Raw genomic sequence first — 51,021 nt, forward strand, 5'->3', positions numbered from 1 at the left:
TCTGTCATGCAGCGGATCCTCTTTGGGGGGATACGATGTTCCATGGCCATCCCAGAAATTTTGGAAATTTTTCTTGACTCTGAAACGGCAATCTGGTTAAATACACTTATCATCCAATCTGGGGAGGTCGAGGAAAGATAGCAGGATCATAAACAGTGCCGAACGAACGTGTATTTTGAGCCTGCACTTTTTTTGACAAGTTTTTGTCTGCGGATGTAAGGACACATCTTACCGTTCGAAGCGGGGAGGGTAGGACGCTTTCTTAGAGGAAGAGGAAACACGAGCCGGAGAGATTCTGCGCCCGTTTTGAACAGCGCAGCCTTTCCGCACAAAACGGTGTGGTGCTCGAATCCGTCGGCGTGCGGCGGGTTCGAGTAGAAATAGCGTGTGTGTGTGGTGCAGTGTGCGTTTTGTGTGTGTTTCAGAAGTGTGTGTGCAGTTTTGTGTGTGCAGTCTATCGTGTAAACTCTTTCTGTAAGGGGAGACTATGAAACCGATTCAAAGGCAATGCCGGATCGTGCTTCTGGCGTTGCTGGTTTCACCCATCGCCCTGGCCGGAATGGCTGATGAGGGGGTCCTGGTTGATTCTCTCACCTCCACCTTCCTGCCGGGCTACGGCACCGGAATCGCCACCGTAGATTCCAAAGTCTATTGGGCGAATCCGGACAGTGTCTATGCCGGCAACTACATCTACACCTATCTGATTTCCGGATCGCAGGTCAACCTGAGCTTCTTCTCGGTGGAGCTGTATCCGGATGTGCTCATTTCGAGCTGGGGTGTGGAAACGCCGGGCAAACAGCCGGCCGTCTGGTCGCCGGTCAACAATCCATATGAAAGTATGGAAGCCCTGTTTGTCAGTCCGATTCTGCCGGGTGAAACCTCCGCAACGCTCTGGTTCATCAGCCCCTACGGCCCCATCAAAGCAGACGGTGCTTTGGCCGGGATTACGCGCGGGAGCTACAACTTCCTCGTCGGGCAGGTTCTCTCGCCTGTTATCCCGGAACCGGCAACCGTGCTGCTTTTGACTGTCGGAGGCCTGCTGAGCCGTTTTTCTCGAAAGAGAAAAAGCTGAATGAGAATGACTGCCTTGAGAAAGCAACGTCAACTTTAACCGTGAGGAGGTCATAGATATGACCCGAATCCAAAAGACTTGTTTGTGGCTCTTTCTGATAGGGATGCTTGCAGCCAGCCCGGCGGCGCAGGCAGCCCTCACCTACCTGCCGGAAAGCTCCTATTACTCCGGGAAAACGTACTACAACGTCAATCTCGGAAACGGTCAGGTCCTCAGCGGACGCATTGAATTCGCCGTGTACGACACCTCCGTTTATCCGGGCGAATTCACCGGAACCGCCCCCGGAACCGGACGCTACATCTACGCGTACCAAATCTTCCACAACTCCGGAGGTTCCAATGCCGCTCTGACCGCGTTTGTGATTAAGCAGATTGGCGACGGGGCTATCCCCGCCGACAATCCAAACAGTTATATCGGCACGGACAGTTCCGTTTCCGGTGTGAATGCCACCTCGGCCTTCTTCAATGTCAGCCGGACCGAAGGAAACTGGCTCTTTGAAGGACCGAACATTCTGGCCGGACAGAACTCCGTATTCCTCCTGGTTCGCAGCAACAGCCCGATTAAGGTCGGAACCTATGACCTCTTCCCGCCCAAAGACGGGGAAATTCCTGTCCCGGGTGAAGAAGACAACGGCAATCCGATCCCTGAACCGGCTACGCTGCTGCTCCTCGGAATTGGACTAGCCGGATCCGTAATCCGAAAAGCCCGTTAATCCCGACAAATGCCAACGAATGTTCCAAACTTACAATCGGCTGGGGAGACCCAAATGTCCGAAACAACCAAGACAACATTCAATCGAGGGATAAAGGGACTGATTGCAGCGGCCCTGCTGCTGACAACAGCGGCCGGGTTCGCCTCCACGGATGAGAACGGCTATGCCGTGCTGATCGAACAAACTCCGGTTCATGCAGGAACGATTAACCCCGGTTTGGGCATTCACAAAATGGCTGTCGGCGCTACAGTCACGCTGACTGCCATGCCCAAACCGGGCTTTCGTTTCCTGTACTGGCTCGGCGACGTAAGCGACCCGGCCAGTATGGTCACGCAGATGCGGGTGGATGCACCGAAAATTGTCATCGCCGTTTATGAACGAGAGGACTTCGAAATCCCGCTCGAACGAAGCGGACTGCAGAAAGGCGCTCCCCTCGGCGGGGCGATTCGTTCTGCTGAATCCTTCGGAAACGGCGTTTCTATGATGGCCCACTATCCGGAAATCAGCTACGCCTCCTTCACGTGGCCCAACCTGCCGGATGAAAACAATGACCCATTCCCCGTGCCGGGTGAATCCAGCGATTTCCCGGTACCGGGCGATAATCCGATTCCAGAACCAACAACAGTGTGTCTGTTAGCTGCCGGGACTGTTCTGCTTCGATTCAAACGCGTATCAGGATAGACCTGCAGGCGAGGAAGCAACCAACGAACTTATGATACGTTCTACACTGGAGCGTTAGGAAAAGACACACGTTCGTTGGCACTGGAGGAGGTGTTGTGAATATGGCCGAGTGTCCCCGGACACTCGGCTATATTCGTTTTCTAAATCCCCTTTTCCTAAAGATTTAAAAAAATCACTTCAAAAACCGCTTAAAAATTTCAGTTTTCGAAACAAACCCAGATTTTCATACGTCTATCTTTCCGGGACAGGGCTTCCGCCAAACCTTGTCTATTCTGTACGATGTAAAAAACGCACAAATTTTAGACAGATAAACAGGGAATAGACGTGAAATTAAAAATCGGACAACTTCTTTGTCAGCAGGGACTTATAAATGATGCACAACTGGCCTCCGCCCTCGAGTCCCAAAAGCATACTCGTAAAAAACTCGGCCAGATTCTCCTGGATTCCGGGGTCATCACGAGCCGACAGCTGATCGAGTGCCTCGTGGCACAAACAGGAATCCCCAGAAAAAACCTTGAAGATATCGCGATAGAACCGGACGTTCTCAAGAAAGTACCTCCGGAATTAGTGACTCAATACAACGTTTTGCCCCTCGAACAAAGTAACGGTCGGCTGACGGTAGCCATGGCTGATCCGTTTAACAGCGAGGCCCTCCAGAACCTTCGGCTGGTAACCGGCTGCAGCATCAGCCGCTGCTACAGCACCCCGATGGAGCTGGAAAAGGCCATCCTGAAATATTACGGCAGCAACGTCGCCCGGATGCTCAAAGACCTGGCTCCGGCAGACAAGGGCTCGCCTGCCGACATTGAAACCAACGGCGAACTGACCCCCGCCAAGCTCCATGAACTGGCCCGGGAGCCCTCCCTGGTTAACCTGGTCAACCTGATTATCCTCGAAGCCATCGAAGCACGGGCCAGCGATATTCATATTGAGCCGTTCGAGAACTGCGTGAAAATCAAATACCGCATCGACGGAATGCTCATCGAAAAATCCGCCTCTCCGAAACGGCTTCAGGCCGCTATTCTTTCCCGCATCAAAATCATGGCCAATATGAATATCGCTGAGCGGTTCATCCCGCAGGATGGACATATTGAGTTTCCGACCGCCCGCGGCAAAATCGACATCCGTGTTTCCACCGTCCCCAGCATCTTCGGCGAATCCGTGGTTATGCGTCTGCTGGACCGCAGCACTGCCTTGATCGCGCTGGAAGACCTCGGGATGGACAAAGAAACCCTCAAGGGGTTCACCCACTGCCTGACGAAGGCCCACGGCATCGTTCTGGTTACCGGTCCGACCGGCAGCGGAAAAACCACGACGCTCTATGCCGCCCTGAACAAAATTTATGACCCGAGTCTGAAAATCATCACCATCGAGGACCCGGTGGAATATCAGCTGGAAGGAATTATTCAGATGCCGGTCAACCCCCGCCGCGGCCTGACCTTCAGCCGGGGGCTCCGCCATATCCTTCGCCAGGACCCGAACATCATCATGGTCGGCGAAATCCGCGACCGCGAAACCGCCGACATTGCGATTCGGGCCGCCCTCACCGGCCACCTGGTCTTCTCGACCCTTCATACCAACGATGCCGCCGGAGCCGTCACCCGTCTGATTGATATGGGCGTGGAGCCCTTCCTGCTGGCCAGCTCACTCGAAGGTGTCCTGGCGCAGCGGCTCGTCCGCAAAATCTGCCCCTTCTGCAAAGAACGCTACACGCCGGACCCGCATCTGCTGGAAACGCTGACAAACTCCATCTCCATCGGGCCCAACGATATTCTCTATCACGGACGCGGCTGTGAAGAATGCAATCAAACCGGAATGAAGGGGCGAATCGGCATCTTCGAACTGCTCCGCATTACGGAACCTTTGCGGAAACTGATTGCACAAAAACCGACCACCGACCAAATCCTGCAGGCCGCCCCTGAAGACCATACGTCCATGCGGCATGACGGCATCCAGAAAATTCTCAAAGGCCTTACGACGCCCGAAGAAGTCCTCCGCGTCACCCAGGGAACGGAAGACGAGGACCGAACCGAAATCACACCGGCGGCCCCCGTCGAAACGTCATAAACAGGGATGGATTTTATGATTCGGTTTTCGTACAAGGCAGTATCCAGAGACGGCAAACCCGCCGCCGGCATCATCGAAGCGGTGGACCGAAAAAGCGCCGTGTCGCTGCTGGCCCAGCGGGGGCAATTCGCCCTCGAAATTCAGGAGGCCGCCCCCGGCGCTGTCTCCCCGACAGCCCCCCTTGAGGAAACGTCTTCCCTTTTTGTCTCGAACCGAATCAGCAGCCGGGACATCCTGCTGATTACCGAACAAATCACCACAGCGCTGCGGGCCGGCCTGCCGATTCTTCAGGCCCTCGAAATCGTCGCCCAGCAGCAAAACAAACTGCCCATCCGGCGGATTCTCGAACAGCTCGCTCAGGCCGTCCGCTCCGGACGCTCCTTGTCCGAAGCCATGGCCGAATACCCCGCCGTCTTCCCCTCGCTGTACCGTTCCATGGTCCAGGTGGGCGAAACGGGCGGCATCCTCGAAGAAACCATGCAGCAGCTGGTCCGGCTGCTCTCCCGCGAACACAAGGTCCAGTCCAGCTTCAAAAACGCTTCGGCCTATCCGATTTTCGTTCTGACGGTCGGGCTGATTTCCATTATCGTAATTCTGGTCTGGATTCTGCCCCAGCTGATTGAAGCGCTCGGCACGGAACCGTCTGCCCTGCCGCTTCCGACGCGAATGCTGATGGGGACCAGTCATTTTCTGCTGTACTACGGCTGGCTGCTGGGGGCCGTGCTGGCGGCCGCTGTGTATTTCTTTCTCCGCTGGAAACGCACAGATGACGGCCTGCTCCAATGGGATGCCTTCAAACTTCAGGTTCCGCTGCTGGGACCGGTCCTCCGAACTCTTTCCGTCGGCCGATTCGCCCGGACCCTCGGCTCCCTGACCAAATGCGGCATCCCCATCCTGGAGGCCCTTCGCGTCGTCCGTGACACCCTCGGCAACGAAGTCCTTGCGCGGCAAATCGACCATGTCTGCGAGGAAGTGAAAGCCGGCAGCGACCTGGCCCGTCCGCTGGGCCAGTCCGGCCTGTTCGACCCCCTGCTGGTTCAAATCGTCTCCATCGGCGAACAAACCGGCAAACTCGACGAGATGCTCCTGCAGGCCGCCGATACCTTCGACGAACAGGCCGATTCCACCCTGCAGCGGTATATGTCTCTCGTGCCGGCTCTGCTGATTCTGATGCTGGCCGCCGTTATCTTTTTCCTGATCGCCGCCACCCTGCTGCCCGTCATTGGAATGGATTTAAGCGTCTTCAGCCGTTAGAGACAAGCAGAGAGTAAAAAGAAAGGAAACAGGTTATATGAAACGAAAACGAAAAGCATTCACCATCATCGAGCTGCTGGCCGTAGCGATGATTATCGCCCTGCTGGCGGTCTTTGTCGTCCCGCGGGCCTTTCGGGGACTGGGCAAAGCCAAACAGGATATCGCCCGCGGCAAAATGGCCATCATCGAACAGGCCATCGCCCAGTTTCAATATGACTGCGGACGTCTGCCCACCGGCAGCGAAGGCCTGGAAGCCCTGCTGCGGGCCCCTCGAGACGTGGAAGACAAATGGGCAGGACCCTATCTGAAACAGTCCGAAATTCTCGACCCGTGGGGGCGCCCCTATCTTTATATCGAACCGGGCACAATCAATGTCGGCAGCTATGACCTTATCTCCCTCGGCGCCGACGGCCTCGAGGGCGGTGAAGGCGAAAATGCAGACATTATCAATGACTAAGCCATGAAATTTTCGCTCAAACAGAATGGTTTTACGCTGATTGAACTGCTGGCCGTGACGACGGTCATTGCCGCCGCAGCCCTGGCCGGCACCGCCCTGATGATGCGCAATCAGTCCAAAACCAAGCTGCTTCAGGCTGCTCAGCAGATTGCCTTAACCGCCAAGGCCGCCCGCATCCAGGCCGTCCAGTCCGGACAGCCCTATCGGCTCATGTTCGACCGCGAAAACAGAAAAATCTTCGTACTGCCCTCTGGGCCGCAGAACCTTCCGTCGGAAACAGCCCCGCTCAAAGCCGTTCAGCTGCCCAGCTCTGTTTCGTTTGAACAAATTCTGATTCTCAGCGATGTGCCGACAGATGCCCTCGAAATTGAATTTCAGCCGAACGGTTCCGCCAAAACCGCCGTCATCCAGTTGTCTGATGGGAAAAAACAGGTCGCCGTCGCAGTTCATCAAGTCACAGGCCGTGTCAAGATCCTGCACGGTGAACAGACAACCCTCCTGCTTGACCGTATTGATTTGGACCAGGAGCAACGAGCCATCCAATGAAACCCCGAAGCAGCCCATTTCGTTGCGGATTTAATCTGCTGGAGACAATTCTGGCCTCCTCGCTGCTGGCCGGCGCTGTGATGACTCTGGGCGCCCTGAGCAGCCGAAGCATTCAGACCGTCCGGCTTGACCAGGAAACCGAACGCGCCTGGGAGCTGGCTGACATGCAGCTCAAACTTATCGACGCCTACGGAGTATCCGCCTTTCAGAAACTCGGGCAATTTTCGGGGCAGTTTGCTCAGAATGAATCCTATTCCTGGCAGGCCGAAATCAAAGAACTTACGATTCCATCTTTGTATTCCGTCGAAATTGTTGTATCGTGGAAGTCCGGCTCCAAAGTTCATTCCATTCGCTGCCAGACCCGCTTCTGTGAGCCGCCTGACATCCAGGAATCCACCCAAACAACCGAATCGCAAACACCCCAGAGCCAAATGTCCTTATGAAAACACGCGGCTTTACATTACTGGAAGTGCTTTTGGCCGCCGTTTTGACGGCCTTTGTTGCCCTGGTTGCCGTGGCGGGCCTTCGCTCCGTCAGTATGACGCGGACCACGATCGACCAGGCCTCCGAAGCCGCCGATGCGCTTCGCTACGCCGCGGAAATCCTCGAACGAGACCTGGCCTCCGTCGTTCGCGACTCCGTCATCTTTGAGGCCATTGCCGCCGACCCGGCCATCGGAATGCCCCCTTCGCTTCGGATGCGGGTCTATCAAACCGACCCCGCCCGTCCGAATGCCCCGGAATCCGACCTGTACGAAGTCGAATATTCTCTGCTCCAGTCTGAAGACAAAACCCTGTTCGTCCGTCGGATTTGCCCTCTGGTAGGCGTCGAAGTTGACCGCGAGGAAACCTCCGGCGGCGTTCTGACCGTCCTGAGTGAATCCATCGTGGATTTTCAGGCCCAGTATTTTGACGGCAGCCAATGGCTGGATTACTGGCTGACCGAAACGGAACTGCCTCAGCTGGTTTTAATCAATCTGCTGGCCGCCGACACCTCCCAGCTGCAAAACAGCAGCCAGCCCTCTTCCGGCAAGCCGCCGAAGGTGCTCCAAAGAACAATTTGGATGTTTTTCCCGGGACAGCCTCGCATCGGACAAAATACCTCGACAACAACCGCAGAAACAGGAACCGCCGTTTCAGGAGAGATACAAACCGGTGCCCAGTAAACCCCGAACAATTTGGAAAAACGGTTCTGCTCTGGTCATCGTTCTGTGGCTGGTGATGCTGATGACCACTGTGGCCGTCGTCACCGCCCGAATGGCAATGCTCGAAAGCCGCATCAGCCAGCTGGCGGTCGAGCGCATCCGCTGCCGCTGGGCCGCCCGCGCCGGCGTCGAAACCGCCCGGGCTCTGCTCCTGTCGGATGAGCGGGGGTCCGACACCAAACTCGACATCTGGGCTCAAAACGAAGCCGACCTCGTCGATGTCCCCCTCTACGGCTGCCGCTTTACGGCAAAAGTCATCGACGAATCCTCGAAACTGAACATCAACACCGTCTCCGAAACCGCCCTGGCCTATCTGCCCGATATGACGCAGGAAATCCTCAGCAGCATCCTTGACTGGCGGGATGAAGACGAGGAAATCCGCGCCGGCGGTGCTGAATCCGGATACTATCTGACCCTCCCCAACGGCTACTATTGTCGCAACGGGGCCCTGCAGACCATTCGAGAACTCCTTCGCGTCAAAGGAGTTACCCAGGATATTTTCTACGGCCCCTCCTCGCCCGAACTGGCCTGGAGCGAAAATGAGGGATGGATCAATTACCTGACCTGCCATTCCGCTCAGCCCAACATTGACAGGCAGGGCAATCCCAAAATCGACATCAATCAGGCCCAGCGGGACGAGTTGACCAGCTCGCTGTCCTTCAGCCGCAATGAAGTCCAATGGATTCTGAACAACCGCCCCTTCCAGAACCTCGTGTCGCTGACGCAAGGCACCTCCTCCTCGACTGCTGCGGCGTCTTCAGCTTCTACGACTGTCAGAACAGGGGGCTCTTCCGGTACCTCGTCGGGTTCTTCTGCGGGCGGTTCCTCCGCCGGCTCTTCTTCGGGACAGACAGGCAGACAGTCCGGTCAGTCAGGCCAATCCGGCTCTTCCCGTCAAAACAGCTCCGCCGGCTCCGGCCAAACACAGGGGGCCTCCGGCCGCACCGGTTCCGCCGCTTCCGAACCCGGCAGAACCGGCTCCTCCGGCTCCCCAAATCAGCAATCCTCCCGACAGTCCGGCACCGGCACATCCGGAACTTCCGCCCGTACCGGCCAAAACCGCACAGCCGCCGGCTCCGCGACGCCCGCCCGCACCTCCGGCCAGCAAACCTCGGCAGCAGCCCCCTCCTGGCAGAGTGTTCTGGCCAATGCCGACCAAATCGGCTTCAGCAGCCAGACCGTTACCGCCGGCAAAGTCAACGTCAACACCGCCGGACTGATTGTGCTGACCGCCCTGCTGGAGGGTCGGCGGGACCTGGCCGAAAATATCATCACGTTCCGCGAAGGCCGGGCCGCCGGTTTTGAAACCCTTCAGGACCTGGCACAGGTCGAGGGGATGACCGAGACTGTCCTCCGGCAGATTATTGACCGGGTCGATGTCCGCTCCAGTGTCTTTTCCATTCAAAGCACCGCCGTTTCCGACGCCACCGGACAAAAATATACCATCGAGGTCATTCTCAATCGGGATGAACAAAACGGACGTATTCTCTATTGGAGAGAACAATAAAAAAATCAGGAGATTCAGGATTGACTGTCGAAAGAGAAAAAAGTGATATGCCGAACACCTCCATCGGGCTCCGATGGTCCGCTGCAGAAAATTGTATTCAGACTGTACGGCTCCGCCGCAGCCCGCAGGGAATTGAGGTTCAGGATTTCCAAACCTTTCCTCTCAACTCTTCCGTCTCCGAGTCGCTCCGCCGGGCGATTGCGACAAATGCCGGCGATGGGCCCCTCTCCCTGGCGGTCGGCATCGATTCGGCCTGCGTCGGATTCTACCGTCTGGAGGTGCCGCCTCTTCCGGCCCCTCAGCTGGTCGCCGTCGTCCGCACTCAGGCGGAAGGATATCTGCCCCTTCCGGTTTCGGCCATGCGGCTGGCCTGGCACATAGACAACGACTCCTCCGAAAACCGCTGTGTTCTGGCGGCCGTCAAAAATGACCTGTATGAACAGGCCGCCAAAGCGCTCCCTTCGGACGTCTCCGTTTCCATCGTGCCCGACCTGGTCGGACTGCTGACTGCCTGGCGGATTTTTTTCCAGCCTGCACCGGGACCGCAGGAAACCGTCCTGCTCAAGCTGACCGCCCATCAGGCATCTGCTGTCCTCACCGAAGAGGGCCGGCTCCTCGGCGCTGCCCGCATCGACATTGACCCGCAGGCCCCTGCAGAGCTGCTCAAAACCGACCTCATCCAGATGCTCGAGTCCCTCTCCCCTCAGGTCCGCTCCAGACCGATTTTCGTGCTCGACACGCAGGCCGAGCCTTTTCCATCGCTCCTCGAAGAACTTCGACAGGAGAACTTTCAGATTCAGACCTGCCGGCCGTCTGCGGACAAAATTAAACGTCTGGCCCGCCTGACCCCAGAAATTACCGCCGACTGTCCGGAAGCACTCGGTCTGGCCCTGTTGGCTCTGGACGGACAAACCATTGATTTTGACTTTACCATCGAACAGACTGAGCCGGCTCCTTCACTTCGACAGCAGCTGTTCTCAGCGCCCGTCCGCCGCACCGCCCTTTCGCTGGTGCTGGCCGTCGTCCTTGTGCTCATCGGCCTCTATTGGAAAGATAAAACCGAACTGCGCATCCTTCAGCAGCAGCTCAGCACGGCGGAAAAAGGCCAGACTGCACAGCAGATGCTCCAAATGATGGAGTTTCGAAAACAGGTCGCCGCCGCCCGACCCGATTTGCTCGAACTGCTGGATTTGCTCCGCCAGACCCAGCCCGAAGGCCTCCTGCTCGACCAGTTCCTCTTTGAACGCGGCAAACCCGTCGAGCTGCGGGGGGTGGCCGCCAGTTATGAACAGGCCTACGAATTTCAGAAAAACCTCCAGAATCGAAATGAGTTTCGGCAAGTCCAGCTTATCGAGCCCACACTCGATGAGAAAACCAGAAAAGTCAATTTCCGGATTCGTTTCCTGTATCGAAACTTCAGCGGATAACCGATGCCTATGCTCGAAAAACTTCATCCAAGAGAAAAACGAATTGTCCTGTTTAGTCTGACGGTGTGCGGCCTGATTCTGCTCTATTTTCTGGCCGTCGAACCGCTCACCCGAACCTGGGGGGCTGTGCGAACTCAGCTTCAGTCGGCTCGTCAAAAGGCCGCTCTGCTCCGACTGGATCCGAAAAGTCCGCAAACCCAGCAGCAGAAGCGGCTGATGGAATTGGTCCCTGTGCTCGAATTGCCCAAACCTTCCGACCAGCAGGGCCCGCTCCTTCAGGAGACCTTCACCAATCAGCTCCGCAAAGTCGGACTGGTCTCCCGGCGAATGCAGCTGATTCGAGGGCGAACCATCCGCAACGACCCGTCCGGATACATCGTGCTCAACCTGACCGCCCAGGGCACCGGCCGATACGACCAAATCCTCAGCCTGCTGGCCGATTTGCCCCAGAATCCGTACTGCGTCGGCGTTCAGAAATGCTCCCTCAAGCCCGACCCCAGAGACCGGCAAAAACTCGAATGGGAAATCACCGTTTTTACATATGCCAGCCGTTAAAGGAGACAGTCCCATGAAACCGACCAAAGAACCCAAACTGATTTCCTCGATGAAAATGGTCCGCCGAGCCGGCTGGGCCTGTGCCGGACTGATTCTCATCGGCACCTGGGTCAAGGCCGCCGGTGAAATCTTTCTGAATCCCTACCGAATGGAAACCGCCGCCGAACGCTTTGAATCGCTTCAAAAAGAAGCCCTCGCCGCGGCCCCTGCCGTTACCCATCGACTCAAGCCGCTGCAGGAGCGAAATCTCTTCGCCCCCAAAATCATCCAGCAGCCCCCGCAGGCCACCCAGATTTTGGGCAATGCCGCCTTCTTCGGCGACCGATGGGTCAAAGTAGGAGAAGAAATCAACGGGGCCAAACTCATCGCCATTGACAGCACCTCCGTCACTCTTCTCTGGGAAGGCAAGGAAATCAAGCAGTATCCGTTCGAATACAGACCCGAAGGACAGGGACAGCCTGGCCGCGGCCCCGGCGGGTCTCGTCAGGCAGGCCCCGCCCCCTCCGGCAGTGCACGAACCTCCGGCCGTCCCTCACCGGAAGGCTTCGGTAATTTCTCCGGACGAGCTCCCTGGATGATGTCTCCCGAAGAACGAGAACAGATGCGTCAGCGGTTTGAACAGATGACTCCGGAGGAACGCGAGGCGCTCCGCAATGAAATGCGCCGCCGTTTTGAAGAAGGCAGCTTCGGCAGAGGCCGACGCGGCGGCGGCCCAGGCCCCGGCGGACAATAACCTGTTCAACATTCACACAACGAAAGATTCCTAAAAAGAAGAAAAATCATAAAAAAACAGGATTACGAATATGAAAAAGACAGGATGGATTGTAATTATTCTGATTTGCGGCCTTTTCTTAATCGGATACTGGATGTCGGCACGCTCCAAACCGACCGCTCCAGAATCTAAAACAGACTCCGCCAAAACAGAATCCGTTCAAACTGAATCGCCAAGCTCTCAGGCAAACGTTCAGCGAAGTCAGGCGTCCGCTCCGACGGCTTCAGAACAAGCCCCCTCTCCGCAGAACGGCGAGCCGGACCAGCCGCAGGCGGAGGAGTCCCGCCGTGCACGTACTTTCGGCAGACGGACCGAGGGCTTCGGTGGTTTCCCCGGTTTCGGTGAACGGGGGCCCAGACCCGGTGAGATGGGCCGCTCCGACCCGAACCAGTTCGGCGAAGAGCTGGAATCCATTCAGCTGAATGATATGGAGATGAAAAACATCCTCCGTATTTTGGCCGACTGGACCAACAAACCGGTCATCCCTGTCAACGATGAAATCATGCAGACCCGCATCACGGTGTATTCTCCCAAACGGGTCACCCGGCAGGAGGCCTTGGCCCTGCTCGTATCCGCCCTGCACGCCCGCGGCGTGCTTGTGGACCAGACCGGCAATACCATTTTCCTCAAACCGCTGGCCGCCGCCCGCATCGGGGCGGTGCCGACTCTGGGCGTCAATGAACCGCTGGCCCGCATCTCCGACCCGGCCCAGGTCGTCGAAAAATGGTATCAATTATCAAATTACAAGGCCTCCCAGATGGCACAGGTCGTCAGCTCGCTGACCGCCGACTACGGCCATGTCACCGCCGATGACTCCACCGGACGCATCTCCGTCATTGACACCGTCGAAAATCTGCGGCGAATCGAACAGGTTATCCAGCAGCTTGATGTCCCCGAATCCGCACAGGCCGTCGAACGCATCTTTGAACTCAAAACCGCCGATCCCATTGAGGTCGTCCAGGTGCTTAATCTCATCCTCGGCCAAACGGCCCAACCCCAGCGGACAGGAGCGGCTCAAACGGGATTCCGCGGCGGCCCCGGAGGCGGGCGCGGACGCGACAGCACTCAAACCGCCGCTCCCGCCGTCGTCATCGGAACCGGAGAAATACCGATTCGGCTGATCGCCATGCCCAAACAGCACTGGATTCTGGCGCGGGCCTCCCGAGCCGATATGCAGACCATCGAATCCTGGATTCAGAAACTCGACATCGGCGAAATGTCGGAGCCCAAGCAGCAGGTCTTCCAGATTCGCTACGCCGACGTCCGCGAAGTCGCCACCATGGTCACCCAGGCCCTGCGCGACATGCCCGGCACCGACCTGACCGCCAACCTCGTCGTCCAGCCCCTGCAGGGCACCAATCAGATTGTCGTCTTCGGCAGCGATGAAAACCGAAAAATCGTCGAAAGACTCATCGCCCAGATTGACCTGCCTAAACAAGACATCTATATCGAACGCACCTTCAAACTCAAACACGCCGACCCCGACCAGATTAAGCAGAATATCGAGGGGCTTTATGAAACGGACGCCGGAACCCTCAGTTCCTACAGCTGGACGACCAGCCGAAGCACCTCACGCACACGAATCATCAATCCGGAGGAAACCGTCAAAGTCATCTCTTATCCGACGCTGCGTCAGGTCACTGTCATTGCCTCCGAAAAAAACATGCAGCGCATTGCCCGACAGATTGAAGAAGAATGGGATATCCCCCTCGACTTGCGCAAAGACCAGTACCGCATTCTCACGCTTCAAAACTCCGACGCTGTGAAAATGGCCGACCTGCTCACCCGCCTGTTCAGCGAGGAATCGCAGTCCGCCGGCTCCCAGTCGCTTCTTCGGATTCTGTTCGGAGAACAGGGACAGTCCAAGAGCAAAATCGTCGGCTCCCTTTACGGAATGCTCACCTTCGAAGCCGTTCCCGACACCAAAAAAATCCTGGTCATCAGCAAAATCCCTGAAGCCTACGATGTCATCGAACAGCTTGTGCAGGATTTGGACGGACAGGAAGGCGCCGAAGTTCCCCGCGTCGTTACACTCAAATACGCCGACGCCGAGCAGCTCAGCGAGCAGCTGAACGCCATTCTCAACGAATCCGGCACCACCGCCACGATTCAGCGTAGCGTGCAGGGGCTCAGCGCCTACAGTACTGAATCCGCCTCTTCAACGGTTACAGAGGCCCAGATGCAGGAATCCGCCGGCACCATCCGGCCCTGGTGGACAACGCAGCGGCAGACGCAGGACCAGATGCCGCCCAGCAATCTGATTGGACGGGTCCGGTTTATCCCGGTGGCCCGCAGCAAGGCCCTGCTGGTTCTGGCCCCGCCGAAGTTTATGGATGACATCCTGAATATGATTGAGCAGCTCGATCAGCCCGGCATGCAGGTGATGATCAAAGTCGTCATTATGGAAATTGACCACAGCGATGTCACCTCCCTGGGCGTGCGGCTGTCGTCTGACCCCAGTGCCTTCGGCACCATCGGCGTCAATGCGATAGATATTCTCAACAACCTGACCGCCACCTATACACGAAAATCCTTCGCCATTTCCGCCGAAAGCAATGCCGACCTGCTCATTGATTTCCTGGTCAAAAACGCCAACGCCAAGATTCTCAACCAGCCCACCCTCTGGACCAAAGACAACGAAGAGGCCCGGTTTGTCAAAGCCCAGAAGGTGGCTTTCATCACCGGCGATTCCTTTGACCGAACCAACACCAACTCCGTGCAGCGCACCTTCGACTTCGAAGATGTCGGCGTCACGCTGCGCATCCGGCCCAACATCACACCGGAAAAGGCCGTTGACATGGCCATTCACCTGAATATCTCCCAGCTTCAGGAGGAAATCGTCAACACCCAGCCGATCCGAAAGAACCTGGACACAATGACCCACATGATTGTCAATGACGGCCAGTCCGTCATCCTCGGCGGTCTGCTCTTCCAGAACGATGTCGATATCGTCCAGAAGGTTCCGCTCCTCGGAGATCTCCCGCTGGTCGGCGGCCTGTTCCGGCACAAAAACAAGATCCTTCAGAATAATGAACTGCTTGTTTTTGTCACCCCCTACGTCATAGACGACCGCGGGCTGGCTCAAATGCCTACAGATACAGAAAAAGAACGAAACCAGCAGGTTTACCAGCCGCATTCAAGAGTAAAAACCCAAATCGAGCAAATGCAGGAAAACGTCCGACGCCGATTTTTCCAGGAGGATGACCTCGAAAACGGAAAACCCAATTGAGGACATAGCAAATCAAAAAGTAGGTTGCCCGAGACGCCTCGGCCTGATAGAATAGCTGCTGAAAAAAGCGGAAACACAGGCAGGTTGAGGAGTGTAGAGACGGTATGACCGATCTGAGCGAGTTTCAGGCGGATTGGGGGCAGATTGACGGAACCCTTCCCTTCAATCCCTACAAAATTCTATTTCTGGTGGCCTGGTTTTTCTTGTGTCTGTATTCCGTCCGCCGCTCCGATGAAAGTCCCCTGATTCTCAATCAATACCGGGCTTTGGCCAATACGGCCGCCCTTTTTGTCGGGCCGGGGGTTCTCTTTGTCCTTTTTGTGGTCGATGTTGTCCAGAAAATTCAGGCCGGAAAACTCACCTGGGCCGAGCTGCCTCGGTACACCCTCGCCGCCGTCTTTCGAACCAACCCTGTCAGCAAAGCCCGCCCCATCACCTCCACCGGCCCGTCCATCGAACTGATGGACACGGCCGGACGCCACTTTGCCGATGTTTACGCACAGCAGTCCTCCGGCAGACGCACCAACCGCGAGATTCTGGACCTGACCGAGCGGCTTATCCTCGAAGGCCTCCAGGGACGGGCTACGGACATCCTCATTGACCCCAAATCGGATGCCGTCTATACCGTCCGCTATCGAATCGACGGCATGCTCCGTGTGCACGAAGAAATCGACGCCAAGGTCTGCAACGCCGTCATCAACAGCATCAAGGCCATCTCCGGCATGGATATTGCTGAAAAACGCCGCCCCCAGGACGGGGCCTTTATGGCCCGCACACCCGACGGCGAAATCTACTTCCGCGTGGCCTCCTCCGGCGTCCTCGGCGGGGAAAAACTGGCCATCCGCGTCCTCGACCAGACCCGCAGTCTGATGTCCCTGGAGGAAATCGGAATGGATGAACGAACCCAGAAGGCCATTCGGAATATCATCCGGCAGCCCTCCGGGATGGTTCTGGTCTGCGGTCCGACCGGCAGCGGAAAAACGACAACCCTCTACGCCATGCTCTCGAATATGAATTTTCAGGAGCGCAACATCGTCACCATCGAGGACCCCATCGAACACGTCCTGCCCCACGCCAGCCAGATTGAAGTCAATGTCAAGGCCGGCGTTACGTTTGCCAATTCCCTGCGAAGCATCCTTCGGCAGGACCCGGATGTCATCTGCATCGGCGAAATCCGCGACGCCGAAACCGCCGCCATGGCCGTCCAGGCCGCCCAGACCGGCCATCTCGTTCTGGCCACGCTTCACGCCTCCAGCAACATGGCCGCCCTCGTGCGGATGATGGATTTGGGCGTGCGTCCGCTCCTGCTGGCCTCAGCGCTGAGCGTCATCATCTCCCAGCGCCTCGTCCGACGGCTCTGTGATGCCTGCAAAGGCCCCGCTGAACTGACCCAAAGCCAGCTTGACTTCTGTCTCCAGAACAACCTTGACCAGACCAAAATTCTTCAGGCCCGCGGCTGCGCTCGATGCGGCGGAACCGGCTATTACGGGCGTATCGCCATTATGGACGTAACCTACATGGACGACAAACTCCGCCATACCCTCGTCAGCGGCACTCTTTCCCCGGCCGACATGAAACAGAAAGGCGACCGGGACTTCTTTGCCACACTCCGCCGCGACGGCATGGCCAAAGTTTTAGCCGGGATAACAACGCTGGAAGAAATCAAGAGGGTTACATCCCACTTAGGAGGCTGATATGGTTTGGGCAGTTGCCGGAATTTTCGCAATTTTGTTTGCCTGGCTGGGCGTCAAAAAAGGCGTTTACACCATGGCCGCCGCCGCCTTCAACTTTCTTCTTTCGGTTTATATCGCCGTTCTTTCAGCCCCGACCCTGCTGAAAAACAACCCTCCCCTTCAGGAGTCCCCCTATTATGCCGCCTTCGCCGTGCTTTTCATGACCGCCGCCTGCTTCACCCTGCTGCAGGGAATCTGCTTTTATCTCTTCCTCCGCGATGCAGACTGTGTTTTTCCGGAGCCCTTCGAAAAAGGCGCCGGCGCGCTGCTGGGACTTCTGATCGGATACATCCTGACGGCGCAGATTTTCCTGGCCGTCTGCATGATGCCGTTTTCCAGACACGAACTCTTTGAACGGTTTGTTTCTCTGGAAAGAACAAAGACCTTCTCCGCCGCCGCCCTGACCAGAGTCTGCCGCGTGATGGCCGGCTGGTCCCTTCAATATCTGGCCGACAAACCCGAAAAAACCATCGGATACCTCCTCTCGCTCGGAGACCCCAAACCGCTTCAGACTCCTTCGCCTGCACAGCCTCCCTCTTCCGGACCTCAAGAACCCTCGACTCCCGCTTCATTCCCACGTCTAAGCGACGAAAGCACTCTCTAACAACACTCGGGAATCCTACCGGCTCTGGGCGGTCCGTTCTGCGGACTCTACGGTATTGTATAAAAGCATCGTAATTGTCATCGGTCCCACTCCGCCCGGCACCGGCGTAATCATCGACGCCTTCTGTCGCACCGCTTCAAAGTCCACATCGCCGACCAGCCGATAACCGGTTTTGGCCGACGCATCCTCGACCCGATTGACGCCTACGTCAATTACCACCGCTCCTTCCTTAACCATATCGGCCGTAATTGTCCTCGGACGGCCTGCCGCCGCTATCACAATATCCGCCCGACGAACATGCTCAGCCAGATTTCGCGTTTTGGTATGACAAACCGTCACCGTTGCATTTCCCATTCGCCCCTTCTGAATCAGCAGATTGGCCAGCGGCTTGCCCACAATATTGCTCCGTCCTACAATCACCACCTCGGCCCCTTCCAGCACAACCCCGCTTCGCACGAGCATCTGCACAACCCCGTGCGGCGTACACGGCAGGAAACACCGCTGTCCAATCACCATCCGCCCCACATTAACCGGATGAAATCCGTCCACATCCTTTTCCGGACAAATTGCGTTCAAAATCCGCTCCTCATTTATGTGCTTCGGCAAAGGCAGTTGCACCAGAATCCCGTGTATCTTTGGGTCCTGGTTGAATCGTTCAATCAGCCCTAACAGTTCCGACTCCGTCGTAGCGGCAGGCAGCCGATTGTCGCTCGAATAAATCCCGACTTCTTCGCACGCCTTTTCTTTGGCCGTCACATACGATTTGGACGCCGGGTCATCCCCCACCAGAATGACTGCCAGTCCCGGACGAATCCCCCGCTGAGCAAGTCCAGCAATCCGCCCCTTCAGTTCTTCCCGCATTTGAGCCGCTATCTGCCTGCCGTCAAGTATCTTTGCCGCCACGTCTGAGGTCCTCTCCAAACTTCATGAATCTTTTTCCACCAAAGTAAAAAAACTATTCACCTTGTCAACAATCAAAAAGATCTGTTCCTCAAAAAGTCCCATAAAAGAAAATCATACCCAATAAAAACAAGCCGAAAATCAAAAAAAACAGTCACTTAAACAAAAAAACCTCTCCTAATTTCTTTCATAAAACAAATTTATGAACATATAGGAATTTTATATATAACAAAATAGGAATAATTTCCTTTAATCCTATACCGGTCTTTTTCGATTCCTTCCTGCAAGTTTTTGCCTTACGTCCTGGTGAGGTCTCCTCGTAACAAAAAAGGAAGTTCAGGATTAAGGAGCTTCATAATGACACAAACGGTTGTGCTCAGTCCCTTGACACGCATTGAGGGTCATTTGGCCATCCACCTCGAAACCGAAGAAGACTCATCCTCCGGCCAAACCATTATCAAAAAAGCCCAATGCGAGGGCGAAATGTTCCGCGGACTGGAGACCATCCTCCACGGCCGCGACCCGCTGGACGCCCAGCAAATCACCCAGCGTATCTGCGGTGTGTGCCCCATTGCGCACGGCATCGCTTCCGTTATGGCTCAGGAAATGGCCTTCGGCATTGTCCCGACTCGAAACGGACGAATCGCCCAAAACCTGATTTTGGCCGCCGAATATCTGCACTCCCATATCCTGCATTTTTATCATTTGGCCGCTCTGGACTTCGTGGACATCACCGCCATCCTGAAATACAATGGAACCGATCCGACCCTGGTTAATCTGCGAAATTGGGCCAAAAACGCTCTCGACAAAAATCTGGCCTTTCCGGGCGCCCCCTTCCTGCCCCGCCCTGAAACGGACCAATACATCAAAACCGACGAAGCCAACTGGCGGCTGATTGACAGCTATGTCAAAGCCCTGAAAATCCGCACGCTCGCACACGAAATGGCCGCTGTTTTCGGCGCCAAGCTGCCTCATTCTACCTCACTGGTCCCCACCGGCGTCACCGGCGAAGTCACCATCGAACGCGTTCTGGCCTGCAAGTCTCGGCTGGACCAAATCAAAACCTTCATTCATACGGTCTATCTGCCGGACCTTTTTACGGCCGCCGCCGCATTCCCGCAATACTGGGATATTGGGAAAAGTCACGGGAATTTCCTCAGTTACGGCGTCTTCCGGATGGAAGAGAAAACCGGAGAAGCCCTGAACAATTTCCTGCCTTCCGGAGCTGTTATCGGCGGAATTTACCAGCCGCTCGACACGTCAAAAATTCGCGAGTTTGTCGAGCATTCCCGCTACTCCTCCGGCTCGGGTCTTCACCCCTGGCAGGGTACAACGCAGCCGGAGCCTCAAAAGGGCTACAGCTGGATTAAAGCCCCGCGATATGACGGCCAGGTCATGGAAGTCGGGCCGGCCGCTCGACTAATGGTTCTGTGCCTGGGGCCGGGAAATCCCGAAATGAAACAAGATGTTCAAAATGCTCTGAATGCCGCAGGGGTACCCCTCGAAAAAATTAACTCCGTTCTCGGACGCCACCTCGCCCGCGGACTGGAGGCCAAATGGATTGCCGACCAGTGTGAACGCTGGCTGGACGAGCTGGAAATCGGCAAACCGGCCGCAGCGGAATTTGCTCTTCCGGAACAGGGCCGGGGCGTTGGTCTGACAGAGGCCCCCCGCGGAGCACTCGGACACTGGCTGACAATCCGAAACTACAAAATCGAACGCTATCAGTGCATCGTCCCGACGACCTGGAACTGCTCGCCGCGAGACAATCAGGGACGCCCCGGCGCCGTCGAAAAAGCCCTCGAAGGAACCGTCCTGCAGAACCCGGCTGAGCCGATTGAAGCAGGCCGTATCGTCCGTTCCTTCGACCCCTGTATTGCCTGCGCCGTTCATTAAAGCAAAAGGTGTTCGGACTGATAAGGAACAAAACCATGAAAACGGAAATTCCCTTTACCCGACGCGATTTTCTCAAACTCGGAAGTTTTCTGGCCGCTTCCGTCTCCATTCCGGGCAAGTGGGCGGAGATTTTCGCCGCCGGTCTGGAAAAAATGACCTCCCATACACCCGTTGTCTGGATTCAGACGCAATCCTGCACCGGAGATTCCGTCTCACTGCTGAACAGCACAGACCCGGAACCGGCCGACCTGCTGACCCGATACATCACCCTGGTTGTTCATCAGACCCTCGGAGCCGCTCAGGGACAGACCTTTATGAAAGCGCTGGATGATGCCGCCTTTCTGAACGGATACCTCCTGGTCATCGAAGGGTCGATTCCGCTCGGAATGCCGCAGGCCTGTCTGATTGGCGGCAGACCCGCAGAGGAGATTCTTGTGAAATTAATCCCAAAAGCCAAGGCCGTTGTCGCCGTCGGCACGTGTTCGGCCTTCGGCGGCATTCCTGCCGCAGAAGGCAATCCGACCGGCTCCGGCAGTGTTCAGGATTTGATGAACAAGCATCATCTCAGCTGGAAAAGAAAACTCGTCAACTGCCCCAGCTGCCCCCCCCATCCCAAACCCATCATCGGCACACTGGCCTATCTGGCCGCCAAAGGATATCCCGAGGTGGACGAAGTGCTGCTGACTCCCAGATTCTTCTACGGCACGTCCACACATGACCAGTGCCCGCGCTATCATGACTACGAGCGAAAAATCTTCTCCAGACATTTTGGAGACCCGCACGGCTGCCTGTTCAAGCTCGGCTGTCTGGGGCCTCTGACCCGTACAGAATGTCCGCATCGGCAGTGGAACGGCGGCGTCAACTGGTGCATCCGGGCCTCCGCCCCCTGTATCGGATGCAGCTCACCGCATTTTGCCAAAAAGAAAAATTTCCCCTTCTACCGCCTCGGCGAAAAACACCATTCCGTAGAGTACACCGAAAAGGACCGAAAAGGAGTCTAAACCATGAAGATGTTTCGACTGACTCTCTTTGGAAAAATGCTTTTGATTACGCTGCTGCCGTTTGTGCTGCTGGCCCTGATTCTTCAGAGCATCAATTACGCCCTTACACGAAAAAATCTCTCGGCACTGGTCAGCCAGTTTGAACAGTCTCTGAACCAAATCAGCGAACAGTCTATCGGTGAAATGACCGCCCTGAGCGAAGCCGCCGCCAAAGACCTCCTTCAGGAAATCTTCATCGCCGTAGGCAGCTCCCTTCAGCCCGGCGAAGGGGCCAAATTCCTCGACCTGGCCAAAAAGCAAAGCCAGCTCGAACAGGTCAATGAATTCTCCTTCTACGGCCCCGACGGTCGGCTGGAACTGTCTTCCAATCCAAATACCGATAAACAAATCATCCCCGCCGACGTGCTTCGGCAGGCCCTCCAAAAGCGGGAGGTCGTCATTCAGGGGCTCGAACAAAATGCTCAAACCCTTCGATTCTACATGCCGTTGTTTCTCGACGCCGATATGGCCCGGATGAATCCCACAATGGAAATCGGACAGTTTTACGGAATGCTGTTTGTGGAAATGAAAAAAGACCGAATCCTCCGCAGCATTGCCTCCCAGAAAGAAACCATCGAGAAGGCCGTCACTGAATCTGAACAAAGCAATCAGCGGATTCTCGCCAGGAGCCTTTGGTTCAGTATCATTATTGTCGGCCTGTTTTTGCTGCTGGTTTCGGCAGTCCTTGTACCGCTTGCGGCCGGAACCATCATTCGGCCTCTTCGAAAAGCCGTGGAAGCCAACCGCACCATTTCGGAGTATCTTTCCTCCGCCGCCGTACAGTTTACTTCCGCCTCGAAAAGTATTGCCAAAGGCGCTTCGGAACAGGCCGCCGCTCTGACCCAGACGAGCTCCAGTCTCGAACAAATCACGGCCATGACCAAGACCAATGCCCAGCACGCTCAGGAAGCCAACCGTCTGGCCGAAGAAGCCCGGCAGAATACCGAAAAAGGACGCCGTGCCATCGAAACCATGAACAATGCCATTGAAAACATCCAGAAAAGTTCGGAGGGAACCGCAAAAATCATCAAGGTTATCGATGAAATTGCCTTCCAGACCAACCTTTTGGCCCTGAATGCCGCCGTAGAGGCCGCCCGGGCCGGTGAGGCCGGAAAGGGATTTGCCGTTGTCGCCGAAGAAGTCCGCAACCTGGCCATGCGGAGCGCCGAAGCCGCGAAAAATACCGCTGCTCTCATTGAAGAAGCCGTCAACCAGGCAAAAAACGGTGTCGGGATTGTCGGTCAGGTCCGGCAGACTCTCTCTGAAATCGAAACCAGCGTCGTCAAAACCGCCCAAATCATTCACGAAATTGCTCAGGCCAGCGACGAGCAGGCCAAGGGCGTCGAGCAGATTTTTACCGCCATCAATCAGATGGACCAAATCACTCAGCAAAATGCCGCAAGCGCTGAACAGTCCGCCAGTTCTTCGATGGAACTGGAACACCAGGCCGGGCGTCTTCAGCAGACCGTCTTTGACCTGCTGGCCCTGCTCGACCGCTCCGTCGAAGGACACATCCCTGTCGGGACCTCTGAAAGGACATCCGCAGTTCCTGCCGCCCATCCCAAACCGGTCAGGACAACCGTCTAATTGAATCTCCCCTTGGCAGGCGGCTGTTTGTTCGCCCTGTGCGGCCGCCTGCTCCTTTTTTATTACTCTGCCAAAAATCCCTTTCTTGCTTCAGAACCTCTCGGTATAATGGGCAAAAAGGGAAAGGAGATATAAAATGAGGACATTTATTCTTTTCTTTATCAGCATTTTCACCGCCGGTCAGCCGGAATCTGCAATCTCCCCTGTTCGACCCTCCGCTGTGCCCCAAAAAATTGCCGGCGGTTTTCAATTCACCGAAGGCATCACCGCCGACCCAAACGGCACGCTCTATTTTTCCGACATCCCAGCCGGTCTGATTTACCGAATCTCTCCCGATGGGACCCTCTCCAAATATATCGAAACCAACCGTTCCAACGGCCTTCAGGTTGCTCCGGACGGTTCGCTGATTGTCTGCGAATCCGCCGGCCCCCGGCGTCTCCTGCGAATTGACCGCCAAAAAAATATCCTCACCCTGGCCGACGGCTATAACGGCAAAAAATTCAACAGCCCCAACGACTGCTGGCTCGACCCCAAAGGCGGCGTTTACATGACCGACCCCCGATACGGCAGCCGTGACGATATGCAGCAGGACGGCGAGCACGTCTATTACATCACCCCGGACCGACGGGTTATCCGTGTGATTGACGACATGATACGTCCAAACGGACTCATCGGAACCCCCGACGGAACTCTTCTCTACGTGGCCGACCATGCCGCCGGCAAAACCTGGCTCTATGACATCCAAAAAGACGGCACTCTCGCCAACAAGCGGCTTTTTTGCTCCGACGGCTCCGATGGGATGACCCTCGACAGCCGCGGAAACGTCTATCTGACCTGGCGTCGGCAGGTCAAAATCTATGCCCCCGATGGGCAGCTTCTCGATACGATTGACCTGCCCGAGAGTCCCACCAATGTCTGCATCGGCGGCCCTGAGCGGCAAACCCTTTACATCAACACCCCATCCTCTGTGTACGCGATCGACTTAATCACAAAGGCCGTCGGAACCAACTGAACCTCTGGAACCGACCGAATCTGTCTAAAGGTGTGTCAGGCAAAATCCCTGTCACTCCCGCGCATCCCCCTACATTCCCGCGCATCCCCCCGTCGTTCCGATGCATCCTCCGTCATTCCCGCGCATCCCCCCGTCGTTCCGACGCATCCTCCGTCATTCCCGCGAAGGCGGGAATCCAGCCTTCCCGCGACCTGTCCTTCGAAGCTTCAGCGAAGAAGGAAGGCGAAAATCCAGACCTTTTTTGGTTCGACGAAGCGCCTGCCCCCTTTTCCCCGGGCTTACGCCCGGGGCTATTTCCCTCGCCAAGCCCCTGTCGTTCCGACGCATCCTCCGTCATTCCCGCGAAGGCGGGAATCCAGCCTTCCCGCGACCTGTCCTTCGAAGCTTCAGCGAAGAAGGAAGGCGAAAATCCAGACCTTTTTTGGTTCGACGAAGCGCCTGCCCCCTTTTCCCCGGGCTTACGCCCGGGGCTATTTCCCTCGCCAAGCCCCTGTCGTTCCGACGCATCCTCCGTCATTCCCGCGAAGGCGGAAATCCAGGCCTTTCTATTTTGTTCGATGCTCTAAGGCTTCTTCTGATACACCCGCACATAATCAATCTCAAAGCGGGCCGGAAAGTCTGTCCCTGAAGGGTCGCCGCCCTGTGTGCCGCCGATGGCTAAATTCAGCAAAATATAGTGCGGCTCATGAAACGGATTTGCCCCCTGCCCGTCCTGATTGATGGTTTTAGACAGGTCAATCTCGTTGAGCAGGATATCATCCACATACAGCCGGATAAACTGTTCATCCCAGTCCATCCGCCAGATGTGAAACTTTTCCGACCAGTCCGGGTCGCCGAACTCTTCCAGGGGCTTTTTCAGGTCATCCCACGCCGGCCGTCCGCCTCCGCCGTCCCAGCAGGCATTCGCCAGCAGCATCCCCCGATAATATTCCATAATGTCGATTTCACCGCAGCCCGGCCAGCCGCGGGCAAATCCGAGCGTCCAAAACGCCGGCCACAGCCCCGCACGGGTATCAATCCGCCCCCGCATCACAAACCGCCCGAATTTCCACGAATGCTTCCCCGCGGTCTTAACACAAGCAGAGGTATATTCCGCATACTCCCGATTCCGCCGCCAGGACCGGCTGTCCGAGCTGTAATTCGGATTCCTGACCCGCTCCCGCCTGCCCTCAATAATCAGCATTCCCCCTTCACAGAAGGCGTTTTCCGGCTGATACCACTGGAGCTCCTCATTCCGAACAAACCCAATCTCATACGTCCAGTTATTCGGGTCCGGCCTGCCGTCTTTTTCGAACTCATCCGCCCAAACCAGCACATATCCGTCCGACGTTTCGGCTTCGGCCGCAGCCGATGCCGCCAACAACCATCCTGCTGTAAACACCAGCAATTGTTTCATTGCAACCTCCCATCTTTTTACTGAAAACGACTTTGTAAAAACCAGTTTAGCAACTACAATGGATCCCGGCAAAACCTTTTCGGAGTCCAAAAATGAAACAGCCAGCAATTTCTGCCGCCTCTCTTCAAATCTTGCTTTTACCCCCTCTCTTTCTGCTGCTCATCTGGCCCAGCCTTTCCTGTGCCGACGTGCCGGACCGAGAGCCCGTTATGCTCGAACTGGAGGGAGATTTGAATGTCCACGACCCGGTTCTAATCAAGGAAAAAGACACATACTACCTGTTTTGCACCGGAGGAAACCGCCGAACCGGCTATGTCCCTATCCGCTGCTCCAAAGACCTTCGGCACTGGCAGCTGCGCGGTTATGTCTTCGAAACCCTTCCCGAATGGGCCCCCATCGAAATCCCCGGAACCCGCGGCGTTTGGGCACCCGATATTTCCCATTTTAACGGCAGATACCATCTCTATTACTCCATTTCCACCTTCGGCAAGAACAACTCCGCTATCGGCCTGGCCACGAACAAGACCCTCGACCCAAACAGCCCGGATTACCGATGGGAGGACCACGGAATGGTTATCCGCTCTACAGAAGGCAAAGACGACTGGAACGCCATCGACGCCAACATCGTCATCGAAGATGAAAAAAATATCTGGATTTGCTGGGGCAGTTTCTGGAGCGGCATTCAGATGCGCAAAATCGACCCCGCCACCGGCAAACTGTCCGCAGAACATACCGCTCACTACACACTCGCAAGCCGACCCAGAAAAGCAGGACACACGACCCCGCCCGTCGAAGGGGCTGTCGAAGCTCCCTTCATTGTTCGCCGAAACGGCTTCTGGTACCTGTTTGTCTCCTTTGACCTCTGCTGCCGCGGGACCGAAAGCACCTACAACATCGTTGTCGGCCGTGCTGAAAAAGTCACCGGCCCTTATTGCGACCGCGAAGGTGTCCCGATGCTCGAGGGCGGCGGCACCCAGGTCATCAAGGCAACCACAGAGAACTGGAAAGGCCCCGGCCACTGCGCCGTGTTCCGGGAAGGCGACCAGGACTACCTGGTCTTCCACGCTTATCATGGACAGACCGGAAGACCTTATTTGAAAATCTCCACGATGGAATGGAAAGACGGCTGGCCTGTGGTCGCCCCCCTGCCGTAAATGGATTCTTCAGCGCAAAAGGAAAGGCCCGCCGGATATCTCCGACGGGCCTCATAAACCTGGCAATCACCTACTTTCGCCCCGAAGGACTATCATCGGCCGGACGGGCTTAGCTTCTGAGTTCGGAATGGGATCAGGCGTTTCCCCGTCCGCATGGTCACCAGGAGTTCGTGAATCGGCACATCCCGTTCGGGACCTGCCGAAATTCTCGTACCTTGTAAAAAAGCAGATTGGTTCAATCCAGCGCCGTTTCCAACCTTCAGCGAAACGTCCACACAACCGACCGATTGATATGGTCAAGTGATCGACCGTTAGTACCGGTTAGCTGAGCGGATTTCTCCGCTTACACACCCGGCCTATCAACCTGGTAGTCTTCCAGGGGTCTCTCGGACCCGAAGGTCCATGGAATCCTTATCTTGGGGTTGGCTTCCCGCTTAGATGCTTTCAGCGGTTATCCGTTCCCGACTTAGCTACCCGGCGGTGCAGCTAGCGCTACAGCCGGTACACCAGAGGTCAGTGCTTCCAAGTCCTCTCGTACTAAAGAAACATCCCCTCAAGATTCCTGCGCCCACGGCAGATAGGGACCGACCTGGCTCACGCCGGTCTGAACCCAGCTCGCGTACCACTTTAATCGGCGAACAGCCGAACCCTTGGGACCGACTTCAGCCCCAGGATGTGATGGGCCGACATCGAGGTGCCAAACCGCCTCGCCGCTATGAACGCTCGGAGGCGATCAGCCTGTTATCCCCGGAGTACCTTTTATCTGATGAGCGATGGCCTTTCCACACAGAACCACCGGATCACTAAGTCCTGCTTTCGCATCTGCTCGACCTATCAGTCTCACAGTTAAGCACCCTTCTACCTTTGCGCTCAACGCGTGATTGCCAACCACGCTGAGGGTACCTTTGAACTCCTCCGTTACCTTTTAGGAGGAGACCGCCCCAGTCAAACTGCCCACCTAGCACTGTTCCATGCCCGGATTCACGGGTCACGGTTAGGCGACTAACATAGCAAGGGTGGTATTTCAACGTCGGCTCTGCGATGCCCGGAAGCACCGCTTCACAGCCTCCCACCTATCCTACGCATGATATGCCAGGCGTCAATACCAGGCTACAGTAAAGGTTCACGGGGTCTTTCCGTCTTGCCGCGGGTCTGTAGTATCTTCACTACAAGTACAATTTCACCGAGTCTGTCCTTGAGACACTGCTCCAGTCGTTACGCCGTTCATGCACGTCGGAACTTACCCGACAAGGAACTTCGCTACCTTAGGACCGTCATAGTTACGGCCGCCGTTTACCGGGGCTTCAGTTAGGAGCTTCACCCCCCGAAGGGAGCTAACCCATCCCCTTAACCTTCCGGCACCGAGCAGGCGTCATTCTCTATACATCCACTTTAACGTGTTCGCAGAGAACTGTGTTTTTGGTAAACAGTCGCCAGAGCCGATTCACTGCGCCCTCGGCATGCTGCTATCGAAATAACAGCACCCGGAGGGACCCCTTTTCGCGAACTTACGGGGTCAAATTGCCTAGTTCCTTAAGGACAGTTTTCTCGAGCGCCTGAGGATACTCTCCTCACCTACCTGTGTCAGTTTTAGTACGGTCATGCTGTCTTCATCCTTAGGAAGCTCTTTCTCGGCACCTTTTCGGGTCACTTCGGCATCGAAAACGGCCTCGTCCTTGCGGAACCCGCACTACTGCCCGCGGGATGACCGGAGAAAGATGCGTCACTTCCGTCGTCCGACAACATGGTGCAGGAATATTAACCTGCTGCCCATCGTCTACGCCTTTCGGCCTGGACTAAGGGGCCGACTAACCCTGGGCGGATTTACCTTCCCCAGGAAACCTTAGGTTTTCGGCGAGCAGGATTCTCACCTGCTTTATCGTTACTCATGCCGGCATAATCACTAGCAGCCGCTCCACGGCTCGTTTCCGTACCGCTTCGACGCTGACTGCTACGCTCTCCTACCACCCGCTTGCGCGGATCCGCAGCTTCGGTTTTCGGCTTATTCCCGTTTATTATCGGCACCCAACTGCTCGATCAGTAAGCTATTACGCACTTTTTAAATGGTGGCTGCTTCTAAGCCAACATCCTGATTGTCACAGCAATCGGACTTCCTTAGTAACTTAGCACGAAATTCGGGACCTTAGCTGGCGGTCTGGGTTCTTGCCCTCTCGACCATGAAGGTTATCCCCCACAGACTGACTCCCGGGCTGTACCTGCTGGTATTCGGAGTTTGGTAGAGGTAAGTAGGCGGGTAGCCCCTTATCCTCAATCAGTAGCTCTACCCCCAGCAGGGACCACTCGAGGCTAGCCCTAAAGCTATTTCGGAGAGAACGAGCTATCTCCACGTTTGATTAGACTTTTACTCCTCTCCACAGCTCATCCCATAACTTTTCAACGTTAACGGGTTCGGTCGTCCAGGGATTTTTACATCCCCTTCCACCTGGCCATGGATTGATCACGTGGTTTCGCGTCTACTGCCTGCGACTGAACGCCCTATTCAGACTCGCTTTCGCTGCGGCTACGCACCTGAAGTGCTTAACCTGGCCGCAAACAGTAACTCGCCGGCTCATTATGCGAAAGGCACGCAGTCACCCGTTTCCCGCACCTACTTTGAACCCCTCGGATTTTCGGTCCGCCGTCTATTCGACACGACGACTGCCAAATCCCTCCGGATGCAAAGTAGGTACGGGACATAGGGCTCCTACTGCTTGTAAGTGTATGGTTTCAGGTCCTTTTCACACCCCTCGTAGGGGTCCTTTTCATCTTTCGCTCGCGCTACTTTTCCACTATCGGTTGTCGAGGAGTACTTAGCCTTGGAGGGTGGGCCCCCCGGCTTCACACGGAGTTCCACGAGCTCCGTGCTACTCTGGTACGCCGAACGTAACGGAGGACATCAGCTTTTGCATACAGGACTATCACCTTCTGTGGTCGGACTTTCCAGACCGTTTTGCTGGCTGTGTCTTTGTAACTCCTGATCGGCGCCCGCAACCCCGAGAAGCAAGCTTCTCGGTTTGGGCTCATCCGCTTTCGCTCGCCGCTACTAACGGAGTCTCGGTTGATTTCCTTTCCTGCAGGTACTAAGATGTTTCAGTTCCCTGCGTTCGCTTCACATGGCCTATGCATTCAGCCATGGATGACGGATGACGGTTGCCCGTTTCCGTCGGGTTTCCCCATTCGGACATCCCGGGATTAACGGATGCTCGGCTCCTGCCCCGGGCTTATCGCAGCCTGCCACGTCCTTCATCGCCTCTCGACACCAAGACATCCCCCATACACTCTTAGTAACTTGACCATATCAATCCGCGATTGCATGGCCTTTCGCCGACGGCACATTGCTGTGCCGTACAGGTTGGTCTTGACGCTTGAGTGGTGAATGAAACGAATGTTTCATTTCCCACGATTGAACCAATCTGCACTTGTCAAAGAGCTTTATCAGCTCGGCCCTTCGGGCCGACTCTGAACCATTGGAGACGATGGGACTCGAACCCACGACTTCCGGCTTGCAAAGCCGGCGCTCTCCCAGCTGAGCTACGTCCCCGGACCCTTCGGCTCAAATCCCTGCTTTTCCCCTGCAGGAGTTCGGCCTTGTGTGCTTCCCTGACCGAAGGCCAAGGAATGGGCCCGGGAAGACTTGAACTTCCGACCTCACGCTTATCAGGCGTGCGCTCTAACCAGCTGAGCTACGAGCCCGACAGGTAGCCGCACCGGACAGCAAGACATTTGTCCTGAAGAACCAGTCGGCTCTCAACACTCAACCATCGTCTATTCGTTTCTTAAAGAGCAATAAAAAATGCCGCTGCCCATCTTTATCAGCGACATTTGCTGAGAACCAGAAGTCTAACGACTTCCGATGAGCAGTCAAGTACAAAATCTTTTTTTTCGATTTTTTTTCAAAACTGCTATGCCGCTCTGTGTTTTCATCACATTGCCCGTTCCTCACTCCAGAAATGTAAGTGTACCGGCAACGAAAAAAACGTCAACAAGATTTTTTAAAAATTTTTTCATTTTCTTTCGGTCATCAAAAAATATCGGCGAAAACGCACGAGGGGTTTTATCCAAGTATCGAAAAAAGGCCTCTTTACAAAACCCGACCCTCTATCTCCGCAACTGGGCGGCAATTTCCTGAACCATCCGCTCCTTGGCCGCTTCCAGCGGCCCTTCCAGCGTTACGCCCGCCGCCAGGGTGTGCCCGCCGCCCCCATATTTTTGAGCAATCACCCGCACATCGACATGTCCCTTGCTGCGGAGCGAACAGCGAAACCGCCCGTCGGAAAGCTCCACCAGCAGAAATGCCGCCTCCACCGTCTTGAGCCGCTGGCACTCATCAATCAGATTTTCCGTATCCGGCCCTTTTGCCCCCGTCTGCTCAAAATCTCTGCGCAAAATGTACTGCGAAGCAATCCGCTCCTGTTCATGCAATTCCAGATGCTCGAGCATGCGAACCATCAGCCGCAGCCGAGCCGGCGTAAAACTCTGATACATCAGCCGGTACAGCTCATCCGGCCGAGCACCCGCCTCAATCAGCTCCGCCGCTGTGCGGAAAATCCGGCTGTCAGCATTTCCAAAGCGAAACCAGCCCGTATCCGAGGAAATCGCCGCAAAAACCGCCTCCGCTGCAGAAGCCGTAATGGGCCAGCCGGCCGCCTTAAACAAATCAAACACAATTTCTCCGGCCGCCGCCGCTTGCGAATCCAGCAGCTGCACATCCCCTAAACCATCCCCCGTAATATGATGGTCTATCACCAGTACGTTCTTTTTCGAACGCTCCGCAAGCCACCCTTCAAGTCCCGGCAGCTGGATGATGCTGTTCGTATCCACCACAATTGCCAAATCCGTCTCTGACCACGGCTTTGACGCCAGCTCCTCCGGCCTCAAATCATTTCCCAAGACCGGCACCTTTTCTCCAAACAGCTCCGCATACCACGAAGCCGGCGGCGACAGCAGAAGCGGATACACCTGTTTGCCCAGACGCCGCAGCGCCTCCATCAAAGCACGCATGCACCCGCAGGCATCTCCATCCGGGCGGATATGACTGGTAACGACGATTTGGCGGGAGTTGTCTATCAGCTGTATGGCCTTTTGGAAATCCATCTCTTTCCTTCCTTGTGACTGAATCTTTCTTGCGGCTGTTTTTCCCGTAAAATTGCCCGATAGAAATCAGAAAATCCAACAAAAAACCGGAACAGAGAAAAGAAAACGCAATGTGGACCCTTCTTGTCCTGTAAGAGTGTGGCCTTCTCGGGGAAAAATCCGGACAAAATACGCGATAACTCTCTATAAAGAAAGAACTTAGATGAATTCTCTTCCCCAAAATCCGTTCGTTGCGCAAAAAATTGGCGAGGATGTGGGTCCGTCTGGGGGGGAAAACGGATGACCACTTAGCCTCGCCGAGGACTATGGTCAAATTGCTTTTCGCAACTTAACTTCCTTCACTTCTTATATCGGAACTTTTCGGTTCTGTCAAGAACCAATTTTTAAAATTTTTCTTTTCCTTTCCCCTGTTCGGCTTTCCTCATAAGTCCTTTCATTCTTGCAAGCAACTGCCTTTTCGCATAAAGTATCCGTCATCAGACAAAACAACATCAGGAGAAAAAATAAAATGGCCCATAGTTCGTCCAAAAAAGCGGCTCCCCAGCCCTCAGAAAAAAAGCAAAAAACCGCCGCTAATCCGCCGGTCCTTCGGCGGATTATCGCCAATGCGCGCGAAGTCTATGAAAAAATCGAAAAAAACCAAAAGCCGACCATGAGCACCCCCATCCGCTCCCTGGCCAACGTCAAATACATCCCGCAGAAAGGCCATTTTGAGATGGTCGGCAAGACCAAACGCCGTACCCTCACCGTCAGCACCGTCAAGACTTTTGCCCAGACCCTCAAAATGATGGCCCTCTCCAAAGAGCTCATTGAAACCGATGACATGGCCACCAAACGAGAGGCCTACTACATCTCCAAAAACTGGGGCAAAGCCGGTTTTGATGAGCAGCCCGAATCCGACACCATCATGGACGACATCGAAGCCATGTTCGGCGTCAACCGCGAACAGCTCAAGTTCGTTCCTGAAGAAAAAGGCGGCGATGTCGCCGGACGTCTGTTCGTTATTGACAAAGATGCGCAGGGCCGCAAACTCCGCATCGACTGCACCAAGTTCGGCTCCGGCGCCTACTCCATTCCCGTCGCCGTTGAAGACCTGCAATTCGAAAGCAAAGCCAAGTTTATCCTGGCCATCGAAACCGCCGGTATGTTCCAGCGTCTGGTCAAGTACGACTACTGGGACAAGGCCGACTGCATCCTCGTCAGCATGGGCGGTGTCCCGACGCGGGCGGCACGCCGCTTTATCCGCCGGCTCAGCGATGAGCTGAAAATTCCCGTGTATGCCTTTGTGGACGGCGACCCGTACGGCTACTTCAACATCTATCGAACGCTCAAGGTCGGCTCCGGAAACGCCGCCCATCTGAATGAGTTTTTCTGCGTCCCGCAGGCCACCTTTTTGGGCGTTACGCCGCAGGACATCAAAGACTATCAGCTGCCGACGCATCCGCTCAAAGACGTGGATATCAAACGCGCCAAGGACGCCCTGAAGAACGACCCCTTCGTCAAGCATCACAAGCCCTGGCAAATCGCCATCAATCAGATGCTCAGCATGGGCGTGCGTGTCGAGCAGCAGGCCTTCGCCAAACACGGCCTGGACTTTGTCGTCAATGAATATCTGCCGGCAAAACTCAAGGATCCTTCTCGGTTTCTGCCTTGAAATCACCGGAAAAAATGGAAACAATAATGTTGCGTTGAATTCGTCGGGTCATCGGCTGTTATGGGTAGCATTGCAGAACGCATTCAGACCATTCAGAAAAATATCGAAGCGGCCTGCCGCCGGAGCGGACGCGACCCCGAACAAATCCAGCTGATCCTCGTGACCAAAACCGCCTCCATGGCCGCCATTCAGGAAGTCATCCGGCTCGGTTTTACCGACCTGGGCGAAAACCGCGTCCAGCACCTCAAGCAGATCGCGGATGAAGTGGATGCCTTTCTTAAGCAGCAGGCGGACAATCCGTCTTTCCCCAAACAGGTCCGCTGGCACATGATCGGCCACCTCCAGCGCAACAAGGTCAAACAGACCCTGCAAATCTGCAATTACATCCATTCCGTTGATACCCTTCGCCTGGCCGAAGAAATCAACACCGTCGCCGCCAAACTCGACCACCATCCCAACGTCCTCCTTCAGGTCAACTGTTCCGAAGAGCCCCAGAAATATGGCGCCCCTGTCGGTGCGGCCGTCCATCTGGCCGAACAGATTGCCTCCATGCCCAACCTGCGTCTTATCGGACTGATGACGATGGCCCCCCTGACAATGAACAAAGAAATTGTCCGGGCCTGCTTTGCCCGCTGCCGCGAAATTTTCGAAGAAATCCGCGCCGAAAACATCGGCGGAGCCAAATTCAAACATTTAAGCATGGGAATGAGCCAGGATTACGAAATCGCAGTCGAGGAAGGCGCTACCATCCTCCGCATCGGCTCGGCCGTCTTTGCTTAATGAAACCCAAAAACGTCCGATAATCCTCTTTTGCAACCTATGTTTGCCTATTTTAAACCTTCTCCCTTAAGCATATTCACAAATTGGACGATAAAATAGGCAAAGCCAAAAGACAAACCTCAAAAACAGGGGTATTATGACCCAGAAAATTGGCCGGATTTCGGAAACGGAAATCCCTCAAAACAATCAGAACACGCTGTCGCCGGACATTACCGAACAGCTGGAAATGGCCGGCCGAGTCCAGCGGAACTTTCTGCCGTCCCGGCTTCCGAATACGGAACATTTTCATTTTGCCGCTCTTTTCAGACCCGCCGAATGGGTCTCCGGCGATATTTACGACGCCCGACGTCTGGATGAAACACACATCGGCTTTTATATCGCTGATGCCGTCGGCCACTCGATGCCCGCCGCCCTGCTGACCATTTTCATCAAACAATCGATGGTCATGCGGCAGACCTACGAACACAGCTGGCAGATTTTCCCGCCCAAACAGGTCATCAGCAACCTGAACCTGAAAATGATTGAGCAGGAACTCCAGGGGTGTCTGTTTTCAACCGCCTGCTACTTTTTGCTGAACTGTGAGACCTTCGAAGCCCGATGGACCCGGGCCGGACACCCTTATCCGATCCTTATCCGGAATGGAAAACCCAAACTTCTCGAATCTCGAGGAGGCCTGCTCGGTGTCTTCGAACAAACACAGTTTGAGGAAAAAAGCATCCAGCTGTGCCCGGGCGATAAACTGCTGCTTTATTCCGACGGAGCCGAACCACTCATCGGCATCGGCAAAGATGCAGAATTCAGTTTTCATTTCTCCTTTCTGGACTTATGTCGCCTGCCTGTTGATGAGCTGATTGCCGCCCTTGACCATCTAGCTGACACCTTCAAATCCGCCCCCGGGCAAAAAGATGACATCACCGCTCTGGCCCTCCAGGTCCTTTAAACCGTCCCCCGCCGGCCCCAGAGAAAATCACTGCTTTTCCGTTCTCTTTTATAAGCAACAGGTATTTGCTGAACAGCGAAAAGCCGCCGGTCCAGACGGAACTCTTTTCTGACCACCACTCTTTTATATAATTCCGGCATCAATTCTCAGGGGGCAGGAGGCGCATCTAACTGAATGCGGATTGTACCAGACGGCTGCACAGTCGTCTTTTTGGATTGGACATCAAGAATGCGGCAGTAAATCCAGCCCTCTGCATCAGCAAACCGCTTGATTTTTGACAAAATCCGCGGTTCCAAAACCAGATAATTGACATTCCTGGGCAGCGCAATCGCCGTTTGAAGCTTTCGATCAGTAAACTGGTCATCGCGGCAGAATACCAGCCGAAGGGGTCCGGCCTGTGCGGGTGCAGACCATAGGAACCCAAGATTATATCCGGGAGGATTCCGAAAGCCGTCGTTAGGAGCAGCCAGAGCAATCGCCAGCGGTTCCCATTCAAAGACAGAGGTGTCAGACACATGGGAACCATTGACCACACGCCAGGACAGCTTACGGTCACCGTCATCTTTCGGCAGGGCTTGAAGCCACATCGTCTTGTTGACAAACATCTGTGTCTGGCGTGCTTTTGCCCTGAAACGGACAATCGACCTGCGGTCGGAAAAATCTCCTTTCATCGCCAGTTCAAGAACCGACCCCGTCGTCCAGTCCAGCGGTTGAGTCCAACGAAACAGGGCTGTGCCGCCGCTGATATCCTTTTCCTCACCGGGGGAATCCTCCAAGAGAGCAATCCAGGACATCCCGTCTGTCAACTCCGCCGTCCCCTGCCAAAACTGCTCCGTCAGAGCCGCGATGGTACGAAGAACATCGGGCACAGCATTCCAATCCGGATTCTCGCGGATGGAACTCCACAAATCAGCAATCTGCTCATACAAATCGGCCAAATCTTCATAGCCGGCTGAATCCAGCCACTGTGCCATCAGTGCGGTCATTTCGGCCTTGCGGTCGCGGAAATTCTGACTCAAAATGGATGGGCCGTTCTGAGGAGCCGACTCAATCGCATTTGCCGCTTTATAAAGAGCCTCCGGCCCGTTAGTTCCGCGAAAGGCAAGATGTTTCAGTATCTGAGCAGAGGACGCACGAACCGGTCCCCAGTCCTCATCCAAATAGAATAGATAATAGGGTCCGAAACGGAGGTTTCTGTCATTTTGATTGAGCATTCCGCCGTTGTACCAGGCAGCCAGGAACGTCTCCCAGCTGAGCGGAACACCCAGGCCGTCTTTCTGCCCATCCTCATCCACATCATTCGCCCGCGTCGGGTCGTTGTCGGCAAAGTAAACATACTCATCATCATATCCGTGGACAATCACATAATGACTCGTGGCGCCCCGGTTCCAATCTTGCCAAAATGGATAATATACCCCCGCTTCATCTGCAACATACTGAAAATCCAGATGAACCTGCACCGGCCGACCGCTGTCAAGAACTTGTTTCAGCCGGGCAACCGCCTCTCCCTCCGATTTAAAAAGCGTTACAGACCGAGCCTGGGCCTGTATCGAAGGCCCGGCACCCCCGCCCCGTAAGTACCCGATGTGATAAACCAGGCCCGATAACTGATAAAGGTCGAGCGACTGCCCCGAAAAGAGTCGAACGCGTGTATTGTAAATATAGGCGTGGGGGTCCACCATCCACATCCCGCCCGGGCCCTGAACCCAGGCATACTCGGAACAGAATCCGCTCATAGTCATCAGCTCCTCCATAGTGGAACTGTTGTCGGAGCAGTGAATCAGCTGGCCGACACTGGCCAGATAGCAGATCCCGCCTGGATAGGCCTTGTCCTGTAAAACAGATACATTCAGAATGTTGGCTCGAAGGGAAAAACAAACCCCAAAAATCCCAAACAAAACAACCATCCATTTTTTATCCGGTTTCATTTTTCCTCCTAATCAATCAGGGACTCTTCAGAAAATATCTCCACTTTTTTCGACAGTTTCCAGCCAGAAACTTGAAAACAAAGCCGTCCATTCGAAAAAAGTTAGGCAGTTTTTTTTTGAAAAAAAGCAAGTTGGCGATATACTGCGGCGAGAAATATCCGGTCCCCAATATGCCGGGGCCAAATGAAAGAATTGAAAAGAATGGATTTAGGAGGCAAGTATTATGAGACGAACTGTTTGGGCCGCAGTCTTAGCACTGACAGCAGGAGGGCTGATTTGTTTCGGCTGCGGAAAAAGAGACGCAGACCGAAAAACCATCGAATTAACCTACAGTATCTTCTTTCCTTCCACCCATATTCAGTGCATTGCCGCACAGGAATGGGCGGATGAAATCGCCAAACAAAGCGGCGGCCGGGTGAAAATTACAATCTATCCGGCCGGAACACTCAGCAAAGCCGACCAGTGCTATGCAGGAGTAGTCAGCGGGATTTCCGATATCGGAATGAGCTGCTTTGCCTATACACGCGGGCGGTTTCCGCTTCTGGAGGGACTTGATTTGCCGCTCGGTTATCCGGACGGGATAACCGCGACACGAATCGCCAATGAACTGGCGGCCAAATATCAGCCTGCCGAACTGGCGGATGTAAAACTGCTCTATGTCCACGCACACGGCCCCGGAATCCTGGCCTCCAAAAAGCCGGTCAAAACGCTGGAGGATGTCAAAGGGCTCAAGATTCGCGCAACCGGACTGTCTTCGAAAATCGCCGCCTGCCTGGGAGGGGTGCCGGTGGCAATGAGTCAGGGAGAAACCTACGAAGCCCTCCAGAAAGGGGTCGTAGAAGCAACGCTCTGTCCGGTGGAAACGCTGAAGGGCTGGAAGCAGGGGGAAGTGATTTCATCCGTAACCAACAGCCGCGCAATCGGTTATACGACGGCGATGTTTGTCGTCATGAACAAAAATAAATGGGAATCTCTTCCGGAAGATATCCAAAAAATTTTCACGGAGGTAAGCCGACGGTGGATCGAACGCCACGGACAGGCCTGGGATAAGGCCGATGAGGACGGCTGGGCCTATGTCCGCCAGCTGAACCGGGAGATTATCGAATTGAGCCCCGAACAGCAGGAAGCATGGAAAAAGGCGGTCGAGCCTATTATCCAGGAATATATTGCAGCCGCAGGCGAAAAGGGGCTGCCGGGCAAAGAGCTGATTGAGGACATCCGAAAATTGATTGACCAGGCCCAGACCAAATAAAAAAAGGCCAATCAGAAAGAGGCAATGCAGCGGTGGATTGCAGAATATGAGCGGATGCTTCGGGCGGCCGTGCTTGGGCTGGCGGGCGTGTCCGGGTTGTCGGTTTTGGTTATGACGGCCGTAACGGTCGCAGATGTGCTCCTGCGGAAAACCCCCTGGGCGTTTGCCGGAGCGTATGACCTTGTAAAGATTCTGGGGGCGATTGCCATTTCCGCCGCCCTGCCCTACACTACAGCCGTCAAAGGACATGTAGCTATCGAGTTTTTCTACCACAAACTTGGACGAACAGGCCGGCTGATTCTGGATGTTTTTCTTCGCGTCTTATCCATCGGCCTTCTAAGTCTTGCTGTTCGAGAATGCATCCAATACGGACAGATGCTGCAGCAGACCGGACAGGTTTCTCAAACGCTGCAGATGCCGATTTTCTGGCTGCCCTACTTTTTTGCGGGCTGTCTGGCTGTGATGATTCTGGTAAAAATTTATCATATGACCCACCCGGGAAAGGTGCTGCTGAAACCGTGAGTCCTTTTCAGATTGGTCTTGTAGGCTGTGTTTGTCTTCTGGTGCTGCTGTCCAGCAGCATGCCGGTGGCGATTGCCATGATGCTGGTGGGAACGGCAGGGTTTGCGGCGGTGGTTTCCCCGTCGGCGGCAATGAGCATGCTCACAGCCGAACTCTATGACACCTTTACCTCCTATTCACTGACGGTCATTCCTCTGTTTGTGCTGATGGGCCAGGCGGCCTTTCATTCCGGCATCAGCCGACGGCTCTTCCAAACGGCGTATCACTGGATGGGGCACTGGCCCGGCGGAATGGCCATTTCGACTATTGGGGCCTGCACGGCCTTCGGAGCAATTTGCGGCTCCGGGCCGGCCACCGCCGCCACGATGGCTTCCGTTGTTCTGCCCGAGATGAAACGGTTCCGGTATGATATGGAGCTGGCCACCGGAGCCGTAGCCGCCGGAGGCAGTTTAGGAATGCTGATTCCGCCCTCAGTGGTTTTCATCGTCTATGCAATCCTCACGGAACAATCGATTGGAAAACTTTTTATGGCCGGAATCGGACCGGGAATCCTGATTGCTGTACTTTTCTGTCTGACGATTTGGATTCTCTGCAGACGCAGGCCCCATCTCGGACCCGCAGGGCCCCGGGTTCCTCTGAAAGAAAAAATCCGCTCTCTGTTCGGAATTTCTGAGACCATTGTGCTTTTTTTGGGCGTAATCGGCGGGATGTTTGCAGGGCTTTTTACACCTACGGAGGCCGCCGCCGTTGGAGCAGCCGGGGCCATTCTGATCGCGGCTTTTCAGAAGAAACTAACCTTCACAATGCTGAACCGGTCCCTGCGGGAAACCGTGCGAACCTCCTGCATGGTCATGTTCATCGTCACGGGAGCCGTCATTTTCGGACGGTTTCTGGCCATTACCCGCATTCCTTATGAACTGGCATCATTCCTGGCCTCCCTGCCCCTGCCGGGCTGGGCAATTATGGCCTTGATTATCCTCTTCTACCTGTTTGCCGGCTGTTTTGTCGATGCGCTGGGACTGATTATGCTCACAATTCCGATTTTCTATCCGGTGGTTGTTCAGCTCGGATTTGACCCCATCTGGTTCGGGGTCATTATTGTAGTCGTCACCCAGATGGGGGTTATCTCCCCGCCCGTCGGCGTCAACGTTTATGTCGTCGGCGGAATCGAACGGGATGTACCTCTTCAGACGATCTTTCGCGGGGCGATGCCTTTTTTGGCAGCTCTGGTTATCGCGGCGATCCTGCTGATGTGTTTCCCGCAAATCGCCCTGTTTCTGCCTAATCTAACGCAGTAAAGGAGCCGGCAAATATGGAACCGGAAAAACCGCAAGGCCTGTTTGAAAAGATTCTGTTCTGCACGGATTTTTCCTCCAATGCGGACTTTGCCTTTTCCTATGCTCTGAATCTGGCAAAGATGAACCCAAACAGCACGCTTTATCTGCTTCACGTTGTGCCGGAATCGGACGCCCAGTTCTGGAAAAACTATATCTACGAAATTGAAAATGTGGACCAGAAAGCCAAACAAGACATTGAAGAGCGTCTGGACCGGACCTATCGGGCCAAAGTACCCGCAGAGATTCGTTTTGAACCGATTTTCCGAATCGGCCGTGAAAGCCAGGAAATTCTGGCGGTGGCACAAGAAAAACAGGTTGACCTGATTGTGATGGGACGGCACAGTCAGGGGTCCCTGCAGAAGATGTTTTTTGGAAACATCACGGAAAAAGTGGCCCGACAGGCCCCCTGTGCCGTGCTGATTGTCCCGTTATCTTATCAGGAAATGCTTCGAAAAACGCCCGGTCGTTTCAGCGGCGAATAACCCGGCAGCCGAACACGCCGCCGGCAATGTGCTGCGGATGCGCCTGGAAGCGGATTTTTACCTTTTCCTTCCCTTTCGTCAGCTCTTCCGGAATCGGATACACCACATCATAAAACTGGTTTGGCTTGTCCATTCCGAGGGTCTGAGTGGCAATTTTCGTCCCGTCCACCAGAATATCAAAACGGCGGGGACCGCTCTCAGAACCCCAGTACGTCACCACCAAATCCATCGGTGCATCCGGCAGGACCTTCATATCAAAGGCAAACCAGCCGCCGTTGCGGGCATCCCGCCACCGCCGGTCACTGTGGATGCCGGTATAGGTGTTCTCCCCTTCGAGATTGTGGTCCCGCTCCGGCTGCATTTCACCGATGCGAAGGACATCCACCGTTCGGGCTTCCATTTCCTGACGGCGCTTCAGTTCGGCCTCATACTCCGCCTGACGCTGCTTCCACTGCTCCGGCGTAAAAAGGTCCAGATAGACGGTATATTTCTCCTCGACAATCTGCCAGTGCGGACGGAAGAGCAAATCCTGCGGTTCCGGACTGCCCAGAACATATCCGAGCCGTTTGGCCTCAAACGTCAGCGGCTCCCGGCCCGATGGTTTCAGCGAAGCCAAAACGGCCTTCGGTTCGCCGATAAGAACCGGCACGGGTCGGTCCCCGTCGAGGTCCGCCGCCAGCAGAATCGGACCATACAAGAAAGCAATCCGATTGGGATTATCCGGCATCGACTCGGTCCGCAAGGTCATCGGCAGCTCCAGCCGAATCGCATCGCCGCTGCGGAACTGGGCGGAAACAGGAATATACCCATCGGAATCAGCCGCCGCAGACAGACTTTTGTCATTCAGAAAAACCTGTATGTCCCTACACCAGTAGGGCTTGCGGATGCGAATGGTCATCGAAACCGGCTCCGACGCCGTGAAAACCAAACGGCTTTGCGGGTCAAACGGAAAGGTCGTTTCCTGACGAACCGACAGATTCTTTTCCGGCCAGCTCAGCTCAGAAGCAATGAAAAGGTTGACATAGAGGGTTCGGCCGTCCGCACTGCGGCTGTAGATAGACTCGGGATACTTGACATGATTTTCCATTCCAGTGCCGACACAGCACCAGAAATCATCAAACGGACGCGAGAAATGCTTGCGGGCGGGCATATCCAGAAAGCCCTTGTACTTGAACATCCCCGTCTTCGGATGCTGATGAGCCAGAATGTGGTTATAGAGAGCCCGCTCATAATAATCCATCGTCTCGGCTTTCGGCTCCCACGCAAACAGGTGGCGCGTCAGTTTGAGCATATTGTAGGTGTTGCACGTTTCGGTGGTGTCGTGCATCCGGTCGCTGAGTCGTCCGGGCGGCCCGAAATATTCGCCGGAACTGTTGCCGCCGTTGACATACGAGTGATAATGGACGACGCGGTCCCAGAAAAAGGAAGCAATCGTTTTGAATTTGTCCTCTTTGGTCAGCTCATAAATGCGAGCCGCCCCGATGACTTTGGGAATCTGGGTGTTGGCGTGCAGACCGGCCAGACGGTCTTCCCGGGCAGCCAGCGGCTCGAGGACATAGCGGTGATAAAACTTTTTGGACAATTCGAGGTACTTGCTGTCGCCGGTCAGGGCATAAAGGTCGGCCAGAACCTCATTCATCCCGCCGTGCTCGCAGGCCAGCATCTTCTGCCAGTCTTCATCCGTCAGGTCGGCGGTGATTTGGTCCGCCCAGTCGGCCAGTTTGGTCAGCACCGTAAGGGCCTTGCGGTTGCCGCAGTACAGATAGACATCGCGAAGCCCCGCCATCTGCTTATGGAGGGTGTACCAGGGAACCCAAAGTCCGTTCAGGTCAAAACCGGCGGAGCGGATTTGCCCGCGAGCAATCTCCTCAAAAACCTTTTTGCCGTTGGGAATCGCCGCTACATAGCCGTCGCCGTGCCTGCGCTGACAAAGGGCCAGCTCATCGACGATATATTCGACCCGCTCGAGGATTTGCGGGTCCTGCTCATTGGCATACAGCAGGGCACAGGCGGACAAATAGTGTCCGAGCGAGTGACCCGCAATGGTCTGGGACTCCCAGCCGCCGTACACAGGGGCCTTGGGCTCCAATCCCGCCTCCTTGCGAAACCAGGCCAGCAGCCGGTCAGGCTCCAGCGAAAGCAGGTAGGCCTTATCGAGTTCCATCGCATGTCGGAAAGGCCCCGGCAGAAGACGGACTTGCGAAAGCGGGAAATCCTCCGCCTGAATCGGAACCATCAGACGAACCCGATACGGCAAATCCCCTGATTGCGCCGCAGCCGTACTCAAAACCATAGCCGACACTATCAGCTCCGCAAGTGTTTTGGTCAACATCCTGCACCCTTTCTTCTCTTCAAAACAGTCCGTTGTTTGGAGCAATCAGAATCCCTTGGCCAGGGCGTAATAGACTTCGTTCCAGCGAAGTTCCTTTTTGATGTCGGGAATCGTGGTGTTCTTGTCAATCAGGACATATTCGATGCCCGCCATCTCACAGAAATCTTCGATGAACTCACTGGTGACGGCCATACTGAACGCCGTGTGATGGGCCCCGCCGGCCAGAATCCAGGCCGCCGCCGCCGTTTTAAGATTGGGCTGAGGAATCCAGACCACACGCGCCACGGGCAGCTTGGGCAGGTCGGCATCGGGCTTGACCACTTTCACTTCATTGACAATCATCCGGAAGCGGTTGCCCATATCAATCAGCGAAGCGTTAATGCCGTCCCCAGCCGGCGTATTGAAAACCACGCGGACCGGGTCGGCCTTGCCGCCGATGCCCAGCGGATGCACTTCCAGACTGGGTTTGCCCGCCGCAATGGACGAACAGACCTCAAGCATATGCGCTCCGAGAACCTTGCTGCACTTGGGGTCCATATGATAGGTGTAGTCTTCCATAAAGGATGTGCCGCCCTTCAGGCCGGTTGCCATCACCTTCATCGCCCGCACGAGGGCGGCGGTTTTCCAGTCGCCTTCGGCGCCGAAGCCGTAGCCGTCGGCCATCAGACGCTGAACAGCCAGACCGGGCAGCTGAAGCAGACCGTGCAGGTCTTCGAATGTGGTTGTAAAGGCCTTAAAGCCCCCTTCCTCGAGGAAGGCCCGCATCCCCGCTTCAATTCGGGCGGCAATGCGGACGGATTCCATCTGCTCGGGCTTGACCTTCATCTTGTAGGCATCCTTGTATTCCTTGATAAGGGCATCGACCTGCGCATCGGAAACCTCTTCGATTTTGGCCACGAGGTCGCCGACGCCGTAGCCGTTGACGGAAACACCCAAACGAATCTGGGCCTCGACCTTGTCGCCTTCGGTCACAGCGACCTGTCGCATATTGTCGCCCCAGCGGCAGACCTTGAGGTTCTGCATTTCATTCCAGCCGCAGGCGGCCCGCATCCAGACGGCCAGCCGCTCGATGACTTCGGGGTCCTTCCAGTGCCCGACAACGACTTTGCGGTTCTTGCGCATCCGGGTCATGATAAAGCCGTATTCGCGGCAGCCGTGTGCGGACTGGTGAAGGTTCATATAATCCATATCAATCGTATCCCACGGCAGGTCGCGATTAAACTGCGTGTGAAGATGAACAATCGGCTTCTTGAGAAGGTCCAGTCCCTTAATCCACATCTTGGCCGGCGAGAACGTGTGCATCCAGGTAATCAGGCCGACACAGGCGGGCGTGCTGTTGGCCTCCAGACAGAGCTTGGCGATTTCATCCGGGCCGGTCAAAACCGGTTTGAAGACAACCTTGCAGGGGATTGCCGGGTCTGCATTGATGGATTTGGCGATCTGCTCGGAATCTTTATCGACCTGCTTGAGGGCCTTGGGACCATAGAGATGCTGACTGCCGGTGACAAACCAGACTTCGTACTGCTTGAGGGTATCCATAAAATTTCTCCCTAATGCGCCGCTTTTTTGTTAGAAAGGTTTTAACCAATGTCGGTACACTACCGCCGAAAAATGCATCTGTCAAGAAAGAACCCCTCGAGTTTCAGGAACGAAACGGCTATACTATCATCCAGCAGCGGAACCGGATGAAAAGGAACGACTATGACGACAACTATCGCTTTTCTTATGGGGTTTGGCGTTATGCTTCCTGCCGAGCCGATTCAGTTCAAAGAAATGACCTTTCGTGGGGCGGCGGACATTTCTGCGGCGGTCTTTCTGGACCCCAATCATTTTGCCGTCGCCAATGATGAATCAAACAGAATTCGGATTTACTCGATTGAAAAAACAGACAAGCCCGCCTGGAGTCTCGATTTAAGCGGTTTCTTGAGAGTGGACAACCGGTTTCCGGAGGCGGATATTGAGGCGGCCGCTGAGGCGGACGGCGTAATTTACTGGATTACTTCACACGGGCGCAATAAAGACGGCAAGGTGCGCACAAGCCGCTATCGCTTTTTTGCGACCGCCCCGTCGAAAACCGCCCCCGCCCTGCCGACGGTCGAGCCGCTCGGCGAACCGTGTCTGAATCTGATGGAACAGTTTTTGGCGTGGCCGGAGGCGGCCTTTTTGAAACTGGACAAGGCTGTACGGCTGAACGAGGATTTGTCCAAAAAAGAACGCGAAAAACTGGCCCCGAAAAAAGAGGGACTGAATATTGAAGCCATGACGTACTTGCCGACACGCCGCTCGCTTCTGGTTGGACTGCGGAATCCGCTTTACAGGGCCGACAAAAAAAGCCCCCCCAAAGCAATTGCATTCGAGCTGCTCAACCCGCAAGACGTTGTACAAGGACAGGCGGCACGATTCGGGCGGATTGTTTTGTGGGATTTAAAAGGTCGGGGATTGCGGGGAATGGAATATAACCCGGCCAGAAAAGTCCATTATGTGCTGGCCGGACCGGTGGACAGTGAAAGCACCTGTGCCTTGTACATTTGGGACGGGGATTTTGAACAGTCTCCCCAACCGGTATGGGAATGGGACCGCAAAGACCGATTCACCCCGGAAGGAATCGCTGTTCATCCCGTCAGCGGCGAGCTGTGGGTATTCAGCGATGACGGAACGCTCGAAATCGAGGTCAGCTCCCCTGCCGACTGTCAGGAAGGGGAAATCCTGCCCAACGGCAACTGTCCGAACAAATTTCTGACCGATGACCTGCGGAAAACATTCCGGGTGCGGATTTACAAACCGCTTTGAACCTCCTGAATGAAGCAAAACAAAAAAGGCCGGCTTCAGAAGCCGGCCTTTTGTTCATCTTTCGCATTCTTATTAACTGCATCCCATCGAGTTGCCGCAGTTGTAGCAGCGGTAGCAGGCGCCGTTCCGAACACAGATGCTTCCGCAGACATCGCAGGCCGGCGCATCATCCTGAAAATGCTCAAACTGGCTGTTGTACTGCTGGATGAGAACGGCCTCGGCCTGGGTGCCGTCCGGATTCTGAAGAACCGAACCAACCAGCTCGACCGCTCGGTCGGCCGCCCGGTCAAACCGGGCCGAAACCGGACGCTCCGCTTTCAGCGCCGCCGGGGTCTGGGAGTCCGGCTTGGCAGACGCCGCCTTTCTCTCGAGGGCTCTTGCCTGCCCGATTTTCTTGGCCAAATCCTGTGTCTTTTCCACCAGCTGCTTGGCGGTGGTGGTTGTAGGATTCTCCGCCGGGGCCGGGGCATGGTTGGGCATATTCTTTTCCGCATAGCCCGGAATAAACTGACAGCCCAGCCAGCAGAAGATGTAGTCAATCAGACTCTTGGCAAAGGGAATGTTCTTGTTGGAGGTCATGCCGGCCGGCTCGAATCGGGCATGCCGGAACTTGTCCACCAGCGTAATCAGCGGCACACCGTACTGCAGAGCCATCGATACACAAGTGCCGACGACATCCATCAGGCCGCCGACCGTGCTGCCCTCTTTGGCCATCGTGATAAACAGCTCACCGGGCTGGCCGTCTTCGTAAAGGCCGACCGTCAGATAGCCCTCGTGGCCCGCCACAGAAAATTTGTGGGTAATGCTGTTGCGGGTATCAGGCAAACGGCGGCGGAAAGGCCGTGCAACAGCCTGATTTTCCGAAGATTTGGTTTTTTTTTGCTCTTTGTTTTCCACATTGACGGGCTGGAGGCGTTTGGAGCCGTCGCGATAGATTGCCACGGCCTTCAGACCCATTTTCCAGCCCTCGATATAAGCGGACATAATCTCTTCCGTGGTGGCCTCGTTGGGCATATTGATGGTCTTGCTGATCGCACCAGACAGGAATGGCTGAACGGCGGCCATCATCTTCAGATGAGCCATATAGTGGATGTGCCGCTTGCCGTTCTTGGGCTTGAAGGCACAGTCAAAGATGGGCAGGTGTTCAGGCCGCAGGGCCGCCGCCGTTTCGATGGTGTCGTCGCGGTCAATTGCATCGCAGATGCTCTTGATTTCCTCCGGGCTGTAGCCGAGCCGCTCGAGGGCCATCGGAACGGTGCGGTTGACGATTTTGAGCATGCCGCCGCCGGCCAGCAGCTTGTACTTTACCAGCGCGATATCCGGCTCCACACCGGTGGTGTCGCAGTCCATCATAAACCCGATAGTGCCGGTCGGGGCCAGCACAGTGGTCTGCGCATTGCGGTAGCCGTACTGCGAGCCGGCATCGAAAGCCTGGTCCCAGACGTTCTTGGCCGCACTGAGCAGGTCCTGCGGACAGTGCATCTCGGGCAGATGATAGGCATGCTCGCGGTGCATCGCAATTACGCGCATCATCGGCTGGCGGTTCTTCTCAAACGCGCTGAACGGCCCCTTCACCGAGGCCAGCTCCGCACTGGCAATGTAGGCCGTGCCGGTCAGAATAGCCGTAATGGCTGCGGCAATCGCCCGGCCGCCTTCGGAATCATACGGCAAAGCCAGACTCATAATCAGACTGCCGAGGTTGGCATAGCCCAGCCCGAGCGGGCGGAACCGGTGGCTGTTTTCAGCAATTTTGGGCTCCGGATAGCTGCCCATATCCACGAGGATGTCCTGCGCGATGATAAAGATGCGGACGGCCTGCTTAAACCGCTGGATGTCAAACGTGCCGTCGTCGCGGCGGAACTTCATCAGATTCAGCGAGGCCAGATTGCAGGCCGAATCATCAATAAACATATACTCGCTGCAGGGGTTGGAGGCATTGATAGGCCCGCTGTTGGGGCAGGTGTGCCACTTGTTGATGGTGGTATGGTACTGCACACCCGGGTCGCCGCAGATGCGAGTGCCTTCGGCAATCAGCCGCATCAGTTCGCGGGCGGAATAGGTCTCCACGGGCTGGCCGGTCGTGACCGAGCGGGTCGTCCAGAGGCCGTCTTTTTCGACGGCTTCCATAAACTCATCCGTCAGCCGCACGGACAGATTGCTGTTCTGGAACATGATGCTGTCGTAGGCCTCGTTGGGGTCGTAGCCCTGCTCAATCAGCGCCCAGGCCTTCTTTTCCTCCAGCGTCTTGCAGGTGATAAACTCCTTGATGTCCGGATGGTCGATTTTGAGCGACTGCATCTTGGCGGCGCGGCGGGTCTTTCCGCCCGATTTGATGACGGCCGCAATCTGGTCATAGACGCGCATAAAGCTCAGCGGGCCCGAGGGTTTGCCGCCGCCGGACAGTTTTTCGCGGCTGCTGCGGAGCGTGGACAGGTCCGTGCCGGTGCCCGAGCCGTGCTTAAAGAGCATCGCCTCGCTGCGGGCCAGCCGCATAATATCCTCCATCGTGTCCTGAACGGACTGGATAAAACAGGCCGAGGCCTGCGGATATTCATAACTGTTGGGGCATGGGACGGCCTTTTTCTGGCGGTCGTCCCAGTGGTAGTTGTGCGGGCTGCCTTCAATATGGTAGACGTCATAGAGGCCGACGTTGAACCAAACGGGGGAATTGAAGGCGCCGTATTGATTTACGCACAGCCAGGTGAGTTCGTGATAGAAGTTTTCGGCGTCCTGTTCGGTCAGAAAATAGCCGTCGCGAAGGCCGCGGTCAGCGATGGCGCGGCAGACGCGGTGGACTAACTGCTTGACGGAGTTTTCGCGCTGGCCGGACTGGATATCGCCGTAAAAATATTTGCTTACAACTACTTTCGTCGCCAGCTGGCTCCAGGAAGCCGGCACTTCGACGTCGTTTTGCTCGAAGATGGGCTTGCCGGAATCGTCGGTAATCTTGGCCTGGCGGGTCTCCCAGACGATTTCCTCGAAGGGGTGACGGCCGGGCGTTGCAAAAAACGGGTCTATCTTTAAACCCTTGCGGGCAGAGTGGTTAGAATGATTTTCCCACGGCTGAAGCCCTTTTTTTTCGGGTGTCTGATTCATTGTGCTGTTCCTTTCCTTCCGACACGGGGACATCCCTGTCATAACTGATTATTATACAAGATATTGCAATGATAATAAAGAACATACAAGATGTTGTTGTTCACCTACTCTTATAATACTTTGGGGCGGGCTGGGGACAAGAGGAAAAATAGCAAAAAAAATGTTAGCGAAACGTTAGTCCTTGCCGGGATTGAAGCTACGGGAAAAAATTTTTTTGCGGGGCGGATTGTCCGGCTTTTTTTGGGTGTTAGGGAAAACGCAGCGGCCGAAATTTTTTGTGTTTTGACTTTGGCAAGAAATGTATACATGGGATACACAAAATGTACAGGGAGACAGGAATGCAGGAATGCAGGAATACAAGAATACAGGTATACAGGTATTCAGGTATACAGGTACTCAGGTAGGCAAGTAATCAGGGAAAAATACGAAGCACGAAGTACGAAATCCGAAATCCGAAATCCTAAACAAATTCGAAGTACGAAATACGAAATTCGAAACAAGACAAAAAGACACAAGAATACAGGAATGCAGGAATACAGGTTGTCAGGGAATCAAGTAGACAGGGAAGCGAGGAAGAGAAAAATGCAACAAAGAATATCCGGAGAGACGGGTTTTTGGGGTCGGGCAAAATGGGGGTTGAAAGGAGAGAGGAAATCAAGTAAATAGGATTGAGATTTTCGGGAAGGATGTGAGTTGGAAGGGAACGAGTTTTATTCCTGGCCAAGAAACCTATAACAGCTGAAACTGCGCGCCCAAATAAGGAGAGCCAAAAACTATGCCGAGAAGGAAACAGCCCGCCGACACAAAACGAAAGATTGAAACATACGAACATCGAGATAAAGAACGGCCGAACAACCCGCCTGTCGGGCTGGTCACACCGGAAACCGACCCGGACAGCGGACAGAAGAAAAAGGAATACGAATACGACCCGCACCTGGACCCGCAACTGGTTTGGGCTGGCAAGGCGGAGCATACCTCGTTTGAAGTGCCGACGGTTTCCCTTCACGTTCACGAACGAATCGACCCGCGTACTATCATCGAGGCCGTGCGCAAAAAGAACGGCCAAAAAGGACAAACCCAGATGACGCTCTTCGAAGAAGAGCGTCAGGAACCGCTTCGCGAAGCCGTTGAATTTTACCGGCATAAGCACGGCTGGTCGAACCGTCTGATTGCCGGCGATTCGCTTTTGGTGATGAACTCGCTGCTGGAAAAAGAAGGGTTGGCAGGCAAAGTGCAGATGATTTACATTGACCCGCCCTACGGCATCAAGTACGGCTCCAACTTCCAACCCTTTGTAAACAAACGCGACGTCAAGGACGGCAGGGACGAAGACCTGACCGCCGAGCCGGAACAAATCAAGGCCTTCCGCGACACCTGGGAACTGGGCATCCATTCTTACCTGACCTACCTGCGCGACCGCCTGCTCCTGGCGAGGGAACTGCTGACCGAAAGCGGCTCGATTTTCGTACAGATTTCCGATGAGAACGTCCACCGTGTGCGCTGTTTGATGGATGAGGTGTTCGGGGTAGAGAATTTCGTTAGACTCATCACCTTTACCAAAACCGGAAGTATGGTTTCTAACGAACTTGGACGCACCAGCGACTATCTGATTTGGTACACAAAGGATAAAACGGTTCTCAAATATAGACCACTCTACGACCAAAAGTTGCCTGACGATTTTTACAGCAATGTAGATTTGTCCGATGGCAGGCGACGGAAAATCACTCATCAGGAAATGGTGGATATGACGCTATTGCCCGACGGCGGGCGAGTATTCCAGTTGGTCAGCCTTGAAAGCGCCGGTCCGCCGAGCGAAGACACCCCACTCGACTTTCAGGGCAGAGTATTCAGACCAAGTTCGAATAGACATTGGAGCCTTATTTACCCGGAAGGGATGCATGGTGCACTCAAATCCGGCCGTGTGATTCAGGATGGTCAGAAACTGCGCTGGAAATACTACATTGACGACTATCCGCTCAAAGTGATGTCAGAAGTATGGACGGATACGG

38 protein-coding genes, 2 tRNA genes and 2 rRNA genes are annotated in these 51,021 nt (G+C 55.2%); 31 read left to right on the top strand and 11 right to left on the bottom strand.

Annotation, left to right across the window (positions count from 1 at the left end; translation table 11 throughout):
• Positions 1–487: 487 nt before the first annotated feature.
• The 16 genes from WHS88_10360 to WHS88_10435 all read left to right on the top strand — a co-directional run bounded on the left by WHS88_10360 (position 488) and on the right by WHS88_10435 (position 17,820).
• Positions 488–1,072, top strand: coding sequence for a PEP-CTERM sorting domain-containing protein (locus tag WHS88_10360; protein ID MEJ5260581.1), 585 nt, complete (start codon positions 488–490; stop codon positions 1,070–1,072).
• Between the two features lie 58 nt (positions 1,073–1,130).
• On the top strand, positions 1,131–1,784 hold the full coding sequence (locus WHS88_10365; protein ID MEJ5260582.1) for a PEP-CTERM sorting domain-containing protein: 654 nt from the start codon (positions 1,131–1,133) through the stop codon (positions 1,782–1,784).
• 54 nt (positions 1,785–1,838) lie between these two features.
• Positions 1,839–2,465, top strand: coding sequence for a hypothetical protein (locus tag WHS88_10370; protein ID MEJ5260583.1), 627 nt, complete (start codon positions 1,839–1,841; stop codon positions 2,463–2,465).
• A gap of 324 nt (positions 2,466–2,789) precedes the next feature.
• On the top strand, positions 2,790–4,532 hold the full coding sequence (locus tag WHS88_10375) for an ATPase, T2SS/T4P/T4SS family (protein MEJ5260584.1): 1,743 nt from the start codon (positions 2,790–2,792) through the stop codon (positions 4,530–4,532).
• Between the two features lie 15 nt (positions 4,533–4,547).
• Positions 4,548–5,786: a type II secretion system F family protein gene (locus WHS88_10380; GenBank protein ID MEJ5260585.1), complete on the top strand. Its 1,239-nt coding sequence runs from the start codon at positions 4,548–4,550 to the stop codon at positions 5,784–5,786.
• Between the two features lie 37 nt (positions 5,787–5,823).
• Entirely contained in the window at positions 5,824–6,243 is a 420-nt protein-coding gene (gene gspG, locus WHS88_10385; GenBank protein ID MEJ5260586.1) for a type II secretion system major pseudopilin GspG, read from the top strand.
• A 3-nt stretch (positions 6,244–6,246) separates the two neighbouring features.
• Positions 6,247–6,789, top strand: coding sequence for a GspH/FimT family pseudopilin (locus WHS88_10390; protein ID MEJ5260587.1), 543 nt, complete (start codon positions 6,247–6,249; stop codon positions 6,787–6,789).
• Positions 6,786–7,232 (top strand): hypothetical protein, encoded by a 447-nt coding sequence (locus tag WHS88_10395; GenBank protein MEJ5260588.1) that lies wholly within the window; start codon positions 6,786–6,788, stop codon positions 7,230–7,232. The genes WHS88_10390 and WHS88_10395 overlap by 4 nt, the downstream gene beginning before the upstream one ends.
• Positions 7,229–7,954 (top strand): prepilin-type N-terminal cleavage/methylation domain-containing protein, encoded by a 726-nt coding sequence (locus tag WHS88_10400; GenBank protein ID MEJ5260589.1) that lies wholly within the window; start codon positions 7,229–7,231, stop codon positions 7,952–7,954. The genes WHS88_10395 and WHS88_10400 overlap by 4 nt, the downstream gene beginning before the upstream one ends.
• Positions 7,944–9,500: a helix-hairpin-helix domain-containing protein gene (locus tag WHS88_10405; GenBank protein MEJ5260590.1), complete on the top strand. Its 1,557-nt coding sequence runs from the start codon at positions 7,944–7,946 to the stop codon at positions 9,498–9,500. The genes WHS88_10400 and WHS88_10405 overlap by 11 nt, the downstream gene beginning before the upstream one ends.
• Before the next feature lie 20 nt (positions 9,501–9,520).
• Positions 9,521–10,927, top strand: a complete 1,407-nt coding sequence (locus WHS88_10410; GenBank protein MEJ5260591.1) for a PilN domain-containing protein — start codon at positions 9,521–9,523, stop codon at positions 10,925–10,927.
• A gap of 9 nt (positions 10,928–10,936) precedes the next feature.
• On the top strand, positions 10,937–11,482 hold the full coding sequence (locus WHS88_10415) for a hypothetical protein (GenBank protein MEJ5260592.1): 546 nt from the start codon (positions 10,937–10,939) through the stop codon (positions 11,480–11,482).
• A 13-nt stretch (positions 11,483–11,495) separates the two neighbouring features.
• Positions 11,496–12,215 carry a hypothetical protein gene (locus tag WHS88_10420; GenBank protein ID MEJ5260593.1) on the top strand — a complete coding sequence of 240 codons (720 nt, stop codon included), beginning with the start codon at positions 11,496–11,498 and terminating at the stop codon, positions 12,213–12,215.
• 70 nt (positions 12,216–12,285) lie between these two features.
• Positions 12,286–15,483, top strand: coding sequence for a secretin N-terminal domain-containing protein (locus WHS88_10425; GenBank protein MEJ5260594.1), 3,198 nt, complete (start codon positions 12,286–12,288; stop codon positions 15,481–15,483).
• A gap of 104 nt (positions 15,484–15,587) precedes the next feature.
• Positions 15,588–17,177 carry a GspE/PulE family protein gene (locus WHS88_10430; GenBank protein MEJ5260595.1) on the top strand — a complete coding sequence of 530 codons (1,590 nt, stop codon included), beginning with the start codon at positions 15,588–15,590 and terminating at the stop codon, positions 17,175–17,177.
• Position 17,178: 1 nt separating this feature from the next.
• Positions 17,179–17,820: a CvpA family protein gene (locus WHS88_10435; GenBank protein MEJ5260596.1), complete on the top strand. Its 642-nt coding sequence runs from the start codon at positions 17,179–17,181 to the stop codon at positions 17,818–17,820.
• Positions 17,821–17,835: 15 nt separating this feature from the next.
• Here WHS88_10435 and folD read toward each other — a convergent pair whose 3' ends face one another.
• On the bottom strand, positions 17,836–18,723 hold the full coding sequence (folD, locus tag WHS88_10440; protein ID MEJ5260597.1) for a bifunctional methylenetetrahydrofolate dehydrogenase/methenyltetrahydrofolate cyclohydrolase FolD: 888 nt from the start codon (positions 18,721–18,723) through the stop codon (positions 17,836–17,838).
• Between the two features lie 354 nt (positions 18,724–19,077).
• On the opposite strand from folD, the gene WHS88_10445 reads away from it, so the two are divergent.
• The 4 genes from WHS88_10445 (at position 19,078) to WHS88_10460 (ending at position 24,255) form a co-directional block, all read left to right on the top strand.
• Positions 19,078–20,616 (top strand): nickel-dependent hydrogenase large subunit, encoded by a 1,539-nt coding sequence (locus WHS88_10445; GenBank protein MEJ5260598.1) that lies wholly within the window; start codon positions 19,078–19,080, stop codon positions 20,614–20,616.
• A gap of 35 nt (positions 20,617–20,651) precedes the next feature.
• Positions 20,652–21,617 (top strand): hydrogenase small subunit, encoded by a 966-nt coding sequence (locus tag WHS88_10450; protein ID MEJ5260599.1) that lies wholly within the window; start codon positions 20,652–20,654, stop codon positions 21,615–21,617.
• Between the two features lie 3 nt (positions 21,618–21,620).
• A complete protein-coding gene (locus WHS88_10455; protein MEJ5260600.1) occupies positions 21,621–23,243 on the top strand; it encodes a methyl-accepting chemotaxis protein in 1,623 nt (540 codons plus the stop codon).
• Positions 23,244–23,379: 136 nt separating this feature from the next.
• Positions 23,380–24,255 carry an SMP-30/gluconolactonase/LRE family protein gene (locus WHS88_10460; GenBank protein MEJ5260601.1) on the top strand — a complete coding sequence of 292 codons (876 nt, stop codon included), beginning with the start codon at positions 23,380–23,382 and terminating at the stop codon, positions 24,253–24,255.
• Between the two features lie 562 nt (positions 24,256–24,817).
• Here WHS88_10460 and WHS88_10465 read toward each other — a convergent pair.
• Positions 24,818–25,651 (bottom strand): glycoside hydrolase family 16 protein, encoded by an 834-nt coding sequence (locus WHS88_10465; GenBank protein ID MEJ5260602.1) that lies wholly within the window; start codon positions 25,649–25,651, stop codon positions 24,818–24,820.
• A 92-nt stretch (positions 25,652–25,743) separates the two neighbouring features.
• Here WHS88_10465 and WHS88_10470 point away from each other — a divergent pair, with 92 nt between their 5' ends.
• Positions 25,744–26,805 carry a family 43 glycosylhydrolase gene (locus WHS88_10470; GenBank protein ID MEJ5260603.1) on the top strand — a complete coding sequence of 354 codons (1,062 nt, stop codon included), beginning with the start codon at positions 25,744–25,746 and terminating at the stop codon, positions 26,803–26,805.
• Between the two features lie 57 nt (positions 26,806–26,862).
• On the opposite strand, the gene rrf is transcribed toward WHS88_10470, so the two are convergent.
• The 5 genes from rrf to WHS88_10495 form a co-directional block, all read right to left on the bottom strand.
• Positions 26,863–26,970, bottom strand: a 5S ribosomal RNA gene (gene rrf, locus WHS88_10475).
• Positions 26,971–27,097: 127 nt separating this feature from the next.
• Positions 27,098–30,100, bottom strand: a 23S ribosomal RNA gene (locus WHS88_10480).
• A gap of 173 nt (positions 30,101–30,273) precedes the next feature.
• A tRNA-Ala gene (locus WHS88_10485) sits at positions 30,274–30,346 on the bottom strand.
• Between the two features lie 78 nt (positions 30,347–30,424).
• A tRNA-Ile gene (locus tag WHS88_10490) sits at positions 30,425–30,498 on the bottom strand.
• Positions 30,499–30,903: 405 nt separating this feature from the next.
• Positions 30,904–31,899 carry a bifunctional oligoribonuclease/PAP phosphatase NrnA gene (locus WHS88_10495; GenBank protein ID MEJ5260604.1) on the bottom strand — a complete coding sequence of 332 codons (996 nt, stop codon included), beginning with the start codon at positions 31,897–31,899 and terminating at the stop codon, positions 30,904–30,906.
• 508 nt (positions 31,900–32,407) lie between these two features.
• Here WHS88_10495 and WHS88_10500 point away from each other — a divergent pair.
• The 3 genes from WHS88_10500 (at position 32,408) to WHS88_10510 (ending at position 35,273) form a co-directional block, all read left to right on the top strand.
• A complete protein-coding gene (locus tag WHS88_10500; protein ID MEJ5260605.1) occupies positions 32,408–33,553 on the top strand; it encodes a DNA topoisomerase IV subunit A in 1,146 nt (381 codons plus the stop codon).
• A 60-nt stretch (positions 33,554–33,613) separates the two neighbouring features.
• Complete coding sequence (locus WHS88_10505) at positions 33,614–34,333, top strand: YggS family pyridoxal phosphate-dependent enzyme (GenBank protein ID MEJ5260606.1); 720 nt, start codon at positions 33,614–33,616, stop codon at positions 34,331–34,333.
• 136 nt (positions 34,334–34,469) lie between these two features.
• A complete protein-coding gene (locus tag WHS88_10510; protein ID MEJ5260607.1) occupies positions 34,470–35,273 on the top strand; it encodes a PP2C family protein-serine/threonine phosphatase in 804 nt (267 codons plus the stop codon).
• Between the two features lie 146 nt (positions 35,274–35,419).
• Here WHS88_10510 and WHS88_10515 read toward each other — a convergent pair whose 3' ends face one another.
• Positions 35,420–37,201 carry a C39 family peptidase gene (locus tag WHS88_10515; protein ID MEJ5260608.1) on the bottom strand — a complete coding sequence of 594 codons (1,782 nt, stop codon included), beginning with the start codon at positions 37,199–37,201 and terminating at the stop codon, positions 35,420–35,422.
• A gap of 223 nt (positions 37,202–37,424) precedes the next feature.
• On the opposite strand from WHS88_10515, the gene WHS88_10520 reads away from it, so the two are divergent.
• From WHS88_10520 to WHS88_10535, 4 genes are read left to right on the top strand one after another with little or no spacing between them, the layout of a single operon-like run.
• Entirely contained in the window at positions 37,425–38,453 is a 1,029-nt protein-coding gene (locus tag WHS88_10520; GenBank protein ID MEJ5260609.1) for a TRAP transporter substrate-binding protein, read from the top strand.
• Positions 38,454–38,477: 24 nt separating this feature from the next.
• Positions 38,478–38,975, top strand: coding sequence for a TRAP transporter small permease (locus WHS88_10525; GenBank protein MEJ5260610.1), 498 nt, complete (start codon positions 38,478–38,480; stop codon positions 38,973–38,975).
• On the top strand, positions 38,972–40,273 hold the full coding sequence (locus WHS88_10530; GenBank protein MEJ5260611.1) for a TRAP transporter large permease: 1,302 nt from the start codon (positions 38,972–38,974) through the stop codon (positions 40,271–40,273). Before WHS88_10525 ends, WHS88_10530 begins: the two co-directional genes overlap by 4 nt.
• Before the next feature lie 14 nt (positions 40,274–40,287).
• Entirely contained in the window at positions 40,288–40,794 is a 507-nt protein-coding gene (locus WHS88_10535) for a universal stress protein (GenBank protein MEJ5260612.1), read from the top strand.
• On the opposite strand, the gene WHS88_10540 is transcribed toward WHS88_10535, so the two are convergent.
• Positions 40,781–43,126: a beta-L-arabinofuranosidase domain-containing protein gene (locus WHS88_10540; protein ID MEJ5260613.1), complete on the bottom strand. Its 2,346-nt coding sequence runs from the start codon at positions 43,124–43,126 to the stop codon at positions 40,781–40,783. The two genes, WHS88_10535 and WHS88_10540, sit on opposite strands and share 14 nt — an antisense overlap.
• Positions 43,127–43,171: 45 nt before the next feature.
• Entirely contained in the window at positions 43,172–44,665 is a 1,494-nt protein-coding gene (gene araA / locus WHS88_10545; protein ID MEJ5260614.1) for an L-arabinose isomerase, read from the bottom strand.
• A 162-nt stretch (positions 44,666–44,827) separates the two neighbouring features.
• Between araA and WHS88_10550 the strand changes: the two genes are divergently transcribed.
• Positions 44,828–45,916 (top strand): DUF3616 domain-containing protein, encoded by a 1,089-nt coding sequence (locus tag WHS88_10550; protein MEJ5260615.1) that lies wholly within the window; start codon positions 44,828–44,830, stop codon positions 45,914–45,916.
• A 72-nt stretch (positions 45,917–45,988) separates the two neighbouring features.
• Here the strand turns inward: WHS88_10550 and WHS88_10555 are convergent, their stop codons facing one another.
• Entirely contained in the window at positions 45,989–49,012 is a 3,024-nt protein-coding gene (locus tag WHS88_10555) for a vitamin B12-dependent ribonucleotide reductase (GenBank protein MEJ5260616.1), read from the bottom strand.
• A 90-nt stretch (positions 49,013–49,102) separates the two neighbouring features.
• Here WHS88_10555 and WHS88_10560 point away from each other — a divergent pair, with 90 nt between their 5' ends.
• On the top strand, positions 49,103–49,678 hold the full coding sequence (locus WHS88_10560) for a hypothetical protein (protein ID MEJ5260617.1): 576 nt from the start codon (positions 49,103–49,105) through the stop codon (positions 49,676–49,678).
• Positions 49,679–49,787: 109 nt separating this feature from the next.
• On the top strand, positions 49,788–51,021 hold a 1,234-nt coding region (locus tag WHS88_10565), incomplete at its 3' end, for a site-specific DNA-methyltransferase (protein ID MEJ5260618.1).

This window comes from Anaerohalosphaeraceae bacterium, assembly GCA_037479115.1.
Classification (GTDB): domain Bacteria; phylum Planctomycetota; class Phycisphaerae; order Sedimentisphaerales; family Anaerohalosphaeraceae; genus JAHDQI01.

Excerpts from the sequence above, each read along its gene's own strand:
- WHS88_10360 (MEJ5260581.1), top strand. The coding sequence starts at position 488 with ATGAAACCGATTCAAAGGCAATGCCGGATCGTGCTTCTGGCGTTGCTG.
- WHS88_10365 (MEJ5260582.1), top strand. The coding sequence starts at position 1,131 with ATGACCCGAATCCAAAAGACTTGTTTGTGGCTCTTTCTGATAGGGATG.
- WHS88_10370 (MEJ5260583.1), top strand. The coding sequence starts at position 1,839 with ATGTCCGAAACAACCAAGACAACATTCAATCGAGGGATAAAGGGACTG.
- WHS88_10380 (MEJ5260585.1), top strand. The coding sequence starts at position 4,548 with ATGATTCGGTTTTCGTACAAGGCAGTATCCAGAGACGGCAAACCCGCC.
- gspG (MEJ5260586.1), top strand. The coding sequence starts at position 5,824 with ATGAAACGAAAACGAAAAGCATTCACCATCATCGAGCTGCTGGCCGTA.
- WHS88_10390 (MEJ5260587.1), top strand. The coding sequence starts at position 6,247 with ATGAAATTTTCGCTCAAACAGAATGGTTTTACGCTGATTGAACTGCTG.
- WHS88_10395 (MEJ5260588.1), top strand. The coding sequence starts at position 6,786 with ATGAAACCCCGAAGCAGCCCATTTCGTTGCGGATTTAATCTGCTGGAG.
- WHS88_10400 (MEJ5260589.1), top strand. The coding sequence starts at position 7,229 with ATGAAAACACGCGGCTTTACATTACTGGAAGTGCTTTTGGCCGCCGTT.
- WHS88_10415 (MEJ5260592.1), top strand. The coding sequence starts at position 10,937 with ATGCTCGAAAAACTTCATCCAAGAGAAAAACGAATTGTCCTGTTTAGT.
- WHS88_10420 (MEJ5260593.1), top strand. The coding sequence starts at position 11,496 with ATGAAACCGACCAAAGAACCCAAACTGATTTCCTCGATGAAAATGGTC.
- WHS88_10425 (MEJ5260594.1), top strand. The coding sequence starts at position 12,286 with ATGAAAAAGACAGGATGGATTGTAATTATTCTGATTTGCGGCCTTTTC.
- WHS88_10430 (MEJ5260595.1), top strand. The coding sequence starts at position 15,588 with ATGACCGATCTGAGCGAGTTTCAGGCGGATTGGGGGCAGATTGACGGA.
- WHS88_10435 (MEJ5260596.1), top strand. The coding sequence starts at position 17,179 with ATGGTTTGGGCAGTTGCCGGAATTTTCGCAATTTTGTTTGCCTGGCTG.
- WHS88_10445 (MEJ5260598.1), top strand. The coding sequence starts at position 19,078 with ATGACACAAACGGTTGTGCTCAGTCCCTTGACACGCATTGAGGGTCAT.
- WHS88_10450 (MEJ5260599.1), top strand. The coding sequence starts at position 20,652 with ATGAAAACGGAAATTCCCTTTACCCGACGCGATTTTCTCAAACTCGGA.
- WHS88_10455 (MEJ5260600.1), top strand. The coding sequence starts at position 21,621 with ATGAAGATGTTTCGACTGACTCTCTTTGGAAAAATGCTTTTGATTACG.
- WHS88_10460 (MEJ5260601.1), top strand. The coding sequence starts at position 23,380 with ATGAGGACATTTATTCTTTTCTTTATCAGCATTTTCACCGCCGGTCAG.
- WHS88_10465 (MEJ5260602.1), bottom strand. The coding sequence starts at position 25,651 with ATGAAACAATTGCTGGTGTTTACAGCAGGATGGTTGTTGGCGGCATCG.
- WHS88_10470 (MEJ5260603.1), top strand. The coding sequence starts at position 25,744 with ATGAAACAGCCAGCAATTTCTGCCGCCTCTCTTCAAATCTTGCTTTTA.
- WHS88_10495 (MEJ5260604.1), bottom strand. The coding sequence starts at position 31,899 with ATGGATTTCCAAAAGGCCATACAGCTGATAGACAACTCCCGCCAAATC.
- WHS88_10500 (MEJ5260605.1), top strand. The coding sequence starts at position 32,408 with ATGGCCCATAGTTCGTCCAAAAAAGCGGCTCCCCAGCCCTCAGAAAAA.
- WHS88_10505 (MEJ5260606.1), top strand. The coding sequence starts at position 33,614 with ATGGGTAGCATTGCAGAACGCATTCAGACCATTCAGAAAAATATCGAA.
- WHS88_10510 (MEJ5260607.1), top strand. The coding sequence starts at position 34,470 with ATGACCCAGAAAATTGGCCGGATTTCGGAAACGGAAATCCCTCAAAAC.
- WHS88_10515 (MEJ5260608.1), bottom strand. The coding sequence starts at position 37,201 with ATGAAACCGGATAAAAAATGGATGGTTGTTTTGTTTGGGATTTTTGGG.
- WHS88_10520 (MEJ5260609.1), top strand. The coding sequence starts at position 37,425 with ATGAGACGAACTGTTTGGGCCGCAGTCTTAGCACTGACAGCAGGAGGG.
- WHS88_10525 (MEJ5260610.1), top strand. The coding sequence starts at position 38,478 with ATGCAGCGGTGGATTGCAGAATATGAGCGGATGCTTCGGGCGGCCGTG.
- WHS88_10535 (MEJ5260612.1), top strand. The coding sequence starts at position 40,288 with ATGGAACCGGAAAAACCGCAAGGCCTGTTTGAAAAGATTCTGTTCTGC.
- WHS88_10540 (MEJ5260613.1), bottom strand. The coding sequence starts at position 43,126 with ATGTTGACCAAAACACTTGCGGAGCTGATAGTGTCGGCTATGGTTTTG.
- araA (MEJ5260614.1), bottom strand. The coding sequence starts at position 44,665 with ATGGATACCCTCAAGCAGTACGAAGTCTGGTTTGTCACCGGCAGTCAG.
- WHS88_10550 (MEJ5260615.1), top strand. The coding sequence starts at position 44,828 with ATGACGACAACTATCGCTTTTCTTATGGGGTTTGGCGTTATGCTTCCT.
- WHS88_10555 (MEJ5260616.1), bottom strand. The coding sequence starts at position 49,012 with ATGAATCAGACACCCGAAAAAAAAGGGCTTCAGCCGTGGGAAAATCAT.
- WHS88_10560 (MEJ5260617.1), top strand. The coding sequence starts at position 49,103 with ATGTTGTTGTTCACCTACTCTTATAATACTTTGGGGCGGGCTGGGGAC.